At 34.8% G+C, this 57,671-nt stretch carries 50 protein-coding genes, 2 pseudogenes, 3 riboswitches and 1 other annotated feature (2 of these 56 running past the window's edge); of the genes and pseudogenes, 47 read left to right on the top strand and 5 right to left on the bottom strand.

Annotated features, from left to right (window positions below; genetic code table 11):
- From recA to ylqF, 6 genes are all read left to right on the top strand, one after another.
- Window positions 1-535 carry the 3' portion of a recombinase RecA gene (recA, locus tag PYW37_RS06645; protein WP_096824290.1) on the top strand. The gene continues 416 nt to the left of window position 1, outside the view, so only the last 535 of its 951 coding nucleotides appear in the window; its start codon lies off the left edge, out of view; its stop codon occupies window positions 533-535.
- Window positions 536-670: 135 nt separating this feature from the next.
- Window positions 671-2,455: a helix-turn-helix domain-containing protein gene (locus tag PYW37_RS06640; RefSeq protein ID WP_025016764.1), complete on the top strand. Its 1,785-nt coding sequence runs from the start codon at window positions 671-673 to the stop codon at window positions 2,453-2,455.
- Between the two features lie 384 nt (window positions 2,456-2,839).
- Window positions 2,840-3,133: a hypothetical protein gene (locus tag PYW37_RS06635; protein ID WP_025016763.1), complete on the top strand. Its 294-nt coding sequence runs from the start codon at window positions 2,840-2,842 to the stop codon at window positions 3,131-3,133.
- Window positions 3,134-3,172: 39 nt separating this feature from the next.
- On the top strand, window positions 3,173-3,421 hold the full coding sequence (locus PYW37_RS06630) for a hypothetical protein (protein WP_025016762.1): 249 nt from the start codon (window positions 3,173-3,175) through the stop codon (window positions 3,419-3,421).
- Window positions 3,422-3,498: 77 nt separating this feature from the next.
- Window positions 3,499-4,761 (top strand): tyrosine-type recombinase/integrase, encoded by a 1,263-nt coding sequence (locus PYW37_RS06625; RefSeq protein WP_025016761.1) that lies wholly within the window; start codon window positions 3,499-3,501, stop codon window positions 4,759-4,761.
- 81 nt (window positions 4,762-4,842) lie between these two features.
- Window positions 4,843-5,694 carry a ribosome biogenesis GTPase YlqF gene (gene ylqF, locus PYW37_RS06620; protein ID WP_025016760.1) on the top strand — a complete coding sequence of 284 codons (852 nt, stop codon included), beginning with the start codon at window positions 4,843-4,845 and terminating at the stop codon, window positions 5,692-5,694.
- A gap of 2 nt (window positions 5,695-5,696) precedes the next feature.
- On the opposite strand, the gene PYW37_RS06615 is transcribed toward ylqF, so the two are convergent.
- Window positions 5,697-5,819, bottom strand: a complete 123-nt coding sequence (locus PYW37_RS06615; protein ID WP_023189198.1) for a hypothetical protein — start codon at window positions 5,817-5,819, stop codon at window positions 5,697-5,699.
- Here PYW37_RS06615 and rnhB point away from each other — a divergent pair.
- The 4 genes and pseudogenes from rnhB (at window position 5,806) to gad (ending at window position 11,039) form a co-directional block, all read left to right on the top strand.
- Window positions 5,806-6,582: a ribonuclease HII gene (gene rnhB, locus PYW37_RS06610; RefSeq protein ID WP_025016759.1), complete on the top strand. Its 777-nt coding sequence runs from the start codon at window positions 5,806-5,808 to the stop codon at window positions 6,580-6,582. The genes PYW37_RS06615 and rnhB overlap by 14 nt on opposite strands.
- 552 nt (window positions 6,583-7,134) lie before the next feature.
- The gene (locus PYW37_RS06605; protein WP_012897893.1) at window positions 7,135-7,965 is read left to right on the top strand and encodes an XRE/MutR family transcriptional regulator; all 831 of its coding nucleotides are present in this window, start codon (window positions 7,135-7,137) and stop codon (window positions 7,963-7,965) included.
- A 143-nt stretch (window positions 7,966-8,108) separates the two neighbouring features.
- Window positions 8,109-9,619: pseudogene (gene gadC / locus PYW37_RS06600) on the top strand (glutamate/gamma-aminobutyrate antiporter).
- A 19-nt stretch (window positions 9,620-9,638) separates the two neighbouring features.
- Window positions 9,639-11,039 (top strand): glutamate decarboxylase, encoded by a 1,401-nt coding sequence (gene gad / locus PYW37_RS06595; RefSeq protein ID WP_023164198.1) that lies wholly within the window; start codon window positions 9,639-9,641, stop codon window positions 11,037-11,039.
- A 110-nt stretch (window positions 11,040-11,149) separates the two neighbouring features.
- Here gad and PYW37_RS06590 read toward each other — a convergent pair whose 3' ends face one another.
- The gene (locus PYW37_RS06590; RefSeq protein ID WP_025016758.1) at window positions 11,150-11,896 is read right to left on the bottom strand and encodes a mechanosensitive ion channel family protein; all 747 of its coding nucleotides are present in this window, start codon (window positions 11,894-11,896) and stop codon (window positions 11,150-11,152) included.
- 160 nt (window positions 11,897-12,056) lie between these two features.
- Between PYW37_RS06590 and PYW37_RS06585 the strand changes: the two genes are divergently transcribed.
- On the top strand, window positions 12,057-13,079 hold the full coding sequence (locus tag PYW37_RS06585; protein WP_025016757.1) for a branched-chain amino acid aminotransferase: 1,023 nt from the start codon (window positions 12,057-12,059) through the stop codon (window positions 13,077-13,079).
- Between the two features lie 32 nt (window positions 13,080-13,111).
- On the opposite strand, the gene PYW37_RS06580 is transcribed toward PYW37_RS06585, so the two are convergent.
- On the bottom strand, window positions 13,112-13,723 hold the full coding sequence (locus PYW37_RS06580; RefSeq protein WP_023189203.1) for a sugar O-acetyltransferase: 612 nt from the start codon (window positions 13,721-13,723) through the stop codon (window positions 13,112-13,114).
- Window positions 13,724-13,891: 168 nt separating this feature from the next.
- Between PYW37_RS06580 and gltB the strand changes: the two genes are divergently transcribed.
- From gltB to rplL, 19 genes are all read left to right on the top strand, one after another.
- Window positions 13,892-18,352, top strand: coding sequence for a glutamate synthase large subunit (gene gltB / locus PYW37_RS06575; protein ID WP_021722865.1), 4,461 nt, complete (start codon window positions 13,892-13,894; stop codon window positions 18,350-18,352).
- Window positions 18,352-19,791 carry a glutamate synthase subunit beta gene (locus PYW37_RS06570; RefSeq protein ID WP_023189204.1) on the top strand — a complete coding sequence of 480 codons (1,440 nt, stop codon included), beginning with the start codon at window positions 18,352-18,354 and terminating at the stop codon, window positions 19,789-19,791. The genes gltB and PYW37_RS06570 overlap by 1 nt, the downstream gene beginning before the upstream one ends.
- A 115-nt stretch (window positions 19,792-19,906) precedes the next feature.
- Window positions 19,907-21,166: a diaminopimelate decarboxylase gene (locus PYW37_RS06565; RefSeq protein WP_023189205.1), complete on the top strand. Its 1,260-nt coding sequence runs from the start codon at window positions 19,907-19,909 to the stop codon at window positions 21,164-21,166.
- A 151-nt stretch (window positions 21,167-21,317) separates the two neighbouring features.
- Complete coding sequence (locus PYW37_RS06560; RefSeq protein WP_003130191.1) at window positions 21,318-21,557, top strand: YneF family protein; 240 nt, start codon at window positions 21,318-21,320, stop codon at window positions 21,555-21,557.
- 154 nt (window positions 21,558-21,711) lie between these two features.
- The gene (gene racE, locus PYW37_RS06555; RefSeq protein WP_025016756.1) at window positions 21,712-22,527 is read left to right on the top strand and encodes a glutamate racemase; all 816 of its coding nucleotides are present in this window, start codon (window positions 21,712-21,714) and stop codon (window positions 22,525-22,527) included.
- The gene (locus PYW37_RS06550) at window positions 22,528-23,133 is read left to right on the top strand and encodes a nucleoside-triphosphate diphosphatase (RefSeq protein ID WP_003130194.1); all 606 of its coding nucleotides are present in this window, start codon (window positions 22,528-22,530) and stop codon (window positions 23,131-23,133) included. It begins immediately after the preceding gene.
- A 47-nt stretch (window positions 23,134-23,180) separates the two neighbouring features.
- Window positions 23,181-23,684 carry a metallophosphoesterase gene (locus PYW37_RS06545; protein WP_003130196.1) on the top strand — a complete coding sequence of 168 codons (504 nt, stop codon included), beginning with the start codon at window positions 23,181-23,183 and terminating at the stop codon, window positions 23,682-23,684.
- Between the two features lie 30 nt (window positions 23,685-23,714).
- Window positions 23,715-24,176 carry a cyclic-di-AMP-binding protein CbpB gene (gene cbpB / locus PYW37_RS06540; RefSeq protein ID WP_010905865.1) on the top strand — a complete coding sequence of 154 codons (462 nt, stop codon included), beginning with the start codon at window positions 23,715-23,717 and terminating at the stop codon, window positions 24,174-24,176.
- Window positions 24,154-24,870, top strand: a complete 717-nt coding sequence (xerD, locus tag PYW37_RS06535; protein WP_010905864.1) for a site-specific tyrosine recombinase XerD — start codon at window positions 24,154-24,156, stop codon at window positions 24,868-24,870. Before cbpB ends, xerD begins: the two co-directional genes overlap by 23 nt.
- A gap of 29 nt (window positions 24,871-24,899) precedes the next feature.
- Window positions 24,900-25,628 (top strand): segregation/condensation protein A, encoded by a 729-nt coding sequence (locus PYW37_RS06530; protein WP_023189206.1) that lies wholly within the window; start codon window positions 24,900-24,902, stop codon window positions 25,626-25,628.
- Entirely contained in the window at window positions 25,621-26,187 is a 567-nt protein-coding gene (scpB, locus tag PYW37_RS06525) for an SMC-Scp complex subunit ScpB (RefSeq protein ID WP_012897880.1), read from the top strand. The genes PYW37_RS06530 and scpB overlap by 8 nt, the downstream gene beginning before the upstream one ends.
- The gene (locus PYW37_RS06520) at window positions 26,174-26,893 is read left to right on the top strand and encodes a pseudouridine synthase (protein ID WP_003130202.1); all 720 of its coding nucleotides are present in this window, start codon (window positions 26,174-26,176) and stop codon (window positions 26,891-26,893) included. Before scpB ends, PYW37_RS06520 begins: the two co-directional genes overlap by 14 nt.
- Before the next feature lie 97 nt (window positions 26,894-26,990).
- Window positions 26,991-27,127: riboswitch (FMN riboswitch) on the top strand.
- A 114-nt stretch (window positions 27,128-27,241) separates the two neighbouring features.
- A complete protein-coding gene (locus tag PYW37_RS06515; protein WP_003130203.1) occupies window positions 27,242-27,862 on the top strand; it encodes an ECF transporter S component in 621 nt (206 codons plus the stop codon).
- 148 nt (window positions 27,863-28,010) lie between these two features.
- On the top strand, window positions 28,011-29,828 hold the full coding sequence (locus PYW37_RS06510; protein WP_023189208.1) for an ABC transporter ATP-binding protein: 1,818 nt from the start codon (window positions 28,011-28,013) through the stop codon (window positions 29,826-29,828).
- The gene (locus PYW37_RS06505; RefSeq protein ID WP_023189209.1) at window positions 29,812-31,638 is read left to right on the top strand and encodes an ABC transporter ATP-binding protein; all 1,827 of its coding nucleotides are present in this window, start codon (window positions 29,812-29,814) and stop codon (window positions 31,636-31,638) included. The genes PYW37_RS06510 and PYW37_RS06505 overlap by 17 nt, the downstream gene beginning before the upstream one ends.
- Before the next feature lie 120 nt (window positions 31,639-31,758).
- Window positions 31,759-32,517 carry a helix-turn-helix domain-containing protein gene (locus tag PYW37_RS06500; protein ID WP_021722873.1) on the top strand — a complete coding sequence of 253 codons (759 nt, stop codon included), beginning with the start codon at window positions 31,759-31,761 and terminating at the stop codon, window positions 32,515-32,517.
- Between the two features lie 15 nt (window positions 32,518-32,532).
- Window positions 32,533-32,721, top strand: coding sequence for a hypothetical protein (locus tag PYW37_RS06495; protein WP_003130209.1), 189 nt, complete (start codon window positions 32,533-32,535; stop codon window positions 32,719-32,721).
- 70 nt (window positions 32,722-32,791) lie between these two features.
- Window positions 32,792-32,917, top strand: a sequence feature (ribosomal protein L10 leader region).
- 25 nt (window positions 32,918-32,942) lie between these two features.
- The gene (gene rplJ / locus PYW37_RS06490) at window positions 32,943-33,458 is read left to right on the top strand and encodes a 50S ribosomal protein L10 (protein WP_003130213.1); all 516 of its coding nucleotides are present in this window, start codon (window positions 32,943-32,945) and stop codon (window positions 33,456-33,458) included.
- A gap of 69 nt (window positions 33,459-33,527) precedes the next feature.
- Complete coding sequence (rplL, locus tag PYW37_RS06485) at window positions 33,528-33,896, top strand: 50S ribosomal protein L7/L12 (RefSeq protein WP_023189211.1); 369 nt, start codon at window positions 33,528-33,530, stop codon at window positions 33,894-33,896.
- 112 nt (window positions 33,897-34,008) lie between these two features.
- On the opposite strand, the gene PYW37_RS06480 is transcribed toward rplL, so the two are convergent.
- Complete coding sequence (locus PYW37_RS06480) at window positions 34,009-34,686, bottom strand: hypothetical protein (protein WP_223848520.1); 678 nt, start codon at window positions 34,684-34,686, stop codon at window positions 34,009-34,011.
- A 538-nt stretch (window positions 34,687-35,224) separates the two neighbouring features.
- Here PYW37_RS06480 and wecB point away from each other — a divergent pair.
- From wecB to PYW37_RS06400, 16 genes and pseudogenes are all read left to right on the top strand, one after another.
- A complete protein-coding gene (gene wecB / locus PYW37_RS06475) occupies window positions 35,225-36,313 on the top strand; it encodes a non-hydrolyzing UDP-N-acetylglucosamine 2-epimerase (protein WP_021722875.1) in 1,089 nt (362 codons plus the stop codon).
- Window positions 36,303-38,777, top strand: a complete 2,475-nt coding sequence (locus PYW37_RS06470) for a glycosyltransferase family protein (RefSeq protein WP_025017092.1) — start codon at window positions 36,303-36,305, stop codon at window positions 38,775-38,777. The genes wecB and PYW37_RS06470 overlap by 11 nt, the downstream gene beginning before the upstream one ends.
- A gap of 101 nt (window positions 38,778-38,878) precedes the next feature.
- A riboswitch (TPP riboswitch) is annotated at window positions 38,879-38,981 on the top strand.
- An 80-nt stretch (window positions 38,982-39,061) separates the two neighbouring features.
- Window positions 39,062-39,814 carry a hydroxyethylthiazole kinase gene (thiM, locus tag PYW37_RS06465; protein WP_021722877.1) on the top strand — a complete coding sequence of 251 codons (753 nt, stop codon included), beginning with the start codon at window positions 39,062-39,064 and terminating at the stop codon, window positions 39,812-39,814.
- Between the two features lie 13 nt (window positions 39,815-39,827).
- Complete coding sequence (gene thiD, locus PYW37_RS06460) at window positions 39,828-40,631, top strand: bifunctional hydroxymethylpyrimidine kinase/phosphomethylpyrimidine kinase (RefSeq protein WP_021722878.1); 804 nt, start codon at window positions 39,828-39,830, stop codon at window positions 40,629-40,631.
- Window positions 40,621-41,268: pseudogene (gene thiE, locus PYW37_RS06455) on the top strand (thiamine phosphate synthase). The gene thiD and the pseudogene thiE overlap by 11 nt, the downstream one beginning before the upstream one ends.
- 189 nt (window positions 41,269-41,457) lie before the next feature.
- Entirely contained in the window at window positions 41,458-41,589 is a 132-nt protein-coding gene (gene dltX / locus PYW37_RS06450; RefSeq protein WP_003130223.1) for a teichoic acid D-Ala incorporation-associated protein DltX, read from the top strand.
- Window positions 41,590-41,613: 24 nt separating this feature from the next.
- Window positions 41,614-43,113: a D-alanine--poly(phosphoribitol) ligase subunit DltA gene (gene dltA, locus PYW37_RS06445; protein ID WP_025017091.1), complete on the top strand. Its 1,500-nt coding sequence runs from the start codon at window positions 41,614-41,616 to the stop codon at window positions 43,111-43,113.
- Window positions 43,113-44,336, top strand: coding sequence for a D-alanyl-lipoteichoic acid biosynthesis protein DltB (dltB, locus tag PYW37_RS06440; protein ID WP_010905856.1), 1,224 nt, complete (start codon window positions 43,113-43,115; stop codon window positions 44,334-44,336). The genes dltA and dltB overlap by 1 nt, the downstream gene beginning before the upstream one ends.
- 42 nt (window positions 44,337-44,378) lie before the next feature.
- Entirely contained in the window at window positions 44,379-44,618 is a 240-nt protein-coding gene (gene dltC / locus PYW37_RS06435) for a D-alanine--poly(phosphoribitol) ligase subunit DltC (RefSeq protein WP_003130226.1), read from the top strand.
- Window positions 44,608-45,894: a D-alanyl-lipoteichoic acid biosynthesis protein DltD gene (gene dltD, locus PYW37_RS06430; RefSeq protein WP_025017090.1), complete on the top strand. Its 1,287-nt coding sequence runs from the start codon at window positions 44,608-44,610 to the stop codon at window positions 45,892-45,894. The genes dltC and dltD overlap by 11 nt, the downstream gene beginning before the upstream one ends.
- Before the next feature lie 61 nt (window positions 45,895-45,955).
- A riboswitch (M-box (ykoK) riboswitch) is annotated at window positions 45,956-46,116 on the top strand.
- Window positions 46,117-46,373: 257 nt separating this feature from the next.
- Window positions 46,374-49,106, top strand: a complete 2,733-nt coding sequence (mgtA, locus tag PYW37_RS06425; protein WP_025017089.1) for a magnesium-translocating P-type ATPase — start codon at window positions 46,374-46,376, stop codon at window positions 49,104-49,106.
- A 93-nt stretch (window positions 49,107-49,199) separates the two neighbouring features.
- Window positions 49,200-49,853, top strand: coding sequence for a metal-dependent transcriptional regulator (locus PYW37_RS06420; RefSeq protein ID WP_025017088.1), 654 nt, complete (start codon window positions 49,200-49,202; stop codon window positions 49,851-49,853).
- Between the two features lie 155 nt (window positions 49,854-50,008).
- A complete protein-coding gene (gene metE / locus PYW37_RS06415; RefSeq protein ID WP_023189221.1) occupies window positions 50,009-52,282 on the top strand; it encodes a 5-methyltetrahydropteroyltriglutamate--homocysteine S-methyltransferase in 2,274 nt (757 codons plus the stop codon).
- Window positions 52,272-53,123 carry a methylenetetrahydrofolate reductase [NAD(P)H] gene (gene metF / locus PYW37_RS06410; protein ID WP_021723445.1) on the top strand — a complete coding sequence of 284 codons (852 nt, stop codon included), beginning with the start codon at window positions 52,272-52,274 and terminating at the stop codon, window positions 53,121-53,123. Before metE ends, metF begins: the two co-directional genes overlap by 11 nt.
- A gap of 363 nt (window positions 53,124-53,486) precedes the next feature.
- Window positions 53,487-54,509 (top strand): 3-deoxy-7-phosphoheptulonate synthase, encoded by a 1,023-nt coding sequence (locus tag PYW37_RS06405; protein ID WP_025017087.1) that lies wholly within the window; start codon window positions 53,487-53,489, stop codon window positions 54,507-54,509.
- Between the two features lie 285 nt (window positions 54,510-54,794).
- Entirely contained in the window at window positions 54,795-55,895 is a 1,101-nt protein-coding gene (locus PYW37_RS06400) for a lactate oxidase (protein WP_025017086.1), read from the top strand.
- A 60-nt stretch (window positions 55,896-55,955) separates the two neighbouring features.
- On the opposite strand, the gene PYW37_RS06395 is transcribed toward PYW37_RS06400, so the two are convergent.
- Window positions 55,956-57,431, bottom strand: coding sequence for an alpha-amylase (locus tag PYW37_RS06395; RefSeq protein ID WP_025017085.1), 1,476 nt, complete (start codon window positions 57,429-57,431; stop codon window positions 55,956-55,958).
- 237 nt (window positions 57,432-57,668) lie between these two features.
- On the opposite strand from PYW37_RS06395, the gene PYW37_RS06390 reads away from it, so the two are divergent.
- Window positions 57,669-57,671: the 5' end (the start) of a WaaS/CpsH family glycosyltransferase gene (locus PYW37_RS06390; RefSeq protein ID WP_023189226.1), read on the top strand. Its footprint extends 900 nt past the window's final position; 3 of the gene's 903 nt are visible here — the first part of the coding sequence; its start codon is at window positions 57,669-57,671; the stop codon falls past the right edge of the window.

The following is a 57,671-nucleotide window of genomic DNA, read 5'->3' as shown; positions in this document are numbered from 1 at the left end:
TTTCTCACAGCCTGATTCAGGCGAAAAGGCATTTGACGCTTTAGAAGAACTGGTCAAGACAGGGGCATTAGATCTTATCGTGATTGATTCAGTCGCCGCATTGACCCCACAAGCTGAGATTGATGGGGTTAATCTACAGGCAGAACTGGCTAAGATGATGTCGGAGCGCTTAAAGCGGATTGTGTCATTGGTCAATAAGAGCAAAACAGTAGTACTATTTATCAATCAAGTACGGTCAAATTTGTCAGGTTTTCTTGGTACGGGGGAAACGACACCAGGCGGCAAAGCCCTAAAATTCTATACTTCTATCCGGATTGAAGTAAAAACTTCTGAGAAAATCAAACAGGGAGAGCTGGCGATTGGGAAGAAAACCACCCTAACGACGGTTAAAAATAAGGTGGCTTCGCCATTTAAAAAAGCAGTGGTAGAAAATATTTGGGGTGAGGGATTTGCGCCTACGGTCGATATTGTCACTTGTGCGGCAAAGGCTGATGTTGTCCAACAATCTGGAAAATGGTATAGCTTTAAGGGGTAGAAAATCGGAAATGGAATTTTTGAAGTGAAGGACTACCTCAAAACTCACAGTCAGGTGCTTTATATGATTGAGGAGAATACACGGCAAAAGTTAGGGCTAACAAAATAGAGATAAGTTAATTCCAAGGAGAGAGTCATGGAAAAAGATATTTCGTTCACGAAGTACATCAAAAAGCATTTCTTGTCAGCGTTATTTAACGTAGTGAATGCTCATCTGGAAAAGACCAGTCACGATTCATTACAAGATTTAGAGGTTCGCACGGTTTACATAGAGGACGTGCCTTTAATGCGGCTAAACTTTGATGTCGTGGTTGTCGCAAAGCTTGTGATGGGAGAAAATCTTTTTGACTTTTGGTTGCGGATTTCTTGTACAGGAGATTTAGAAAAGCGGTTAGAAGATTTTCAGGTCTTGTCCGTTTCTGCTTATCAAGGAAAACCTTCTTATCAAAAGCCATTATCTGATACTTTACTTCCTTACCTTCATCGCAAGCAGCTTGACGAAGTGGCAAGTGGAATTATCAAACAGTATTATCCCGAAGCGTTGCTCACGAACCAAGTGCTAGATGCCATGAAATTTGCTCAGAACTTGGGGCTGGACATTAAAATGCGAAAGCTCAGTAAAGCGGGGACAATCTTTGGGGAGACCATTTTTACAGATACAAAGGTAGAAATTTACGATAAAATTTCTGATAGTATGGTGGAAGAAGAGATTAAAGGTGGCACCATTCTGATTGACCCCAGCCATTATCTCACGCGAAATTATGGGGCAGTCAATAATACGATTGTCCATGAATGTGTCCATTGGTTGTTACACCGCAAGGCTTTTACCCTTGCTCGGCTTTTTCAACCCAAAATGCGCTTTCTAAGAAGTTCTTTCAGTAATAAAACGACCCTAGACTGGATTGAGTGGCAAGCCAATACGTTGACCCCAAGACTTCAAATGCCACTTGTCCCTTTCAAGGATAAAGTGATAGAACTACAAGGAGTTTATCACTACCTCAGTGGCGAGCAATCAAATTTGATTGGCGAAATGATTTATGTCATTGATAGCTTGGCTAACTTTTATCACGTCTCAAAAATGGCCGCTAAAATTAGATTGCTTGATGCAGGTTTTGAGGAGGCACGCGGTATTTACAAATATGTGGACGGTCATTATGTCCAACCTTATGTTTTCAAGCGCGGTGTACTTTCTCAAACACAGACTTTTGCGATTTCTTTAGAGGGAGCAATTCGTCAAAGTGCAACAAACAAGGAACTTCAGGAGAAACTAGAAACAGGAAACTACCTGTACGTGGATTCCCATTTTTGTTTGAATGACCCGAAGTATCTCCAAACGAATAAGTTTGGAAAGTTGGAACTGACAGAGTATGCCCGACACCACATGGAAGAATGTTGCTTGATTTTTGAATTGGTTTCCCAAGATAAGAAAACGAACACTTGTTTTGACGAAGTGCTTTATCGGGACGCCAATCAAGAAATTCGCTTTGAAGCTCACTTCATCAATAAGAAAAACGTGGACGAAAAGTATCTCATTCGGAATCGCGTGATTGAGCTTCAAAAACTGGCCATGTCTCTGCCTGGGAGTTTTTCAGGAACCGTAGAGGCTCTAATAAAATGGTCGGAACTCACACTTGCTAAAGTGGAGGAACAGTCCCTGATTAGTGAGCGGACACTTTATCGTATGCGAACCGATGAAAATTATAACGTCTCGCTTGAATTGATACTTCAGTTGTGTATTGGCTTGCACTTGCCACCAGAAATTAGTGACATTCTTATTTCACGGTCAAGTAAGCGCTTAGGGAATATGGAATTGCATTTTCTTTATCGTTTTCTACTCAACTGTTGCTATACCAGTACAATTTTTGAGTGTAATGATATTTTGGAAGCACAGGGATTTAGTCGGTTAGGAAAAGAAAATTAAAAAATTTTGATTTCATCCGCCACCAGATGGCGGATTTGAAACCTATAATAACAAGACTTACAGAGCATTTCTCTTTTGAGAAGTGCTTTTTTTCGCGTGGTTGAGCGAAAGCTATTCGCCATGGGATGTCCTGTTCATTTGTTTTTAGAACGCTAAAATAAAATGTAGAGAAGGGATAAAACTTTCTCTCATGGTGAATATCAAATCTGTAAGGCAAGGCTTACGAGCGGGAGAGAGCCAAGAATTGCGCCCGCTATAAAAAAGCACCGTTATTATATTTTGTACAAACGTTCCGACGGAGAAAATCAAAGTAATTTTGGTTGCGGGTTCGATTCTCGCCGTTTGTATTCTTCGAAGAAAATTAAAATAGGAAAAGAGAATATTATGAACTACTACGAACAACAATTAGAGCGTTTCCGTCGGAATTTCAATTTTAGCTTTAAGATTTATGAGGGGCGGCCTTTGGAGCAAAAGACGCTTTGCCTGCAAATGAAAGAAAAAGTGGAGCATTTTCGCATTCCAAAGAACTTCGCCATGCTCTATCGTGAGCATCAGCAACTGGTCAATTATATTCAAGATGCTTATTTTGGAGTCCAAATTCAAGAGAAAGCTGGCAAATATGGTAAGCCGAACGCTAAAATGCAACACGAATGGCTGAACAAAGCGTTACGGAATTAAAAGAAGATTCTTCAAATTGCTCAGAAAGGATAAAAATAGATGAAAATAAATTATGTCCCAGTTGCTGATAGCATTGCTGAGTGGGGAAATAAAGAAGCGGTTTTAAAGCGTTATGAAGGTTTGAACATTTATACCCTAAATCGCTGGCTTGCTGAGATGCGAAATAATAAGCAATTTAGAAGAGGCGTTATTAATCCAACTCATAAATTAGTTTGGATAAATTTTGAAATCTTTGAAGAATTTCTATATTGGAAGCAGCACGGCTATGCACGAATTAAAGACAAATAAGGCTAAAAATGGTAGAATAAAAGAGCTAATTGGATTCTATTTTACCTTTTTTCATGTTTTGATTGAAAGGATAAAATATGTATTTTGAACAAAGAAAACATAAGAATGGAGAAATTTATTTTAAGGCGATAGAACGTTATATTGATCCATTAACAGAAAAGTATAAGCGAGCATCGGTCATTTTCACTTCAGATACATCGCGAGGACGAGCGAAGGCAGTCCGTGAGCTGGATGAAAAGATTGATAGATTAATCAAAGAACGCCAAGAGCAGTTTCAAGGTCAGGCTATGAAGACGTTTAGTGATTTAAAAACCTCATGGTTCGAGACTTGGCAAACAACGGTAAAAGCTCAGACTGTTAATCGGGAAATTCTTGTCATTAGCAGGCTCTCAGGATTGATTTCAGACGATATTCTCTTATCAAAGATTACTCCTTTGCTGATTCAAAATTACCTGAGACAGTACAAAGAGAAGTATCATTCAACCCACTCTACTATGCAGCATATTAAATGTACGTTGAATAAAATATTTGACTATGGTGTATTACACAATGCTATTCCATTTTCGCCATCACGGGTGGTGAAATTAAATGCGACTGTTGATGAGAAAAGAGCTAAGAAAAAACGTTTGGAAGAAAAATTCATGAACGAACAAGAGGTTGGTGCACTTTTGTCAGAACTTCGAGGACGTCGGAATCAGAATTATTATGATTTAGCGCTTTTCTTGATCGGGACGGGTTGCCGAATTGGTGAAGCTTCTGCTTTGACGGCTGCAGATATTGATTTTAAAAATCGGTTGGTTACGATTGATAAGTCTTTACAAGCACATGATTTGAGAGTTAAAGATTTTTATCTAGACACAACGAAAACGGAAGCTGGTGATCGTATTGAGAAATTACCAGAGTTTGTGATTGAAGCGATTAAACGTGTTATTCAAAGAAATAATAAATTTGAAGCTCATTGCAAAGAGTCACCACATAATGCGTTTAAAAAGTTTGATTTTCTGTTTCGGACCGAATATGGTGCGCCAATTACGTCACATAGCTATAGAGAAATACTGGGACGTGTCAATAAAGCGTTGAGAGAAAATTGTAAAGAAAAATATGGCTTTGAATGGACAAAAAATGCGGTTCCGCATAGTTTTCGACATATTCATATTTCTGTCTTGCGAGATGATCCGAGTATTCCGCTCAAAGAAGTACAGGAACGTGTCGGACATATACAAGAAGAAACGACAAATGGCTACACACATTTACTTTCACACAATCAAGAAAAATCAGTAGTCGCCATCAGTAGATTTGTAGAAAAATTGGGTGTTAAAAAGCAAAATAAGGCATCATGAAATCTTGCCCCCATTTTGCCCCCAATGGGAAAAAACAAAAAATAAAAGGCTGTAAGCCTTGATATAAAAGGAGTTAGAGAAATGGGTGTTATTCAATGGTTTCCTGGGCATATGTCCAAAGCACGTCGTCAGGTGCAAGAAAATTTAAAATATGTTGATTTTGTGATTGAATTGGTTGATGCTCGTCTCCCTATTTCTTCACGTAATCCGATGTTGGGGCAAATTATTGGAGATAAACCAAGAATTATTGCTTTAAATAAAGCTGATTTAGCTGATTCTAATGCAGTAGCACAATGGATTGAATATTTTGATGAACAAGGCTTTATAACTTTAGCCATTAATTCTAAAGAAGAATATACAGCAAAAAGATTAACTGTTGCTGCTAAAAAATTGATGGCTGATAAGGTCGCTCATGATAAGGAGCGCGGCATTGCTCATACTACTTTTCGAACAATGATTATCGGAATTCCGAATGCAGGGAAGTCAACTTTGATGAATCGCTTAGCAGGTAAAAAAGTTGCAGTGACTGGGAACCGTCCAGGGGTAACTAAGGGTCAACAATGGATTCGAACCAATAAAGAATTAGAATTATTGGACACACCAGGTATTCTTTGGCCAAAATTTGAAGATCAACTTGTTGGTTTAAAATTAGCTTTGACTGGGGCAATTAAGGATGATTTATTGCCAATGGATGAGGTAACAATTTTTGGATTAAATTATTTTTTGAAGAATTATCGAACAGTCACAATGAAACGATATCGAATAACAGAAGAAGATTTGGAGCTTGAAATTCCAGACTTAATTATGGAGCTGACTGCAAGATTTGGTTTCCGTGATGATTATGATCGTTTCTATAATATGTTTGTCAAAGATGTCCGGGATGGAAAACTGGGCTTGTTCTGTTTGGACGAAGTCAGAGTTGACGGACTTTGATTTTATGATTGTGTGATTACTGACAGATTTTCAGTATCAATAACATAAATAATATTATGTAAAATTACTGACAGAAAAGCTGTCAGTAATTTTTGAGAGTTGGTGAGTAAAATGGGACAAACCATTAAAGAAATTAAAGCGACCTTAGCCAAATTGACAGACTTGTCAGCAAAAGAATTCTTGGAATATGAAGCTGATGAACGGTCTGGGGTTCAAGCAGCACTTAAAAGTAGGAAAAAACAAATTTTAGCAGAGTTAGCAGAAGAGGCTCGTTTGGAACAAATGTTGGAATTTGAGAAAGAACTTTACGGCCAAGGAATTCAATTAATTGCAGGTATTGATGAAGTTGGTCGTGGACCACTTGCTGGTCCTGTAGTGACTGCGGCAGTCATTTTACCTAATAATTGTAAAATTCGGGGTTTAAATGATAGTAAAAAAGTGCCAAAATCAAAACATCATGCTATTCTATCTGAAATTCAAGAAAAAGCTTTAGCAATAGGAATTGGGATTGTTGATGCGGAAAAAATTGATGAAGTAAATATTTATGAGGCAACAAAAATTGCAATGATTCAGGCAGTATCAAAATTATCTGTTAAACCTGAGCATCTCTTAATTGATGCTATGGTTTTGGCTTTACCTATTGCACAGACAAAAATTATTCACGGAGATGCTCCTTCAGCCTCGATTGCGGCAGCTTCAATTGTTGCTAAAGTAACTCGTGATGAAATGATGAAAGAGTTTGCTCTTGAATTTCCTGAGTATGATTTTGAACATAATGCAGGTTATGGAACAGCAAAACATCTTGAAGCTCTAACAAAATATGGTATCACAAGAATTCATCGCAAGTCCTATGAGCCGATTAAAACAATGGTCAATTTTAAATCGTAGATTCTGTCAGTAAAAATATGTAAAACGTGAACGTTATCTGTTCACGTTTTTTTGCTGACAGGTCTGTCAGTAATTATTTAGACTATTCCTTTTTTAATAAAAAACTAATTTTATATTAACCTAAATGACATAATAAATAAAGAGAGTTTTTTATAGAATTAGTTACTAATAAAATATTCGAAATTGGTATAGTTACATCTGTTATAATTTCCAATATTTTTTAATAATAATTATTTTAACAAAAGACTTATATCAAAATTCTAATAGAGCAGATGATGAGCCCAGTATAAGCTTTCACACTGTTTTTATTAATAGCCTAAGAGAAATATAAAGTAATATAAATGTTTTTTATTATAAATTATGTAAGATATACTTTTTGTATGAACTGGTATAAATTTGATGATTAAGTCCTAAATAAGTTATAATCTCAATTGCGTAATTTCTTAAATCCAGAAATAACAGCTACATTGACATACTGATTAAAGAGTATAGCCAATGAACTGTTATAAATCTTGAAAAACAATAAAAATAATAGTTTGGGGGATGTTGAGAATGTATAAAAAATATGGAGATTGTTTTAAAAAGTTACGAAACCAAAAGAATTTAGGATTATCATACTTTAGTAAATTAGGAATAGACCGTTCAAATATATCTAGATTTGAACATGGAAAGTGTATGATGAGTTTTGAGCGCATAGATTTGATGTTAGAAGAAATGCAAGTGCCATTAGCTGAGTACGAATTGATAGTAAATAATTATATGCCGAATTTCCAAGAATTTTTTATATTAGAATTGGAAAAAGCTGAATTTAGTCAAAATCGAGATAAAATAAAAGAGTTATATTCTGAGGTTAAAGAAACAGGGAATCATTTACTGACGATTACCGTTAAAACGAAGCTTGGGACTATTAGTCAGACAGAAGTTAAGGAAATTGAAACTTATCTTTGTAATATTGAAGAGTGGGGATATTTTGAACTAACTTTATTCTATTTTGTATCTGATTATCTCAATGTCAATCAATTAGAATTGCTGCTTTTTAACTTTGACAAAAGATGTGAAAATTACTGTAGAGTCTTAAAATATAGAAGGAGACTATTGCAAATAGCCTATAAAAGCGTTGCGATATACGCGGCTAATGGAGAAAGAACAAAAGCCGAAAATATTTTAGAAATGACTAAAAAATATCGGACTGTAGGTGTTGATTTATATTCTGAAGTATTAAGACATCTTGCCAGAGGTATCATTATTTTTAATTTTGAAAATGCAGAAGTGGGAGAAGAAAAAATAAATTATGCGCTTGAAACTTTGGAAGAATTTGGAGGAATGAAGATAAAAGAATTCTATCAGAAAAAAATGGAAAAGTATTTGAAAAAGTCAATTTAGTCTCTTTTGAGCTGTTGCTTTAAAGCAACAGTTTAAAAGAGATTTTTTTTATTCTGGAGCATATACTAGAAAATGAAGATGAGTTGTATGAGGCTATATAACATGTCTTTTAAAAAATTCAATCATAAATATAAGGAGGTATGATGAATCAAAAAAAATTATCATTATTCGGTTTTTTTGCATTAACCGCTTCAATGGTCTGACTGTCTATGAGTATCCAACTTTTGCCACGTCAAAATTACATTTGGTGTTCTTTTTACTTCTCGGAGGACTACTCTGGTTTTTGCCCGTAGCGCTCTGTGCAGCAGAAATGGCGACGGTTGAAGGTTGGAAAAATGGTGGAATTTTTAGTTGGGTGAGCCAAACTTTAGGGGAGCGCTTTGGTTTTGCAGCCATATTTTTTCAGTGGTTCCAAATTACAGTTGGCTTTGTCACTATGATCTATTTCATTTTAGGGGCCCTCTCTTATGTGTTAAATTTTCAGGCACTTAATACAGATCCATTGATTAAATTTATTGGTTTACTAATCATTTTTTGGGGATTGACATTTTCTCAGTTAGGTGGGACACAAAGAACTGCTAAATTGGTAAAAGCTGGTTTCGTAGTTGGGATAGTGATTCCATCAATTATCTTGTTTGGATTAGCTGCAGCATATTTTATCGGAGGTAATCCTATAGAGATACCAATTAATAAGCATGCTTTTGTCCCAGATTTTTCACAAGTATCAACTTTAGTAGTTTTTGTTTCTTTTATTCTTGCTTATATGGGGGTAGAAGCTTCAGCTTCGCACATTAATGAACTTGAAAATCCAAAGAGAAATTATCCCTTAGCAATGATTTTATTAGTAATATTAGCTATTTCTTTAGATGCCATAGGTGGATTTTCTGTAGCAGCGGTTATTCCTCAAAAAGACTTATCATTAAGTGCAGGGGTAATTCAAACTTTTCAAACGTTAATCTTACATTTTAATCATCATTTGGGATGGTTAGTTAAAGTAATTGCACTAATGATTGCCTTTGGGGTTATGGGAGAAGTGAGTTCATGGGTTGTTGGTCCTTCTAGAGGGATGTTTGCAGCAGCACAAAGAGGCTTATTACCAAAATTTTTACGTAAAACAAATACTCATGAAGTCCCTGTTCCTTTAGTTATGATTCAAGGAATCATTGTTACACTTTGGGGCGCTGTATTAACTTTTGGAGGAGGAGGAAATAATTTATCTTTCTTAGTTGCCATTTCACTGACAGTAGTGATTTATTTGGTAGGTTATCTCTTATTCTTTATTGGTTACTTTGTTTTAATCTATAAAAAACAAAATTTAAAGCGCACTTATAATGTTCCAGGTAAAAGAGTTGGAAAAACAATCATTGCGGGAATTGGATTTTTATTATCAATTTTTGCTCTATTTATTTCCTTTGTTCCTCCAGCATCAATTGCGAAAAATGAGACTCATACTTACCAAATGATACTTCTTATAAGTTTTGTTGTGACTGCTATCTTGCCATTTATTGTTTATGAATTGCATGATAAAAGGGGACATGATACTATTGAAGAACCAAGGCACTTTAAAGCAAGAGATGTGAACCCCGCGATTTATCCAGCAGCTCGTGGTGAGCATCATATTATTAAAAAAGAAGAACATATCTTAAAACATTAAAAAATTGGAGGATGTACATATGTTATACGGAAAAGAAAATCGCGATGAAGCAGAGTTCTTGGAACCAATTTTTGGTTCAGAAAGTGAACAAGTGGATTTGCCTAAATATAAATTAGCTCAACAATCAATTGAACCTCGAGTGGCCTATCAGTTAGTTCAAGATGAAATGTTAGATGAAGGGAACGCTCGTTTAAATTTAGCCACATTCTGTCAAACTTATATGGAACCTGAAGCAGTCAAACTAATGAGTCAAACCTTGGAAAAAAATGCAATTGATAAATCGGAATATCCAAGAACAACTGAAATTGAAAACCGTTGCGTCAACATGATCGCTGACCTTTGGAATGCGAGTGAAAAAGAAAAATTTATGGGGACTTCAACGATTGGTTCTTCAGAAGCTTGTATGCTTGGTGGAATGGCCATGAAGTTTTCTTGGCGCAAGCGAGCAGAAAAATTGGGATTAGATATTAATGCGAAAAAGCCAAACTTAGTTATTTCATCTGGTTATCAAGTTTGCTGGGAAAAATTCTGTGTTTATTGGGATATTGAAATGCGAGAAGTGCCAATGGATAAAGAACATATGTCAATCAATTTGGACAAGGTGATGGATTATGTTGATGAGTACACGATTGGTGTAGTTGGTATTATGGGGATTACTTATACTGGTCGTTATGATGATATCAAAGCTTTGGATAATTTAATTGAAGAATATAATAAACAGACAGACTATAAAGTTTATATTCACGTAGATGCTGCTTCAGGAGGACTTTATGCTCCCTTTGTTGAGCCAGAACTTGAGTGGGATTTCCGTTTGAAAAATGTCATTTCAATCAATACCTCAGGCCATAAATATGGTTTAGTTTATCCTGGTGTAGGTTGGGTTTTGTGGCGTGACAAAAAATATTTACCAGAAGAATTAATTTTTAAAGTAAGTTATCTTGGAGGAGAACTACCAACGATGGCCATTAATTTTTCTCATAGTGCCTCTCAATTAATTGGTCAATATTATAATTTTGTACGTTATGGATTTGATGGATATAAAGCTATTCATGAGAGAACACATAAAGTAGCCATGTTTTTAGCAAAAGAAATTGAAAAAACTGGAATGTTTGAAATTATGAACGATGGGTCACAATTGCCAATTGTCTGCTATAAATTAAAAGAAGATTCAAATCGGGGTTGGAATCTTTATGATTTGGCGGACCGTTTATTAATGAAGGGATGGCAAGTGCCTGCTTATCCACTTCCTAAAAATTTGGAAAATGAAATCATTCAACGTTTAGTGATTCGAGCAGATTTTGGGATGAATATGGCATTTAACTATGTTCAAGATATGCAAGAAGCAATTGAGGCTTTAAATAAGGCTCATATTCTATACCATGAGGAACCTGAAAATAAAACATATGGTTTTACTCACTAAAAAAGCTGATATTCATCTTAGGAAAAATAAAAGCGATATAGTTAATCTATATCGCTTTTATTTTGATGATAATTTTTGTTTTTTCTATTTAGTTATAAGTCTGTCAGTGATTATTTTTCATAATATTTATCTAAAATCTCCATTTTTAAAGGAGTAATCTTAGATAATGGGGCTGTTAAACTTGTTCTTAAGAAGAGTTTGTCTTCAATGTTGATAATTCCTAAATATTTAAGTTGAGGATAATTTGCATTAACTTCCATAATCTGATTTTTTCTTTCAATCAGATTCTCACTTGTTACTGGCACATCAAGGTTAACAGTTCTTTCTTTGTATGAGTAGTTTTTGAGGGCAGCAATATTTCGATTAGGAATAAAAGTCGTTGCGCCATCAGCGCCAATTACTGTAATTGAACGAATTCCTACAGTTTTTACTACCCCTTCGATGTCAAGGCCAGCAAAAGCCACAGTATCTCCAACGTTGATTTGATGTTCAACGATAATAAAGAAGCCATTGATAATATCAGCGACTAAATCTCGCCCAGCAAAACCTAGAGCAACTCCGAGAATACCAGCACCAGCAAGGATATTTGCAACAGGAATTCCGATGACTCCTAGAACAGTATATATATAAAGAAAAACTGTAAGATAATGGATGGCACTGGTTGTCAGTCGAGAGAGGGTTAAAACTCTCGAAGTATCCGTCCATTTTTGCTCACTATAATTTTTAAATAAGCGTTTAACGATACGAGAGCCAGCTTGATAGAGAATAAAAAAAAGAATACTAATTAATAAAATTGTAATTGCTTTATCTAATAAAAATAAACCAAAGTCTTCCCAGTTTGTTTTTAATAAGTTCATTTTTGCTCCTTTGTTCAGTAATTTTATAAATTCATTTATAGAGAAATTGACTATATTTGAAAAAATTGTTTGAACTTTTACTGAATTTCATGAATATTTTCTTGTTTTATGTTACAGAAAATAATATAATCTATTATAACAAAAAAATTTGGAGGATGTTATGGCAATTAATTTAGACTGGAAAAATTTAGGATTCAGCTATCGGAACTTACCTTTTCGTTTTATCGCTCGTTTTAAAGATGGAAAATGGAGTGCTGGAGAACTAACAGGAGATAATCAACTTCATATTAGTGAATCATCACCTGCTTTGCATTATGGTCAACAAGGTTTTGAAGGATTAAAAGCCTATCGAACAAAGGATGGTTCAATCCAACTTTTCCGTCCTGACCAAAATGCTGCTCGTTTGCAAAATACGGCGCGTCGACTTTGCATGGCAGAAGTTCCAACTGAAATGTTTATTGATGCAGTTAAACAAGTGGTGAAAGCCAACGAAGATTTTGTGCCTCCTTACGGAACGGGTGCAACGCTCTATCTCCGTCCACTTTTGATTGGGGTTGGTGACGTTATTGGGGTGAAACCTGCTGATGAATATATTTTCACTGTTTTTGCTATGCCGGTTGGTTCTTATTTTAAAGGCGGATTGGCTCCTTCAAAATTTGTAATTTCAAGAGATTATGATAGGGCAGCTCCACTTGGTACAGGTGGTGCCAAAGTTGGAGGAAATTATGCAGCTTCTTTACAAGCAGAAGTTGGTGCCAAAGCTTCAGGCTATGCAGATGCAATTTATCTTGACCCAAGCACACATACTAAAATTGAAGAAGTTGGTGCTGCGAATTTCTTTGGAATTACAGCTGATAATGAATTTATCACGCCATTGAGCCCATCTATCTTACCCTCAATTACTAAATATTCTCTTCTTTATTTAGCTGAACATCGTTTGGGACTCAAAGCGATTGAGGGTGAAGTTTATGCTAAAGATTTAGGTAAATTTGTTGAAGCAGGAGCTTGTGGAACAGCGGCAATTATCTCTCCAATTGGTCGTATTGACGATGGAGAAGATTCTTATATTTTCCATTCAGAAACAGAAGTAGGACCAACGGTTAAACGTTTATATGATGAATTGGTTGGCATTCAGTTTGGTGATGTTGAAGCACCAGAAGGCTGGATTGTTAAAGTTGATTAATTTAAAAAGCTAAAGAATACTCTTTAGCTTTTTTATTTTGAAATAAATAATTTATCTTTTTTAATCCATTCTTGATCCTCTGTTCGAATTGGACGAATCACTTGGCAAGGATTACCAGCAGCAATCACATTTTCTGGAATATCTTTGGTAACGACGCTTCCTGCACCAATAATACTATTGTCACCAATGCTTACACCAGGAAGAAGGCTGACATTTGCCCCCAACCAGACTTGGTTCCCAACCGTAATTGGCTTTGAATAGACCCCACCAGCAGTTCTTAAACTTGGATCTTCCGAATGATTGGCAGCAAATAAACCACAGCGGGGGCCAAAGTAAACATTATTGCCAATCGTGACCTGATTACAGTCTAAAATAATCATATCATGATTAATGAGGACATTATCGCCAATTCTTATATTGAAGCCAAATTCACAGCGAAAATTAGATTCAATATAAGGATTTTTACCTAAATGTTCAAAAAGATTCTCTAAGATTTCTGGATGATAACCCTCATTGTTATTAATTTTTTGATTATAACGGCGGCTTTCAAAAAGGGCATGGTTACGATATTCAGACAACTCTAAATCGGCGTCATCGTATGTTTTTCCCGAATTAATTAGTGTCTTTAATTGTTTCTTATTCATTCTTTTATCTTACAATTTTAGTCTCTTTTAGTCAATTGTAAGGGTTTTTATATTTTTGATAAAGCTACTAAAAATTACATTTATATATAATTGTCAGAATATATTGATATTTCATCGAAATTTTAGTAGAATAAAAGAACCAAATTGTAAAATAAAAGAGGTTGTGTTATGAATAAAAAAGCTAAACAAGCCATGAAAACGACACTTTGGCAGCCTGATTTTGAATCGGATGCTTGTGGAATGGGCTTCATTGCCCAAATTGACGGGAAAGCTAGTCACCTTTTAGTTGAGAGAGCCCTGACCATGTTAACAAGGATGAATCATCGTGGTGGAACGGGTGCTGAACCAGAAACCGGAGATGGGGCAGGTATTTTACTTGCTTTGCCTGACGAATTCTTTCGTAAAATTGCAAAAGAACATGATGTAGAACTACCAAAACTTGGTGATTATGCCGTAGGGCAATTTTTCTTATCACGTAAGGAAAATAAAAAACATCAAGAATTAGAAGCAATTAAGGCAGCTGTTAAGGCTCAAGGCTATGAAGTCTTATTCACGCGCACAGTTCCTTTTAATTTTGAAGCATGTGGAGCAACGGCTCAAGGAATTATGCCATCTTTTGTTCAAGTTTTTATTGAGAAAAAATCATCTGAAAAAGCTGTCAGTGAAATTTCTAATTTTGAAAATGATTTATTTATTATCAGACGAAGTCTTGAAAAACGTTTTGACGAAGAGGAATTATATATTTGTTCATTATCTAGTCAGACGGTTGTTTATAAGGGAATGCTTCACGCGTATCAAGTAAAACTCTTTTATCCTGATTTGTCTGATGAAGATTTCAAAAGTCATATTGCACTAACACATAGCCGTTTTTCTACCAATACTTTTCCCTCTTGGAATCGGGCTCAACCTTTTCGTTTTCTAGCACATAATGGCGAAATTAACACGCTTCGCGGAGCTGAAAACTGGATGAAAGTCAACGATATTGAAATGTACAATGAAGAAAATTCTGATTCAGCCAAATTAGAAAATTGTATGGAGTATTTCTATCGAAATGGTCGAGAACTTCCAGAAAGTTTACTGACCATGATTCCTGAGGCTTGGGGAGAACAAACTGGCTTAAGTCCAGAATTAAAAGCTTTTTACGAATATTCAACTGCTCATATTGCACCTTGGGATGGACCGGCAGCTTTAGTATTTACTGACGGAAAAACCGTTGGGGCAAGACTTGATCGGAATGGTTTAAGACCAAGTCGTTATCTTGTGACAAAGGATAATTTTATCATTCTGTCAAGCGAATCTGGTGTGGTTGATATCCCAGCCGATGAAATCATTGAAAAATCAGTTCTTGGACCTGGTAACATGTTGTTAGTAAATACTGACGAAGGAAAAATTATTCGTAATGAAGAAGTTAAGAGTTATTATGCTAATAAATATCCCTACCAAGAATTTCTGTCAGCAGGTTTGAAAAAACTGTCAGCACTGACAGAAAGTGAAAAAACAAATCCAATTCCGTCAGCAAAAATGAATACCTTATGGAAATTATTTGGTTATACTGACGAAGTCATTCGGACAGTGCTTTTACCAATGGCGGAATCAGCCAATGAACCTACAATTTCAATGGGCTTTGATGCTCCTTTGGCAGTTTTATCTGACCAAGCTCAATCACTTTATAATTTCTTCAAACAACAATTTGCTCAAGTGACCAATCCACCAATTGATGCGATTAGGGAACAAATTGTCATTGGAACAGAAACCTATTTGGGAGAAGATGGGAATCCAGCAAAAATCACAGGTGAAAATGTCCGTAAGTTAAAATTAGATAGTCCAGTCCTTTCAACGGCTGACTTTGAAAAAATCTTAGCATTGAAGGAAGAACATTATCATACAGAAATTATTTCCACTCTTTATGATAAGGATGACCTTTTAGAAAATGCATTGAACAAACTCTTTTATAAGGCAGAAAGTTTGATTAATCAAGGAACAACTATTATCGTGCTTTCTGACCGTGACTTTGCTGAAAATAAAGTACCAATGCCTATTTTACTTGCTTTGTCAGGACTTTATCATTATATGTTAGGACGTCATAATGCGTCTAAATTTGCAATTATTGTAGATACAGCTGAGGTGTGCGAAGTTCATCAATTTGCAGCGCTTGTAGGCTATGGGGTTTCAGGAATCCATCCTTATGGTGCATATGCAACCCTTTCAGACTGGGGTATGGGAGCACCTGAACAACTTGAAAATTTCCGTCATGCGGCAGAAAAAGGTATTGTTAAGGTCATGAGCCGCATGGGAATTTCAACAATTGTCGGTTATAAAGGGGCTCAACTTTTTGAAGCAATTGGTTTATCTAAAGAAGTCGTTGACAAGTACTTCACAGGTACGAGTACAAGAATTGGTGGACTTTCTCTTGCCCAAATTGAGGACGAATATCGTTTGCGATATGAGAAAGCTTATGGACATCGGGCACAGGATTTATTGGAAACAGGCGGTTCTTTCCAATACCGGGCGGATGAAGGAGAACATCATATCTATGACCCACAAATGATTTACCAAATTCAAAATGCTGTCCGTCAAAATGATTTTGAAAAATATAAAAAATATAGTCAGTATCTAAATGATATTGCTCTAAAAACGCCGACAAGCTTACGTCACACTTGGAAAATCAAATCTGATCGGAAGTCCATTCAGATGAGCGAAGTAGAACCAGCTCGTGAAATTGTTAAACGTTTCAAAATTGGGGCCATGTCATTTGGATCATTGTCACAAGAGGCTCACGAATGTATTGCTCAAGCCATGAACTCTATTGGTGCAAAATCCAATTCGGGTGAAGGTGGTGAAAATGCAAAACGTTATGGCACAATCAATAATTCTAAAATTAAACAAGTCGCCTCTGGACGATTTGGTGTGTCAGCTGCTTATTTAATGTCTGCCGAAGAGATTCAAATTAAAATTTCGCAAGGTGCTAAGCCAGGTGAAGGTGGGCAATTGCCAGGTAAAAAAGCTTTTCCTTGGGTGGCAGAAGTTCGAAACTCAACTCCAGGGGTAAGTTTAATTTCACCACCGCCTCATCATGATATTTATTCCATTGAAGATTTGTCGCAACTTATTTTTGACTTGAAAAAAATTAATCCTTATGCAAAAATCAACGTTAAGTTGGTTTCATCGACTGGTGTTGGAACAATTGCTACAGGATGTGTTAAGGCCGGAGCTGATAAAGTTGTTATTTCTGGTTATGATGGTGGAACTGGAGCAAGTCCTAGAAACTCAACAAGAGATGCAGGTCTCCCTTGGGAAATGGGACTGGCAGAAGCACATCAAACGCTTAGTTTGAACAATTTACGTGATCGAATGATTTTGGAAACTGATGGTAAAGTAGTCACAGGTCGAGATATTGCGATTGCTGCAATGCTAGGTGCTGAAGAATATTCATTTGGTAGTTTAGCTTTGGTTGCGATTGGATGTATCATGACAAGAAATTGTCATTTAAATACTTGTCCCGTAGGTATTGCCACACAAAATCCTAGATTAAGAGCAAATTTTGCTGGAAAACCAGAGCACATTGTACGTTTAATGGAATTTATGGCTGAGGAAGTTCGAGAACTTTTAGCCGAACTTGGTTTTAGAACAATCAATGAATTGGTAGGTCATGCCGAGCTCTTGCAAGCTAAAGAAGATTTACCAGCTAAAATGCGAGGTTTGGACTTTAGCCGTATGCTTGGTTATGCCTTACCGATTGCAACAAGACATAGTGATCCTTTTGCTAATCCTCGTGCTTGGAAAGAGTTAGACCAATTTACGGAGGCTACACTTAATACTGGTTCTCAGGCAACGGTTCATGGTACGATTAAAAATATTAATCGAACAACGACCGCGCGGATGGCAGGTTGGATTGCTGAACGTTATGGTAATTTTGGTCTAAAAGATGCTTCTGTTTGCTATGAATATGAAGGGGTTGCTGGCCAGTCCTTTGGCTCTTACGCAACCGCTGGTATGGAGGTTACTCTGATTGGCGAAGCCAATGATTATATTGGAAAATCATTGTCAGGTGGGCGTTTGATTGTAAAACCACCTCTAGATGCCGCTTATGATATTGAAAATACTTCTATTGTTGGGAATGTTTCGCTCTTTGGGGCTATCGGTGGCGAAGCTTATTTCCGAGGTCGTGCAGGTGAGCGCTGTGGTGTCCGAAATTCAGGAGCATATTTTGTTGTGGAAGGAACGGGTGACCATGGTTGTGAATACATGACTGGTGGTATCGCTGTTGTTCTTGGTACAACAGGTCGTAATTTTGCGGCTGGGATGTCTGGTGGTATCGCTTATGTTTATGATGTCGCTGGCAATTTTGAAAATAAAGTGAATCGGGAAATGGTAGATCTTTATGCTTTAGATGAAACTTCAGGTGATGAAGTTTTAGAAGAATTATTGAAGAAACATTTGAATTATACTGATTCAGAAAAAGCAAAATTCATTTTAGAACATTGGCAAACAGAACGCGAAAAATTTGTCAAAGTTTATCCAAGAGAATATCATCATATTAAAAATGTTGAAGAAGATTTGGCTAAAACAGGTTTGTCAGGCGAAGCACTTACAATGACAACCTTTAAAAAAGTAACGGAGGTGAGCTAATGGCTGATCCAAATGGATTTTTAAATTATCCAAGAAATGATAATCCTTACCGTGAATTAGCGGAGCGGATAAAGGATTTTGCTGAACTGCAAGTTCCATTATCTACTGAAGAACGGCAAAAACAAGCGGCACGTTGTATGCATTGTGATGTTCCTTTTTGCCATCAAGGGATATTTTATGGGGGCAAACGGGCTGTCTCAGGTTGTCCAAATGATAATCATATTCCAGAGTGGAATGATTTGATTTATCGAGGACTACAAAGAAAAGCCTATGAACGTTTGATTTTAACCAATCCTTTTCCAGAATTTACTGGCAGAGTCTGTCCTGCTCCTTGTGAAAAATCTTGTGCCGAGGCCTTAAACGGTGCAGGAGTAACCATTAAAGATAATGAACGTTTCTTGGGTGATTTAGGAAATGATGAAGGTTGGGTGGCTGAAATTGGCAAAGCTGCGGAGCCGACAGGTTATAAAATAGCGATTATTGGGTCTGGGCCTGCCGGTCTGTCAGCTGCTTGGCGTCTTAATCAATTGGGACATAGCGTTACTGTTTTTGAAAAATCAGATCGTTTGGGCGGCTTATTGATGTACGGCATTCCAAATATGAAATTGGATAAAAAAGTCGTTCAAAAACGGATTGATTTAATGACAGAACTTGGTGTGACTTTTGTCACCAATACTGAGATTGGAAAGACAATCAGTTACGAAGACCTGTCAGTAAATTTTGATAGAATTATTTTGGCGATTGGCGCAGGAATTCCACGTGATTTAAATATTTCAGGTCGTGAAGCAATTGGAATTCGATTTGCCATTGATTTTCTGACAGAAACGACTAAAACTGTCCTTGAAGAGGGCGAAGATAATATTAGTCAATCATTAAAAGGAAAAAAAGTAGTAGTCATTGGTGGTGGAGATACAGGGAACGATTGTATCGGAACGGCAGTTCGTTTAGGAGCAGCATCGGTTTCTCAATTAGAAATCACACCAAGTTTACCCACTGATCGTTTAGATAACAACCCTTGGCCTGAGTGGCCAATGACCTTGAGAGCAGGTTATGGGCAAAAAGAAGCAGAATTTGTGGGAAATACTGATTTGACAACCTATCAAATGACTGCAACAGCTTTTCAAACAAGTGCTGAAGGTCAACTTACGGGTTTAAAAGTAGCCAAAGTTGGGCCTGGCTTCAAGGCAGTAGAAGGGACAGAACAAGTAATTGAAGCGGATTTAGTCTTACTTGCTATGGGATTTGTTGGGACTGACACAGGATTACTGGATAAATTTGGTGTTCAAGAAATTTATGATGACTATCGAACAAATAATGACAAAGTTCTAGTTGCAGGCGATGCCAGACGAGGTCCTTCTTTGGTTATTTGGGCAATCCGTGAAGGAAGAAAAACAGCCGAAATTGTTGATGAACAATTAATAAAAGTCGCTACAGCATAATTTATCATTCTGTCAGTAAAAAAAGTTTCTGTCAGTAAAAATGGCAGGAACTTTTTTGTGTCCAAGCTTTTGATGATATGCTATACTTATAAATAATCTAAAAATGAGGTGAGAGATGAAGACACCATTTGTAACAAAAGAACAATTAGAACAAATCACAAAGGAATTTCCAACACCATTTCATCTTTATGATGAAAAAGGAATTCGTCAAAAAGCGCGTGACCTTCACAAAGCCTTTGCTTGGAATAAAGGATTTAAAGAATTTTTTGCTGTGAAAGCGACACCCACACCAGCTATTTTAAAAATTCTTCATGAAGAGGGGTGTGGAGTTGATTGCGCCTCTTATGTCGAATTGTTACTTTCCGAAAAATGTGGGTTTGACGGCTCTGAGATGATGTTTTCATCAAACGATACTCCAGCTGAAGAATTTCAATTTGCTAATCAATTGGGTGCGACAATCAATCTTGATGCCTATGAAGATATTGAATTTTTGAAAAATCTGACAGATTTTATTTTTCCGGAAACAATGAGTTTGAGATACAATCCCGGTGGAGTTTTTGCTATGGGAACAAAAATTATGGATAATCCAGAAGAATCTAAATTCGGAATGACAAAAGCCCAACTCATCCAAGGAATTAAAGATTTGCAAAAATTAGGCGTGAAAAAATTTGGAATGCATAGTTTTTTGGCTTCAAATACAGTGACAAATGATTATTACCCAGAACTTGCCAGCAAGCTCTTTAAGCTTGCTTTAGAAATTAGAGAAGAAACTGGAATTACCCTTGATTTCATTAACTTATCAGGCGGAATTGGTGTGAACTATCGTCCTGATGAGGAGGCAAATGATATTGCAAAAATCGGACAAGGTGTTCATGAAGCTTATGATGAAGTTTTGAGCGCTAACGGAATAGAAAATCTAAAAATTTATACCGAATTGGGACGTTTTATGCTTGCTCCACACGGTCATTTGATTACAAAAGTTTTGCATCTTAAAGAAACTTATCGAAAATATGTTGGCGTTGATGCATCAGCAGTTAACTTGATGCGTCCAGCCTTTTATGGTGCTTACCACCACATCACAGTTGCTGGAAAAGAAAATGATGAAGCGACTGAAATTTATGATATTACAGGTTCTTTATGTGAGAATAATGATAAATTTGCAAAAGAAAGAGCCTTTCCTAAAATAGAAATAGGAGATTTATTAGTGATTCATGATACTGGTGCGCATGGATTCTCAATGGGTTATCAATATAATGCTAAATTAAGAAGTTCCGAAATTTTGCTTCAAGAAGATGGAAAGACTCGTTTAATTCGTCGAGCAGAGAAGCCAGCTGATTATTTTGCAACATTAGATGGTTTTGATTTTACAATTTGAGAAATAAAAAGTTACTGACAGCTCTGTCAGTAACTTTTGCCTCATTTATCTTTTCTGTCAGTAATATAAAGTGCTGACAAAAGGACTAAAATTTGATATAATAAGATGTCATCAATGGCGAAAGCTTTTCGCCAAAATTAGGAGATTCAAAATGAATTTAATCTTAGCTATTTTGCTTATGGTTGTATGCCTTTTGGCAGGTTTTTTCTTGGGAACATGGTTCTCACAACGCCAAACAAAAAAATTACTTATGGATAACCCACCCCTTAATGAAGATGCTGTTCGTCTTATGATGGGATCTATGGGACGTAAACCAAGTGAAGTTCAAGTCCAACAAGTTCTTCGCCAAATTCGTGCTGCTGCAAAGCAATCAGACACAAACAAAAAATAAGCTATTATATACGCTGAGCGAAGCAGTAGAACACAAGTTCTAAACTCTCTCAGCGTTTGCTTTTATCATCATAAATAAAGTATCCATTATATTAAAAAATACAGATTTTGGATAAGAAAGAATTTGAATTAGATATTTAAAAAGGAGAAGAAAAATGGACAATCGACCAATCGGCCTCTTAGATTCTGGTGTTGGTGGACTGACTGTTGCTCGCGAACTCCTTAGACAACTCCCAAATGAAGAAATTGTCTACATAGGAGATACAAGAAGAGCTCCTTATGGTCCGCGTAGTCGTGAACAGATCATAGCGTTCACTTGGGACATGGTTAATTTTTTACTATCAAAAGATGTGAAAATGATTGTAATGGCCTGTAATACAGCAACAGCGATGGCCTTAGAAATTGTAAAAGAAAAACTAGATATACCGGTGATTGGTGTCATCCTACCCGGAGCAAGCTCAGCGATTCAAAAAACAAAAACAAACAAAATTGGTGTAATTGCCACTCAAGCTTCGATTCGTTCAGATGAATATCATAAAACAATTGTTCGTAAATCATCAGCAGTAGAAGTATATAGCCTAGCATGTCCAAAATTTGTTTCAATCGTGGAATCAAATGAAATGGAATCTGAAATTGCTAGAAAAGTTGTATCAGAAAGTCTTGTTCCACTAATTGGAAAAGTAGATACCTTAATTCTCGGATGTACTCACTATCCTCTCTTACGTTCCTTAATCCAAGAAACAATGGGAAAAGAGGTGCGTTTGATTGATTCTGGAGCAGAAGCTGTACGAGATATCTCTGTTCTGCTCAACTATTTTTCAATAAATGGACAAGAACGTCAACCATTAGAGCATCGTTTCTATACTACTGCGGGCGTTAATTCATTTCGAGAAATTGCAGAAAAATGGTTAAACATCGGACAACTTCAGATTGAACATACTGAAATAGAGAATTTCAATAAGGAAAAATAAATGGAAAAAACACTTATTATCGCAACAAGAAATTCAGGAAAAACAAAAGAATTTAAAAAATTATTTGCTGATTTCGGTTATGAAATCAAAGATTTAACAGATTATCCAGAACTTCCTGAAATTGAAGAAACTGGAACTACTTTTGAAGAAAATGCTCGTTTAAAAGCAGAACAAATCGCTGAAATTACTGGGCAAGTAGTTATTGGCGATGATTCAGGACTTTGTGTTGATGTCCTTGGTGGTTTGCCTGGCATTTGGTCGCATCGTTTCTCGGCTCCAGATCCTACTGATGAGAAAAATATCGCAAAACTTTTGCACGAACTGGCTCCAACGGCAATTACCCCAGAACGTAGAAGCGCACATTTTCATACTACGCTTGTGGCGGCAAAACCAGGCCGTGAGAGTTTAGTTGTAGAAGCAGATTGGGATGGCTATATTGCTCTCGCTCCTAAAGGAGAAAATGGTTTTGGCTATGATCCTATTTTCATGGTTGATGCCTTTAGAACAGCCGCAGAATTATCAGAAAAAGAAAAAAATCAAGTCTCTCATCGTGGACAAGCCTTGAGAAAATTAATGGCTGAACTTCCTGAGTGGCTTGACAAATAAGTTTAAATAAATTAACATAAAAATAATTATGTAAAAGAGGGACGCTTATGTTTGTAGTAATGTCTGATTCACATTATGACCGCGATGTGGTTCAATCCATAAAATCTAAATATTTGAATGAAGCAACTGCTATCTTTCATTGCGGAGATTCTGAACTTCCTAGTTCTGATGAAATTTGGCAAGGAATAACTGTTGTTGCTGGGAACTGTGATTATGATAGTGGATATCATGATTTTCTTACTCAAGAAGTTGAAGGAAAAAAGGTATTAATTACACATGGTCATCTTTTTTATGTTGGTTTAGGATTAGACCGTTATTCTTATTTTGCTGAGGAAAAGAACGCAGATATCGCGCTTTTTGGACATATCCATCAACCAGTAGCACAAAAAATTAATAATATACTTTATGTAAATCCAGGTTCAGTTGCACAACCTAGAGGGAAGTATGATATCAAAATGTATGCTATAATTGAGATTGAAGGAGAAGAGTTCAAAGTTTCATATCGAAATCTGCAACATGAACCTATCCCGGAACTACAGTTCAGACTCTAAGTCTACAAAGCTCTTTAAGGAGTAATTTGCATGATTGATAAAAAGATTGAGGATTTTATCTTGAATCAAAGTGAAACCTTTATGATTCCTGCCTCAAATGTTGCTGTACTTTATGCTGAGCATAATATTGCTCATGCCAAACTGATGCTTAGTCAGTATAAGTATTCACGAGTTCCAGTTTTAAATGAAAAAAAAGAATACGTTGGTGTTTTGGGTTTAACAGAAATCGTTGAATTTGAAATGGAGCAGAATTTCTTTTTTGAAAAATTACATAATACATCAATTTCGGAAATAGTTAATAAAGATGTTCAAACAGTTGGACCATCAGTAACCTTGGAAGAAATGATGCACAAATTAATTAAGGAGCCATTTCTCCCAGTAGTCAAAAGACAGGAATTTATGGGGATTGTTGTTAGGCAAGAAATATTAAAGGCCTTTAGTGCCTTTGCTCACGACTTTACAAAATATTATGAAATTACCAAACGAGATTGACGAGTATTTAGCAAGCAGAAATTTTTCAGAGAATACTCGTTCAAATTACCATTATGATTTAGTTTCTTTGCAGGCTTTCTTTGAAGATAAGTCACTCACAACAGAAAACTTAGAACTTTACAAAATTCAAATTAGTAATCTTTCGCCAGCAGCACAGCGAAGGAAGATTTCGAGTGCAAATCAATATTTGCTTTTCCTGTATCAAAGACAAAAAGTTGACCAGTACTTTAAAATTAAACAAGTCGTTCAAAAAAAATCACAGACTGCTCAAAGTTATCATCCAATGATTAAGGAATTTCCTGAGTTCTATGGTCCTTTGACCTGTCCAGGACAATTTTTAGCCTTATTAATTTTAGAATTTGGTTTAAATTTTGCTGAGATACAAAAATTGAAATGGGAAAATTTTAATTGGAACTTTAAATATCTCACGATTGAAAAAGCAGGAATAAAACGAGTTTTACCAATTAGAGAAAAATTTGCCATAAGAGTTAAAGCCATTAATAATGCTGATGAATTATTCGCAAAATCTCGTCAATTTCTTTATACTGAATTGAAAAAATTTACGAACTATTCTTCCAAAGAAATTAGAGAACAGTATATCTTGCATCAAGTTAAAGCAGGGAAGTCAATTTATGAACTGGCAACTCTACTTGGTTTAACAACTATTACAACGCTTGAAAAATATTATAGATAGGAATTTACATTATTTTTATTATGTAAACTATGATTAAAGAAATCAATATAAAAATTAAAAACTTCGAGGGTCCTCTCGACCTTTTATTGCATTTGGTAAGTCAGTATGAAATGGATATTTTTGAAGTTCCATTGGTACCAGTTATTGAGCAATATCTTATCTATATTCAAACCATGAAAGAACTTGAATTGGAAGTAGCTGGAGAGTACATGTTAATGGCAAGTCAACTGATGTTAATTAAATCAAGAAGACTTTTACCAACAGTTACCGAAACTTTTATTGAAGATACAGAACAACTTGAGTATGATTTATTGGCTCAAATTGATGAATATCGGAAATATAAAATGTTGTCACAAGATTTAGATGAACTTCATCAGGAACGTAGTCATTTTTATTCAAAAGCTAAGACAGAAATTATCACTGATGAAACTGTACTTTTGCAGGATAAATCTGCTTTAGATTTATTTCTAGCTTTTACTAAGATTCTTGAGTTGCAAAGACAACATTTTCAAGACGAGAACACAAAAATAGCAGCTGAGAAATTTACAATCGCTGATAAGATTTCAGAGTTAAGTACTAGATTTACAGAACAAAAAATATGTAAATTTTCAGATTTGTTTTCTAACTCTACTAATAAAGATGAACTCGTCACCACTTTTATGGCTCTTTTAGAATTAATCAAAAATCAACAGATTTCTTTTTCTCAAGGAGAGCTTTTTGGAGAAATTATTTTAGAAAGAAAAGAAACTAGTGAATAAGACAGCAAGTTGTGAACTCTTACTTTTTGTATCTGGCGAAGCTGGTTTAACTTTGGCAGAATTGTCAGCATTGACAGAAATGTCTAAACAAGCTTGTCAGCAACAAATTGATTACTTAAAAGAAAAATATCATTCTGATGAAGAATCTGCTTTGACGATTATTGAAACTGCAGGTAAATATCGTATGGCTACAAAAGAAGAGTTTGCAGAAATTCTTAAAAACTATGCCAAAACTCCTCTTAATCAATCCTTGTCAAAATCAGCTCTTGAAGTTTTATCAATTATTGCTTATAAGCAACCTTTAACTCGACTCGAAATCGATCAGCTCCGCGGAGTGAATTCCTCAGGTGTTCTCTCAACACTTCGTGCTTTTGATTTGGTTGAAAAGGTCGGGCAAGTTGAAGCACCAGGACGTCCAAGTCTTTATGCAACAACTGAATTTTTCTTAGACTATATTGGGATTAATCATTTAGATGAATTACCTGAAATAGATGAGTCAAGATTTATCGCAGAAGAACAAACCTTATTTAACGAAAGTGAAGAAAATGAGAATCAATAAATATTTGGCCCATGCAGGTGTGGCAAGCAGACGTAAAGCAGAAGAACTAATTTTAGCGGGAAAAGTAACGGTAAATAATGTTCCAATGACAAACTTGGGTTATCAAGTTTCAACTGGAGATATCGTTGAAGTTAATGGAGTAGCAGTTTATAACGAAGAACCCGTTTATTATCTTCTAAATAAACCAAGAGGCTATATTTCTTCAGTTAGCGATGACAAAGGACGTCAAACGGTAATGGATTTAATGCCTCAAGTTAAAGAACGGATTTACCCTGTGGGACGTTTGGACTGGGACACAAGCGGTTTGCTTTTGCTTACAAACGACGGTGAGTTTACGAATATGATGACTCACCCACGTCATGGCGTTGATAAGGTCTATGTTGCTAAGGTAGAAGGCCAAGCGAACAAAGAAAACTTGCGTCCTTTAACTTTAGGTATGACTATTGAAGGTAAAAAAGTTAGTCCCGCCCGTTATGAGATTATCAAACAAGAGAAAACAAAAAATCATTCGATTGTTAGTTTAACTATCCATGAAGGACAAAATCATCAAGTTAAAAAAATGTTTGCGGCTGCAGGACTTCCAGTACAAAAATTGAGTCGTATTCAATATGGAACTCTTACATTGGATGGACTTCCAACAGGACAATTTCGTCGTTTGAGTAAAAAAGAAGTTTCTCAATTGATTAATGCAGCCCAAGGAAATTAAGTGATTATTATAAAAGACAATTCTGGTAAAGAGTTGTTTTTTTATTTCTTAAGCAAATCTTATTCTTGATAAGCAAACTATTTTTGTGCTATAATAAAAACATCTTCAGGGCACCGTGTAATTCGGGACCGGCGGTAAATAGGGCTTTGACCTTATGACTCCGCGATTCGCTACGGCGATTGAAGCAGTGAGAATATGCTAGCGACAGTAAAGTCTGGATGGAAGAAGATGAACAATTTTTGTAGTGTAATCAACTTCGGTTGGATTACTGTTTTTAGCCAAACCAAAAATGTCTATCAACTTCCTCGAAATTTGAAGAATTATTTTCTCATATTTGGAGGTTTTTTTATGTCTAAAACACGTCGGATGGTGTTAATTGCCATGCTTGCTGCATTATCAACAATCTTATTATTGCCGATTTTGCAGTTTCCGCTATTGCCTGGAATTGATTTTATGAAAGTTGAACTCTCAATCATTCCAGTACTTATTGGAGTCTTTACTTTGGGATTGGGTGATGGATTTATAATCCTCTTTATTCGCTCTATCTTATGGTATCTCCTATTTAATCAAGGGCCATCAACTTGGATTGGTGTGCCGATGAACTTCATTGCTTTGGGAATCTTCATGGCAATTGTTTGGTTCTTTACAAAGAAAAAATTCTCAATCAAAAACTATACAGTTGGTGTGGTTTTAGCAGCCATCGCATCAGTTCTTGTGATGATGGTATTGAATGTTTTCTACGCACTCCCTCTCTATCGTTTAGCTGCTGGCTTCGATGTTGATAAGATTTTTGTTGGAGCAACTCATCTTTTTAATATGGGTTCTCTATCAGTTACTTTGAATCCAACTTATCTTTTAACAGTAGTTTTACCTTTTAATGCTTTGCAGTACATCATCTTTGCTCTGGTATTTGGATTGATTGTTGCAGTGTTCAAGAAAAACAAAGTCGTTAAATTTTATAATGCTTAATAAAAAAAGAAATTTCATTGATTTGAAGTTTCTTTTTTTATTTAAATAGTAAATAAGTGGGAATCTCAATTCATATAGTCTGTTTTAAACGCTTTCTTTATGGTATACTAATATTTAGAATATTATAAAATAAAATGGAATAGACTGTATGAAAATTTTTAAAGATTTATGGTGGTTTTTTAAGGCAGAGAGAAAAGGTTATGGCGTTGGTCTATTAGCCCTTTTTATTGTTTCGTTAACTCACTTGATTCCGCCTTTAATTATCGGAAAAATTATTGACCATATTGTTAAGCGTAACCTGACTTTACCCTTAATTTTGAGTTTTTCTGGTATTTTATTGATCACTGCACTCGTTGAATATGGCTTTCGTTTTCTTTGGTCTACAAATATTTGGGGTGAAGCCTTTAAACTGGAAAAAATAATCCGTAGTCGGCTTTTTAGGCATTTTTTAAGAATGGATACCCTTTTTTATCAGAGAAATCGGACTGGCGATTTGATGGCTCATGCGACAAATGACCTACAAGCGATACAGAGTGTTGCTGGACTTGGTGTTTTGACTTGGGCAGATTCTTTAATGACGGGCGGGATGACAATCATTGCTATGCTCTTATTTATCGACTGGCGTTTGACGATTATTGCTGTCCTTCCTTTGCCTTTACTCGCGCTAGTATCTAAAGTTTTAGGGGATAAAATTCATGTAAGTTTTGAACATGCCCAAGAAACCTTCTCTGAAATGAATGATAAGGTCCAAGAATCGATTACAGGAATGAAAGCAATCAAATCTTTTGGTGAAGAAGAACAAGATATGGCTGATTTCCAAGTTAAGTTAGATAATATTGATAAAGCCTTTATCAGGGTCAATTGGATTGACTCAATGTACGATCCTTTAATCACTTTAATTGTTGGTTTATCTTATACGTTAACCATTCTTTTAGGGGGCTACTATGTTGTTCACCATGTTTTAACGATTGGTCAGTTAGTTGCTTTTATGACTTATATCGGAAATTTGGTCTGGCCGATGTTTGCTATTGGTGTTCTTTTTAATGTTATTGAACGTGGAAGAGCTTCATACAGTCGAGTAGAAAAATTATTAGCTCAAAAAGCGGAATCAAAAATTTCTGAAGGTACTTTGAAAATGCCAAAAGAAGGTCAACTCCTTTTTGATATTGAAAGTTTTACTTATCCAAATGAGAATGAAGGGCGCAATTTGGAGAAAGTTCAATTTAATTTAAAAGAAGGTCATGTTTTAGGTTTGGTCGGACGAACAGGTGCAGGAAAATCAACGATTATTAAACTTTTAATGAGAGAGTTTGACCATTACAAAGGACATATTACTTTTGCTGACCATGATATTATGGATTATCAATTAGATGAATATTTGCCAGCGATTGGTTATGTTCCGCAAGAACATTTTCTATTTTCGATGTCTGTCAGAGATAATATTCGCTTTGCTAAGATGTCAGCGAGTCAAGAAGAAGTTGAAATTGCAGCTAAAACAGCTGGAATTCATGATGATATTATTGCTTTTCCTGAAGGTTATGATACTTTGGTTGGCGAGCGTGGCGTTTCACTTTCTGGTGGACAAAAGCAAAGGTTATCTATTGCGAGGGCGCTACTTATTCAGCCTAAATTATTGATTTTAGATGATGCGCTGTCAGCTGTTGATGCCAAGACTGAACAGTTAATTTTGTCAAATTTGAAGGCCTTACGTCATGAAAGTTCAACGTTAGTTGTCAGTCACAGATTGTCATCAGTAATGGAAGCTAATGAAATTCTCGTACTAGATGAAGGAAAAGTGATTGAGCGTGGTTTGCATGAAGATTTGATTAAATCTGGAGGTTGGTATGCTCAAATGTGGCAAATGCAACAGATTGAAAGTCATTTGACAGCGAATGATGAAGATGAGAATTTACTGACAGGTTCGTCAGTAAATCGGGAAGGAGAAGAAAATGGAGAAATCTACTGACAAAATGTCTGTCAGAGAAAGTTGGCAAGTTTTTAAATTTATTTTCAAATTCTTATTACCTTTCAAAAAGTATTTCGTTTGGGCTTTTGTTTTTAGTGTAATTACAACTGGTCTGGCTTCACTTATGCCTTTTGTTTTGTCCGTTTTTATGGATTCTTATTTGACACCTATGAAAGCGACTGACCAGATTATTTTCTATTTTGCAGGTCTTTATTTGATTTTAGCAATAATCAATTCAATTGCTTTCTTTTTCAAATGGAATTATCTGCAAAATGGTTCGATTTTTGTTAATCAATACATTCGTAAGAAAGTTTATCGAAAAATTCATCAGCTAGGCATGCGATATTTTGACAAAAAACCGACGGGTTGGTTAATCACCAGAATCACAAATGACACCGATTTATTTGATTTCTGGCAGACTTTGTTTAATGCATTAACAAGTTTGCTTTCTATTATCATTGCCTTCATTGCTTTGTTTATTATTGACCACCAAATTGCGCTTGTGATGTTGTTGATTCTTCCCCTATTGATTTTGGCAGTATTGATTTATCAAAAAGTGAGTACAAAAGTTTATCAAGCCATGCTTGCTAAGCGTTCAGAATTGAATACGAAATTAAATGAATACATTTCTGGGATGAGAATTATTCAACAATTTCGTCAAGAGAGCAGACTAGGAAATGAATTTGAAAAAACAAATGATGAATATTATGGTTATCGAAAACGAGTGATTCAGATTAATGGAATTTTGTTGAGCCCTTTGGTTAATTTTTTGATGGCCATCTCAATTGTTGTTGTCTTGTTGATGTATTCTAATCGAAGTCTACATGCAGTGGTTGAGGCTGGTTTAATTTATGCTTTCATCAGTAATGTACAAATTTACTTTAATCCTATTTCAGGATTGATGGATTCTTTATCAAACTTTTCAAATGGATTGGTAGCCTCTAGTCGTATCAAGACAATCATGGAAGAAAAAGAATTTGCGCCACAACAAGGAATTTCAACTTCTGTCAGTAAAAATGTTGATGAAAAATTTAATGACAGAAAATCTGTCAACAATTTTCCAATCATTCAAGAAGGAAAAATTGAATTTCGCAATGTCAGTTTTTCATATGACGGAGAACATCAAGTTTTGAAAAATATCTCATTCATTGTGAATCCTGGAGAAACGCTTGCTTTTGTAGGTCATACAGGTTCAGGAAAATCGAGTATTATTAATGTTTTCATGCGCTTCTATGAATTCACAGAAGGTCAAGTTTTGATTGATGATCAGGACATTAGAAGTTATTCAAAAGAAGAACTTCGGAAAAAAATTGGTTTAGTATTGCAAGATTCCTTTATGTTTGTTGCGTCAGTTACTGACAATATCAAAATGATGAATCCACAGATTACTGACCAAGCAGCCAAAAAAGCGGCTCGATTTGTTCAAGCTGACAAATTCATCAAGGATTTGGAAAATGGTTACGAAACCAAAGTAATTGAAGGTGGAGCTGCCTTCTCGGCCGGTGAACGTCAATTAATTAACTTTGCTCGAACGATTGTGCGTAATCCGAAAATTCTCTTATTAGATGAAGCAACAGCCAATATTGATACTGAAACTGAAGCGCTTATTCAAGAAGGTCTGACAAATATGCGACAAAATCGAACGACAATGGCAATTGCTCACCGTTTATCAACGATTAAAGATGCTGACCAAATTTTAGTCTTGAACAAGGGAGAAATTATTGAGCGAGGAAATCATGACCAACTTTTAGAGCTTAATGGTTATTATGCAGATATGTATCGAATTCAAACTTTACAAAAAGAACTATGAAAAACCACTGATAGCAGCGGTTTTTCGTTTATCAGTTTTTCTGATAAAAAATATTGACAAAAAATAAAATAAGCGATATAATATAAGAAAGATTAATAAAGAATCGGGAAGGGAGAGTTTATGAATTTTGGTCAGAACTTAAAAAAATTAAGAAAAAATGCAAAATTGACACAGAGTCAATTAGCAGAAAAGCTAGGAATGAAGCAAAATGCTTATGTACTTTGGGAACAAAAATCAACCAACCCAACGTTAGAAATACTAGAAAAACTAGCAGATATCTATGATTTACCTATTCAAGAATTAATCAAAGAAACTGATAATAATGCAGAAAAACAATTAATCGATAATTATCGTTCACTGACAGGAGAACAACAAGAATCAGTTATTAATTTTACGGATTTTCTCATTGAACAAAATAAAACAGAGCTTATTAATTTGAAAACCTACAGACGTTCTTCTTTAGATTATGCCATTGTTGAAGATGAAGAATTATCGGCAGGTTTTGGTCAATCTCAAAGCAATACAGGTGGCCACTACAAAGCTTACACATCTGAAACTCTTGGTCGATATGATGGTGCAGCCAGAGTAAAAGGGGAATCGATGGAACCTGAATTCCCTAATTTTTCTATTGCAACATTCTTACACACTGGTTTTGGTCGGAGTGGGGATATTTACGCCATTGCTGAAGGAGATTTGGGCGAAGAACGTTTGTATATCAAACAAGTATTTGAAGAAGAAGATGGACAATTTAGAATTCATTCACTCAATCCAGATCCACAATACAAGGATTTTTATCTAGGACAGGAAGATAATTTCCGAATTATTGGACCAGTAGTTGATAATTTTGAAGAAATTGAAGAATCACAGATTATAGATTAAAATGAGGGCTTAAAAATGAATTGGATAAGAGAAATTTTACCAATACTGGGAATTGGATCAATTTTTGCAATTGCTTATGAATTAGTTTTATGGCTTTCACAGAAATTGATAGAAAATGATAGCAAAGAGAAAATAAAAAAGGAAAAAAAGATTGTTAATGTCAAATTTTTTCATCTTTCAAAAAACCAAAAGAACATTGCATGAACTAAAATAAAAAAGAAAAAAGAATAAGTTTAGTCTTGCAATTTCAGAAAAACTTTGATATACTTATTTATGGTTCTAAAAGAACTGACCGAAGACAGTAGGGGACGAAAGTCATAAACTTCCTACCGAGGACAAATATCAAAATGATAATTGAACTCTCTATGTCTTTTGTGTGTAGAGATTTTTTATTTCTACAACCAAAATAAAATGGAGGTAAAAAAATGAGCGATTACAAAGTAAATGAAGCAACAATTGCTAAGAAAGCAGAATTGGTTGATGTTTACGCACAAAAAATGACTGAAGCAGCATCTATCGTTGTTGCAGATTCACGTGGTTTGTCAGTTGATCAAGATACTCAACTTCGTAAACAACTTCGTGAAGCAGGCGTTGAATTCAAAGTCGTTAAAAACTCAGTTTTGCGTCGTGCAGCTGAAAAAGCTGGTCTTGAAGGTTTGTCAGAAGCATTCTCTGGCCCATCAGCAGTAGCATTTTCTAACGAAGATGTTGTAGCACCAGCAAAAGTTTTGGCTGACTTTGCAAAAGATGCTGAAAATCTTGAAATCAAAGCTGGTGTTATCGAAGGTAAAGTTTCTTCTAAAGAAGAAATCCAAGCTATTGCGTCTCTTCCAAGCCGCGATGGACTTCTTTCTATGCTTCTTTCAGTGCTTCAAGCACCTGTCCGCAACGTGGCTCTTGCAGTCAAAGCTGTTGCAGAAAAAGAAGAATCAGCTGCTTAATTATAAGCAACATTACTTATATCGGCGGATTTACGCAACAAACTAAAAAATTAATAGGAGAATATTAAAATGGCATTGAACATTGAAAACATCGTTGCTGAACTTGAAAACGCAACAATCCTTGAACTTTCTGAACTTGTAAAAGCAATCGAAGAAAAATTTGACGTAACAGCAGCAGCTCCAGTTGCAGCAGCAGCAGGTGCTGGTGATGCAGCAGCAGCAGCTAAAGATTCATTCGACGTTGAATTGACATCAGCTGGCGACAAAAAAGTTGCAGTAATCAAAGAAGTACGTGGAATCACTGGTCTTGGACTTAAAGAAGCTAAAGAACTCGTTGATGGTGCACCAACAATGATCAAAGAAGGTCTTTCTGAATCAGAAGCTAACGAAGTTAAAGAAAAACTTGAAGCAGCTGGTGCTTCAATCACACTTAAATAAGAATTTTATTCTTGTTTAAAAAGAAAATTGAATATTATCGATTTTCTATTAAAAATACTACCAAGTCTTTTCTTGGTAGTATTTTTTTTTGCTATCTATGAGTCTCAAATTTTCAAAATACTTCTTCAAATAGAGCAATAAGTTTAACTGGCCCAATACCAGCAGGAATAATCGTATATGGTTCAAAAATTGTTTGTTCAGTTGAATCGACGATACTTGTCCAACCGGCAAACTCGTAGCCACGCAACTCGGGTTTTAGATAGGGAATGAAATTTTTTTCAACTGTTCGTACATCTGAGGGGTGGGTCCAAGAGAGTTCGACCTTGTTTATTGTACGAGAAGAATAGCGAATTTCGTATTCTAAAGGTGTCCACTGGGCATATAAATCATATTCTTTACCAACATTTTGAAGGTAATCACCTGCAGTCCAAAGGAAATCGGGGCTTATTCCTGTTTTGTGTAAGGCAGAATTTGCACCAGCATAGAGTGCAGCTTGCTCGCGGTAGATATTATGCGGGATCACATAATGACTATCGCGAACAATTTTCCAACCTTCAAAGTGGTAACCAGGCAGAGTGAGCGAAAAATCAGCAATTTCATGTTCTGTTTGACTAACGTTTGAACTAATTGTCAATCCGACTTGTCGCTTATTATCAAAAATAGGCTGATAATCTTGTCTATTTTCAAACTTGACAGATGGACTAGTGCCACTATTTTTAATAAAGTTTTTCATTTTATCAGTGATGTTAAAATAATAGTTAAAAGTTGTTGATTGCTTGTTTGGATTCATAGGAGACTCCTTTCTCATCATTCAAAAATTAAAAAGTAAAACTACAATTTATAATTATAATCTTATTTTATAATATTTTTATTATAAATGATAATGATTTGTGTATCTTTAATGTGAAGAGCTTACTGTTAATTTCAATAATTGTTTAGAGATTAAAGAATATCTTGTCTTTTCAGACTTAAAAATAAATCAAAATTCACAAAATTTCAATTGAATATATTTTAAAGAAAGAGAATTTCTCTTTTTTTTTTTTTTGACAATGACTGTCTACAAAAGATGAATAAAGTGCTAATGAAAATCTATTTTGTCAGATTTAATCAATAATTGTCAGCTAATAATTACAAAATTAATTGATTTATGTATTTTATTAATAGATTAATAGGCTAATAAATTCCAAATTTAATCTTATTCCATGCAATATATTTGCTCTTGAAACCAATATCTATTAGAATAGAAGTGAAGTAGGTAATAAACTACAACAGGAATAATTTTAGATGAAGCAAAAAGTATATTTATAAAAATAGATGGTGAGGTAGAGATGAAAAAGTTACTCTTTATATTTGGGACTAGGCCAGAATTTATTAAAGTTTATCCAGTAATCCAAGAGGCGAAAAGGCAAGGCAATCCAATTGTTCTGGTTAACACAGGGCAGCACAAAGAAATGCTCAATGAACTTTTAGATGAATTTTCTGTGGAAGTTGATTACGATTTAAAAATCATGGAAAAATATTCTGGTTTATCAGAAATTGTGGCAGGATCAATTAGCGGTCTTGACCCAATTATTAAAAAGGAACAACCAGATGTCATCTTAGTTCATGGTGATACTGCAGCTACTTTGGCTGGAAGTTTGGTTGCTTATTTTAATCAGATAAAGTTGGCACATATTGAAGCAGGCTTGCGAACTTACAATAAATTTTCACCATTTCCTGAAGAAATGAATCGTCAAATTGTTGGTTTAATGGCTGATTATCATTTTACACCAACGGAAATGACGAAAGAAAATCTTTTAAAAGAAGGTAAGCCCAAAAAACAGGTTTTTGTAGTTGGAAACAGTGCTATAGATATGTTTCAGTATACTTTAAAGGATGATTATACAAATGAAGCTTTATCATGGCAAGCTGATAAGAAAATGATTTTAGTGACGGCTCACCGTCGTGAAAATTTGAGTGATTTAGAAGAAATTTTTGATGGAATTGCAGAGATCGCTGATGAATTTAAAGAAACACATAAAATCATTTATCCAATTCATATGAATCCAATCATTCGTGAAAAAGCGCAAAAATTACTGGAACATAGTAATATTAAAATCATTGACCCGCTGGATACAATTAACTTTCATAATGTGATGCGTCATGCCGAGTTGATTTTAACTGACTCTGGTGGAATTCAAGAAGAAGCGGCTTTCTTAGGGATTCCAGTGCTTGTTTTACGTGATACAACTGAAAGACCCGAGGGTGTACTGGCTGGTACTTTAAAACTTGTGGGGACTTCAAAAGAAAATATTGTTAATGAGACTCGGACTTTACTGACAGACAAGACTAAATATGAAAGGATGTCAGGAAGTAAGAATCCTTATGGTGACGGAACAACTTCCTTGCAGATTGTTAATATTCTAAATGAAAAATAAAAAAATTAATTTAAAGTCTTTCCAGTCTGTCTGTCTCATTTTTATCTTCCTCTTTAATTTTGAGTTTATTTTCCGCTTATCAAATTTTACTTCTAGAGAAAAATTCTTTACCATTTTCTTTTTTGTGGCTCCTTTGATGCTTAGCTCATTTTTTATCATTACGGATAGCGAAAAAATTCCGAATTCAGTTAGAAATTTGAGTATTCTCGGTGTCTTTGGTTTCCTGATGTATGGTTCCAATCGCTTAATCGTTTCCTTGACTTACCTTATAGGTGGGGAACATGCTGTTCCACAGTTATTTCCCTTCCGATTTTTGATTGCTATCTTCATTTTACTTTGTTGTGCTTTAGCTTATTATGTTTCAACAAAGAAGAGGTTAATTTATAAATTAGCAACATTGATTGCTTCTTTGTGGTTCGTTACATTGCCAATTATAACGATTCAATTCATTATTAAATTCTTGGTTGAACATCAGGGGTTTGATTTCTCGATTGTCAGTAATATGGATATCAGGTATCTGATTGTACCATTTATGCCAATCATGTATTTGAGTTTTTGTAAATTTAGTGGGATTGATGCCAAACAATTAGGAAAGAATATCAAATATACGGTTTATGTGCTCTTAGTTGTCTACATCGTTGCATTAATCGTTTATTCAGGAACTCAAGTAAATATTACCTTTAATTTTGCTCAAGAAGGTTTCTTTAATAGCATTGAGCTTAACTATAATGTCTTTTTGGCACATTGGATAGAAGGATTGACTGTATTTTCTCAATTCGTCCTACCAATTATTGCTTTTGCTTTAGTTATTGGATATAAGGGAGAAAAATCAAAGAAAAAGATACTGTCATTAAAACCAATTTATGTATTAATACTGGTTGCTCTGGGAGTTTATGCTTATCTTTTCCTTCTTAATCCACCAACTAATTTTATTCATTTTAATAACAAAATTTTCAATAGTTATTTTGCGCTACAAATTTTTGAAGTTGTTGTGATTATGCTTTTGACAATCTATACAGGTTTGAAAAAATTTATCAGACCAAGAACGAAGATATTGCTATATATTGGTTCAAGCTTGCCTTTCCTCTATTTATATATTGTAAGATATCATTATTGGAAACAAAGTTATTTGGTTTTTGATATTTTTGACCGTATCAATTATATTTTCTTTATTTTTTCAGTTTTCGTATTTCTTTACTATACGGTAGAAGTCGTTATTTTGTGGTATTCATATAATAAAAGACAAAAGATAACAGCATTAGATTTCAAAGATGAGAAAATAAAAAAACAATTTCATATTTATGTTTTGATTCCGTGTTTGAATGAAGAATTGGTTATTCAAACGACTTTGAAAAGTATTTTGAAAAATAATTATGAGAATTTGGTAGTAACTGTTATTGATGATGCAAGTGATGATCGGAGCTTAGAAAAAATTTCTGAAATTCAAGATTCTCGATTGAATGTTCTAAGACGTATTAAACCTAATGCGCAAAAAGGAAAAGGGACGGCTTTGAATTGGGCTTATTATCAAATTAGTGAGCAAATTCAAGAAGCTGGAATTGCTCCGGAGGATGTTCTTATTGCGATAATTGATGCCGATACAAAACTTGATAACAATTATTTTGAAAAAGTAAATATGGTTTTCAATCATGATGCTAAGCTTACTGGTTTGCAATCCAAGGTTCGTGTTGCCAATTTGCTTAAAGATGCTTCACAAGACTTGGAATTTTCTGAAATTATCAATGCGACACAGATGTTTCGGACTTTGACCAATACAGTTGCTTTTGGTGGAAATGGACAGTTCTGTAAATTAAGTACTCTTCAGGCATTGAATGAAGACCCTTGGACAGATTCTCTTGTGGAAGATTTTGATTTATCAACCCGTCTGTTTCTGTCAGATATTGAAGTTAAAAATGCTCAATTTGATGATATTTACATTGAACAAACAGGGATTATCAATGATAATGAAGCTTTGGTTAAACAACGAGTGCGATGGGCGCAGGGAAATATCCAATCTTCAAAATATATTTTACCGACGATTCGGTCAAAAAAATTGCAGAATAAACAGAAGTTTGAATTATTGATGACCCTACTGAAACCTTGGTTAATGGGGATTGAATATATCATTGTAATTTATACACTGATTATGATTGTTAATTCTGCTATCCTATCAGGGATTACTCAATCACTTAAAATTGTTGTTGTGCTTTTTATCGTGATGTCAATTTATATTATCTTTGTGAATTTTGTATGGGCTATTCTTTATAACAAAGGAAAATCTCAAGAAAAAACAAGGGTGTGGGATGTAGTGAAAGATACGGTTAATCTGACGAAATTTCTACTTATTTTAACTCAAATTTATCCACAGTCAGCCATTCGATATTTCAACTCTAAAAATGATTGGGTAAAAACTAATCGTCAAGAAGAAAGTGTTGACCCTCATATTGATGAGTATAAAAAATAAGAAAAACCTGCCTTTTGGGCTAGGTTTTTTCTTTTGTATATTTGCGAAATTAGTTTTTTTAGTTTAAATATGTTAAAGTAGTTGTAGTTTTAAAAATAAATCAATAACACAATGGGTACTGGTAAAAACTAAAATTACCGGTTGAGAAAGACCATCAGACTTGAACAGGTTAAGACCTGCGTAAGAATGTGTCCGAGTTTTAATTGTATTTTCTTTATGAAAATCTTTTAGCTTACTTTCTTATCATACTAGAGCCCTCCTTGTGTCTATAAAGGAGTTTTTTGATGTCAATTTTAGAAAAGATTCAAGAAAAACAACCACTTATCTTAAATTTAGCGAATTTTGTAACTCCACAAAGAGTTGCGGATGCGATTAGTTTTGCTGGTGGTTCACCATTAATGACTGCGGAAATTTCAGAAAGTGAAACTTTAGTTGAAATTGCAGATGCTGTAGTGGTTAATATTGGAACCATTTCAGAAAAGGATTATCCGCTTTTTTTGACTATTTGTCAGTTAGCAAATCAAAAGCACAAACCTTTAATTTTGGACCCAGTTGCTGTCAATGTCCCTTTTAGAGCAAATTTTGTCAAAAGATTAATGCAAGAGGTGAAATTTGATATCATTCGTGGGAATTCAGCGGAAATTGCTTGGTTTGCTGATAAAGAAAGCTTGAACAAAGGAATTGATGCACTTGAGTCAAATTTAGAAGTTGAGCACGCGCGAGTTGCTGCTCAAAAAACAGGGGCAGTCATTATTCAAACTGGAAAAGTTGATGTTATTTCTAATGGGTTTGAGGAACTATTTGTTGAAACTGATAGTCCACTTTTTAAAATTAATGTTGGCTGTGGGGATATGTTGTCAGCAATTGTTGGAACTTTTGCGGCTGTATCTGATGATTTATTTAAGGCGGCTTATGAAGCGACAGAATTCTTCGGTGAATCTGGTGTGAAAGCTACTGAGCAAGTAGAAAATCTACCAGGAAATTTTGTGAATCGTCTTCTTGATAAAATTTATCAAGCGACGCAAGAGGTTATATAAGGGAGAAAAAGAAATGATTGATGTTTCTCAAGTTGTGACAATCGCTGGAATTGATTCTTCTGGTGGGGCTGGTATTAATGCTGACCTAAAAACTTTTCATAATCAAAAAGTATATTCGGCAACAATTGTGACAGGGTTGACAGCGCAAAATACCTATGGAGTACAAGAAATTTTACCGACAAATAAAGCTTTTATTTTGGCTCAATTTGACTCAGTATTTTCTGATTTGGAAATTTCGGCAGCTAAAACGGGGGCACTTTTTGATACTGCTCAAGTTGAAGCGGTAATTCAAGGCTTGAAAAAATATAAACCGAAGCATTTGGTGGTGGATCCAGTAATGGTGGCTAAAGGCGGGGCAATTCTTTTGACAAGAGAAGCCATTGATTTGATAAAAAATGAATTGTTACCTTTAGCAGAATTGGTCACTCCCAATTTGGAAGAGGCAGAGGTTATGTGTGGCTATAAAATTATTGACGAAAAGGAAATTTTAAAAGCCCTTCATGATATTCAAAAGTTAGGTGCTAAAAATGTGCTGATTAAAGGGGGACATGGTAATGGAGAACTGGTCAGAGATTATTTATTGATGACAGATGGTTCTGTCAGTACTTATGACTCTAAAAGATTACTGACAGAAAGAACACACGGAACCGGAGATACACTTTCTTCTTATATTACAGCTCATTTAGCTTTAGGAGAAGATTTAAAAGAAGTGATGCCAAAAGCTAAATTGTTTATTACTGAAGCTATTTCACAAACAATTAATGTTGGTCACGGTCATGGACCGTTAAACCATTGGGTGACAATTAATGAAAAATAAAATTTTAGACCTGAGGGCGTATTTTATTGCTGGCCCACAAGATTTTCCAAAACTTTCAATTGATGATGCAATCGATAAAATTTCTGTAATCATAAAAAGTGGAGTAACGGTTTATCAATTTCGTGATAAGGGAACAATTTATAAAAATAATAATCAACGATTAGAAGTAGCAAAAAGACTACAAGAAGTAGCTCAGAAAGCGGCTGTTTCTTTTATTGTGAATGATGATGTTGAATTAGCGCGTGAACTGTCAGCTGACGGGATTCATGTCGGACAAGACGATGATTCTGTCAGTAAAATTCGTGAGCTGATTGGCTAAGAAATGTGGGTAGGACTTTCTGTCAGTAATGATATGGAATTAGAAAGCGCTCAAAAAAGTGGAGCTGACTATTTGGGAATTGGTCCAATTTATCCAACAAATAGCAAGTCCGACGCAGCAGAACCAATTGGGGTTGACCATTTAAGAAAAATGCTTGAGCATAATCAATTACCAACTGTTGGAATTGGTGGAATTACTGAAAATTCACTGACAGAGCTTTCAAAAATTGGTTTGGGTGGAGTTGCGGTAATTTCTTTGCTGACAGAATCCGAAAATTACAAAAATATGGTTCAAAAAATTAAGCAAAATATTAGATGAAAAAGATGTTGTACCCTTAAAAATACAACAAAACAAAATGATTCCGTTTTCTTTTTATTATATAAATTAAACTTACACAAATGTAAGTTTTTTTTCTTTAATAAATGTTATAATCAGAGTCATAAATGATATGAGATTAACTGATTATTCTAAAAACCTCTTATTACTTTATATTTAAAAGGAGTTCCAATGGACAAGAAAAAAGAAATTCGTCTATTTTTGGCTAAAACAGTATTTTACTTTATAATTATTTTAATTCTGCTCTATCTTTATTCCTACAGTCATACTGGCGGAGCACACTTTATCTATAACGAATTTTAGAGAGAATTATCGAAGGAGTTAATTATGAAATTATTAGAACAAATTTTTGAAATTGCAAAAAAAGAACCAGACCTTATTGTACTTGCCGAGCGTGAGCAGAAATTTACTTACCGTCAATTATTTGCCGCGGTTTCACATATCTCAGAACAAATCAATGAACGCAATTTAAATCAGCGTCCAATCTTGATTTTCGGTAAAAACGATTTTATCACTTTAGCAGCCATGCTTGCGACAAATTTAACTGGTCACGCTTATATTCCTGTTGATGCTCACACACCATTTGAGCGGACAGAAATGATTAAATCAGCGGCAAAACCAGCGGCGGTACTCACTACAGTTGAGCTGTCAGCAGATTTTGAAGCACTTTTTACTGACAGAATTTCTCTTGAACTTACTGACCAGATTTTGACTGACAAACTTCCAGCACTTGATTTTTCTAAAGCTGTTTCTGGAAATGACAGCAATTATATTATTTATACTTCTGGAACAACAGGAGTACCAAAAGGTGTTGAAGTCAGTCATGATAATCTTGTGACTTTCACCAATTGGATGAACAATGATTTTATGAAAAATGAAAATAATCAAATCTTGTCACAAGCCCTTTACAGCTTTGATTTATCAATTTTCAGCTTGTATCCAAGTCTTACAACTGGCGGAACATTAATTTCACTCTCACGTGACGAAACAACCAACTTCAAATTACTTTTTGAACGTTTGAACAAAACGGTCATTAATACTTGGATTTCAACACCATCATTTGTTGATATTTGCTTATTGGACCCTTCGTTCACTGAGAAAGAACACCCTCAATTAGTTCAATTTATTTTCTGCGGTGAAGAATTAACAAAGAAAACAGCAGAAAAATTACTGACAGCTTTTCCGTCAGCAAATATATACAATACCTATGGTCCAACAGAAGCAACAGGAGCCATTTCGTCAGTAAAAATCACGAAAGAATTACTGACAGAAAATGATCGTGTCCCAATTGGTTTTGCCAAACCAGGTGTTGACTTAAAAATTATGGATAAGGAAATCATCATTATTGGTGATTCGGTAGCCAAAGGTTACTTTGAAAATCCAGAAAAAACTGAGCAAGCCTTTTTCACAGTCGACGGAAAACCCGCTTATCATACAGGAGATGCCGGTTCAATTTCCGCTGACGGAATGCTCCGTTACCAAGGACGAATTGATTTTCAAGTTAAATTTAATGGATTCCGTATTGAACTTCAAGATATTGAAGCCAATATTCAAAACTTAAAAGAGATTGAAAAAGCGGTAGTCTTACCGAAAACAAATGACCAGCATAAAGTCACCGCATTAATCGCTTATTTAGAAACAGAAAAAACATTTGAAGACCGTGCAGCCGAACGCGCCTTCACAAAAGAACTCAAAGCTGAACTTTCAAAAACAATTATGGATTACATGATGCCAACTAAGTTTGTTTATCTTAAAAAGTTCCCATTGAATCAAAATGGCAAAGTTGACCGCAAGGCACTCGCCCAAAAAGAGCGAGGTGACAACTAGTGCAACCCTATTCAACACCCTTTTACTTCGTGATTTTAGGACTTGCTTTAATTCCTATCGTTATTGCCCAGCTTCTGGGCAAAAAACTCATGTGGTATCAAGTCCTATTGACCATCGCTTTTCTTTGGCTGACATTTTCGGGAACAGTGACAATTTGGGCATTAATCGGCTTCGGAGTCTTCCAGACTATCATTGTAAAATTCTATGAGTGGTATCGAGTAAAACAAAACAAGAATCAGAGTTTTGTTTTCTACCTCATCATTCTGCTCTCTATTTTGCCATTAGTGATTGTCAAAGTGCATCCTCTGTTCAATCCAGGACCTGGACCAGGTTCAATTCTTGGATTCTTAGGAATCTCTTACATCAGTTTTAAGACAGTAGCCATGATTATGGAAATACGAGACGGACTTATTAAAGCCGTTCCTCTTAAAGAATTTCTTTATTTTCTCTATTTCTATCCAACGATTTCATCAGGCCCAATTGACCGCTTCCGACGTTTTGTTAAAGAACTAAAAGCGCCAGTTGTCACTGAAAAATACCTTGATTTATTAAATAAAGGTGTCTTTAGAATTTTCCAAGGTTTCCTTTATAAATTCATCATCGGATACTTGATTGACCAATATTGGCTACATGGCATTGCAATCTCTGCAACGATACACCCAAGCTTCTTGAATGTTTCATCATCAATGTATGCTTACGGACTCTATCTATTCTTTGACTTTGCTGGCTACTCACTCTTCGCTATTGGTGTCAGCAATTTAATGGGATATGACCTCCCACACAACTTTAACAAACCCTTCTTAGCAAAAAATATTCATGACTTTTGGCAAAGATGGCACATGACTTTGAGTTTTTGGTTCCGTGACTTTGTATTCATGAGATTAGTGAAAACATTCATGGTTAAAAAATGGTCGAAAAATATGATAACCATCTCAAATGTTGGTTACCTCGCAAATATGTTACTCATGGGATTCTGGCATGGTTTAACTTGGTATTACATCCTTTATGGTTTCTACCACGCCATGTTAATGATTGGGTATGACGCATGGAAACGTCTGAAGAAACGTAAAAACTGGAAAATTCCAGATAATAAATGGACAAGTGCTATAAGTATTTTCATTACATTTAATCTAGTATTTATCAGTTTCCTTATTTTCTCAGGAATACCAAATCACATTATTATGCACTGCATAGATCCACATTTCCCACTTCCTAACTTCTAAAAGGCGTTAGGCATATCATAAAAAAACATTAGGAGAAACAAAATGAAAGAACAAATTTTTGATATTATCGAAACCGTATCAGGCACAGACGAATTCCGTGAAGACTTAGACATGGATTTATTTGAAGAAGGAATTCTTGATTCAATGAGAGCCATCATGCTCATTGTTGAATTAGAAGGCGCTTTTGATATCAGTCTTCCACCATCAGAAATGGACCGTGAAGATTGGAATACAGCAAATAAAATAGCAGCACGCGTTCAGGAAAAAAAGGATGAAAATTAAAATTTTTAGAGCCATTGGCCCATTAATTGCAGCTTTAGCCCTTGTTGGCTTACTGATATTTCTCCCAATAAATGTTGGTATGAAATACTCAAAAGACCAACTTGTTAAATTTGCTCAATCACCACTAAATACTCCAAGCTTTACAGGCTATTCAATTAAAAAACAAGCCTATTCAGACCCCGAGTTTTTACCAGTTCTTGGTTCATCAGAAATGGAACATGTGGATTCTTTTCACCCAAGTGCCTATTTCAAAAAATACAATTCTGGTTTTACGCCATTCTTAGTAGGACAACCAGGAACAACTACTTTAACCCACTTTTTCTACATGAACTCTGTGGCAAATGAGTTAAAAAATCGTAAAATTGTTTTTGTCATTAGTCCACAATGGTTTTCAAAACAAGGAATTGTTGAAAGTGAATTGAAAAACTTTGTATCCAAAGGTGAGATTTACGATTGGTTAAAAGAAGCAGATCCTAAAGAAAATACCACCACCCAACTTGCAAAACATTTATTAAGATTTAGATCGCTTAAATCTGAAGAGACGATTTATAATTCTCTAGAACGTCTAGCAGATAAAAAACCACTGACCACTCTACAAAAAATGACTGTGGCGACCAATCTTCAATTTTGGCGAAAAGAAGATTTACTCTTCTCAAGTGTTTCACAATTCACAGCACAACCTCTTGGACTTACACCAAAAATTAATAAGTTTGCTAAAGAATTACCCAATGATCCAACCTCTGAAAACTTAGAAAAATTGGCAGTTGACCAAGGAAAAGATAGTTCAAATAACAATCCTTTCCAAATCAATAATAAAGTTTGGGATAAGAAAATAAAATCTAAATATAAACATCTAGAAAATTACAAAAAACATGTTTCCTATTTAGAAAGTCCAGAGTATCAAGATTTCCAACAGCTCTTAAATGTCTTTGCCAAAAATAATAATGATGTTTTATTTGTTATTCAACCAGTAAACGGCTCATGGTCATCTTACACTGGAGTATCAAAAGCAACACTCGAAAATTTTAGCTCTAAAATTAAAACGCAATTGCGCAGTCAAGGCTTTTATCAAATTGCTGACTTAACAGATATGTATAACACACCTTATGCCTCTGGTGATACTGTTCACTTTGGTACTATAGGTTGGTTGGCTACAGACAAAGCAATTGAAAAATTCATGAAGACACCAAGCAAGGTCAACTATCATATTGATAATTCGTTATTTTTATCAAAAGATTGGGCAATGAATGGTGCAACAGAGTCTATAGTAAATTAAAAATAAAAAAGATTGACAAAAAAGAATATGTCAGTTATAATAATAAAGGTTATGTCTATGACATAATCGTCGGTAGGTGAGGCTACCGCAGGGATACGGGTTGCTGCCGCAGAGTCGTGGAGACACGATGAGAGGGCTAACAGTTCACGTCGACAAACAAGGCGTGAAATAGTGCAACAACATTGCCCTGCGGAGCTAAAGCTTGAACGATAGCTTGTAACTGATTCGCTCTATAGTAGTGGTATCTTTTTTGGAATTATTCCCTTGCCTACGTTTAAGTTTTGTAGGCAAGGTTTTTTTATATTTAAAAAGGAGGTGAAAACGGAAATGGAATCCCAGAGTATTAATAGTCCCGAGCCTGATAGGCCGCAGATATTTAACGTGATAAGAGCAGCTTTCCGTTTTTATCACCTTCTTTAAAGTGCCTAACGTTTGGGACTGTACACACAAAAATATTATAGAATATGAGGTACAGACCAATGAAAAAAATTAGAAAAACACTCGAAAACACAAAAAGAGCTACAACATTTGTAGATAACAATGAAATAAATGCAAGATTAGAATTTGCAAAAACTTCTACAAAAGAGGAGCTATTTCAAAAATTTAAAACATCAAATAAAGGATTAAGTGAAGAACAAGTAGAGATCTCTCGTGAACAATATGGAGATAATACGATTACGCGTGGTAAAAAAACTTCACTTATTAAACGGCTTTATCAAGCGTTCATCAATCCTTTTACCATTATATTGTTTGTCTTAGCATTAGTTTCAGCTTTTACGGATATTATCTTAGCAGCTCCTGGTGAGAAAAATCCCCAAGGACTCATTATCATTACTACAATGGTTTTAATCTCAGGAATTCTGCGTTTCGTTCAAGAGACTAGAAGTGGAAATGCTGCTGAGAATCTCTTAAAAATGATTACGACGACGACAAACGTTCATAGATTAGAATCAGGAAGTCAAGAGATTCCTATTGAAGAAGTTCTCGTAGGCGATATTATCCATCTATCAGCTGGAGACATGGTTCCAGCAGACCTTAGGATTATTCAAGCAAAAGACTTATTTATCAGCCAAGCCTCTTTAACTGGTGAAAGCGAACCAGTAGAAAAACTAGATTTAGCTACTGATGAAAAAGATGATTCAATCACAGAGTCAGTAAACCTAGCCTTCATGGGTTCAAATGTCATTTCTGGTAGTGCTTATGGAGTTGTAATTGCAACTGGAGATGCGACCATTTTTGGTGAAATGGCAAAAAGTGTAACCGAAGACTCAACTAAAACAACTTTTGAAAAAGGCGTTAACTCAGTTTCATGGGTCCTTATTCGCTTTATGTTAGTTATGGTTCCATTTGTCTTATTGATCAATGGTTTCACTAAAGGTGATTGGATGGAAGCTGCACTATTTGCTTTAGCAGTTGCTGTTGGTTTAACACCAGAAATGTTACCAATGATTGTGACAACTTGCCTAGCAAAAGGTGCAGTCACAATGTCAAAAGAAAAAACAATCATCAAGAACCTAAATTCTATTCAAAATCTAGGTTCAATGAATATTCTCTGCACTGATAAAACTGGAACATTAACACAAGATAAAGTAGTATTAATGCGTCATTTAGATATTCATGGGCAAGAAAATATTCGAGTATTAAGACATGGATTTTTGAATAGTTACTACCAAACTGGTTTAAAGAATTTAATGGATTTGGCAATTATCGAAGGAGCCGAAGCCAAGCAAGATAAAAATCCTGAACTGGGTGGTCTAAGTAGTAAATATACAAAAGTTGATGAAATTCCTTTTGATTTTGAAAGACGTCGGATGAGTGTTGTAGTAAAAAGCAATACTAATGGAGCGACTTCAAAAACGCAAATGATTACTAAAGGTGCAGCTGAAGAAATGTTAGACATCTGTACTTTAGTCGAAGATAAGGGAAATGTTGTTCATTTAACTCCTGAACTCAGAGCATACATTCTGAAAAAAGTTGATGAACTTAACGAAGAAGGAATGCGCGTGATTTTAGTCGCTCAAAAAACAAATCCTTCACCAGTAGATACATTCTCGGTTCAAGATGAATCTGAAATGGTGTTAATGGGTTATCTTGCCTTTCTTGATCCACCCAAAGAATCTACAGCAAAAGCAATCAAAGCACTCAATAAATATGGGGTATCAGTTAAAATCTTGACTGGTGATAACGATAAAGTTACTCGTTCAGTTTGCAAACAAGTAGGACTTCCAGTTGATAAAACTATTTTAGGTTCTGATATCGACCAATTAGATGATAATGAATTGGCAAAGGTTGCCAAGGAAGCTTCTGTTTTTGCTAAGTTATCACCTCAACAAAAAGCCAGAATAGTAACAACACTTAGAAATTCAGGCAATAGTGTCGGCTATATGGGAGATGGTATTAATGACGCAGCAGCAATGAAATCATCTGACGTTGGAATTTCAGTAGATAGTGCTGTAGATATTGCCAAAGAGTCAGCTGATGTAATTTTGTTAGAAAAAGATTTAATGGTTCTTGAAAAAGGAATTATTGAAGGAAGAAAAACCTATGCTAACATGATTAAGTATATAAAAATGACAGCAAGCTCTAATTTTGGTAATATGTTCTCAGTTCTAATCGCTAGTGCATTTTTACCATTTATTCCAATGTTATCTATTCATATTCTCTTACTTAATTTAATCTATGATTTCTCTTGTACCGCTATTCCTTGGGATAATGTCGATGAAGAATATTTGGTTGTTCCAAGAAAATGGGATGCAAGTTCTGTAAGTAAATTCATGTTGTGGATTGGCCCAACAAGTTCCGTATTCGATATTACAACTTATCTCCTAATGTTCTTTGTGATTTGTCCAGCAACATTTGGACCATTTAGCTCTCTTGTTCCTGGAAGTACAGCATATATTGGATTTATCGCGCTCTTCCATACTGGCTGGTTTGTTGAATCAATGTGGACTCAAACCTTGGTTATCCATATGATTCGTACTCCTAAAATTCCATTTTTACAAAGTCGTGCTTCGGCTCCATTAACAATCTTAACTTTCATGGGAATCATTGGACTCACAATCATTCCATTCACAAGCTTTGGAGATTCAATTGGTTTAATGGCTTTACCAATTAACTTTTTCCCATGGCTAATTTTAACAGTAGTGATGTATATGATGCTTGTCACCATATTTAAAAAAATATTTGTTTCAAAATACGGTGAATTACTTTAAATAAAAAATAAAAGTGGTGATAATTTATCCCACTTTTATTTTACTTTGGTATAGTCTATGCTATAATTAAATCAAGAAAAGTAAGGTAAAAAAATGAAAACATCAAAAAATGAACAAGACTATCTAAAGGCAATATATAGCCTAAAAAATGAAAATAATGGATCTGTTAGTATTAATGCCATTGCTCAAAAATTATCAGTATCATCACCAAGCGCCACTGAAATGATTAAACGATTAGCCAAAAAAGAACTTGTTATTCATAAACCTTATTATGGGGTATCACTTACAGACTTAGGAAATCACGAAGCGAGATTTATTTTAAAAAGTCATAGGGTCTGGGAAACTTTTCTTTTTGAGAAGGTTGGATATACAATGGAGGAAGTGCACGATGAAGCCGAAAATTTAGAACATGCTTCATCACCAAGGTTGATTGAATCTCTGTATGTCCTGATGGGCTATCCAGCAACTGACCCTCACGGCTCAGAAATTCCTACAGAATCATTTTGGCTGAAAAATGAAGTGGAACTCACACTTGATGAAGCACAAGTTGATCAGACTTACCACGTTACTACTATAGAAGAAGAAGGAAAAAACTTTTTCAAAAAATTAGAAATTTCTCTTCCACATCTTATTAAAGTAATCGATAAATTAGAAGATAAATCAATAATTATTAAAGAAGATCGAGAAAGTTCAATTGTAATCCCACCATTTTTACAATCTAAAATTCATCTCATGCATAGAAGATAAGATAAGATACACTAAAAGTCCAAGAAATTTATTTGGACTTTTTATTTTTGAGTTTTCATATAGTTTTAAACTATAGGTCATCATATTAAAAATGTATTATTAAAGTTTTATTAAATTTGATAAGATAGACCTATTAAAAATTGGAGACTATGACTATGAAAAAATCAATTATTGCTTTCCCACGTATCGGTTCAAACCGTGAATTAAAATTTGCTCTTGAAAAATATTTTCGTAAAGAAATTACAGAAGAAGAATTACAAAAAGTAGCCAAAGAAATTCGGTTGGAAAATTGGAAAAGTCAAGAAGAAGCTGGAATTGACTCACCTATTTCCAATGACTTTTCTTTCTATGACCAAACCTTAGATTTATCAATTGCTCTTGGTGCAATTCCAGAGTCTTATAAAAATTTAGAATTAAATGAACTAGATACTTTATTTGCATTAGCGCGTGGTTTCCAAGATGAACAAAATGACGTAAAAGCAAGACCAATGAAAAAATGGTTTAATACAAACTATCATTATTTAGTTCCAGAAATTAACAAAGATACGATTATTAAAGCAAATTTTTCAAAATTATTAAATGAATATAAGGAAGCAAAATCTGCTGGATTTGAAACCAGACCAACAATTATTGGCCCATATACATTTTTAGTTTTAGCAGATTACAAGTCAGGAGCCACAAAAGATACAGTATTATATGATGTTATTGTAGCTTTTCAAACACTACTAAAAGAACTTAATCAACTAGGAGTAGAATGGTTACAGATTGAAGAACCAGCACTTGTTTTAGACCAAACTGAAGAAGAAAAAAAATTATTTGCGAGTATTTATGAAGAACTACTTAAGAGTAAAAACAACCTTAAGATACTTCTTCAAACATATTTTGGAGATGTTCGTGATAGCTATAAAGAAATAGTAAAGCTTGATTTTGATGGTATTGGTCTTGATTTTATAGAAGGAAGAGATTCTTTAGCTCTTATTCAAAAATACGGTTTTCCCAAAGAGAAAATACTTTTTGCAGGACTAGTAAATGGAAAAAATATTTGGCGTAATAATTATCAAAAGACACTTGAGCTACTAACCGCGTTAGATGCAGTAGCAGATATCGTAATTAATACAAGCTGCTCTTTACAACATGTTCCGGTAACAGTTAAAAACGAAACTAAATTATCAAAAGAAATCCTTAAACACTTTTCATTTGCCACAGAAAAATTAAAAGAAATTGATGAAATTTCCGATATTTATTTTAATAAAAACACTCCTTTTTTGAAGAAGAATATCGAACTTTTTGAAAATGACAGAGTTCGTGAAAATACTAAACTTAAGCAAAAACTTGATAAATTAACAGAAAAAGACTTTACTAGACGACCGTCACTAGTGGAAAGACGAGCAAGTCAATCTCAATCGCTTAATTTACCACTTTTACCAACCACAACCATCGGTTCATTTCCTCAAACGGCAGAAGTGAGAAAAGTTCGGCTACAAAATAAGCGAGGAGAATTAAGCCAAGCAGATTATGACACATTCTTAGAAGAAAAAATAAAAGAATGTCTTAAACTCCAAGAAGATATTGGATTAGACGTTTTAGTCCATGGTGAATTTGAACGAAATGACATGGTAGAGTATTTTGGAGAAATGTTAGAAGGTTATGTTTTTACTCAAAAAGCATGGGTTCAATCTTACGGAACACGTTGTGTCAAACCTCCAATCGTGTGGGCTGATGTCACTAGACCAGAAGCGATAACCGTCCGTTGGTCAGCCTATGCTCAATCTCAAACATCTAAACCAGTAAAAGGAATGCTGACAGGTCCTGTAACGATTCTAAATTGGTCTTTTCCGCGAGAAGATATTTCGTTAAAAGCAAGTACTTTGCAATTGGCATTAGCTGTTCAAGAAGAAGTTCTTGACTTAGAAAAAGCTGGCATTAAGATTATTCAAATTGATGAGGCAGCTTTGAGAGAAAAGTTACCACTTCGCAAAAGTGATTGGTATAAAGAATATCTAGATTGGGCAATCCCTGCCTTTCGTTTAGTTCACTCTAAAGTAAAACCGGAAACGCAAATTCACACGCATATGTGTTATTCTGAATTTGAAGATATTATTCCATCAATTGACGCAATGGATGCTGATGTAATTTCTTTTGAAGCAAGTAGAAGTGAGCTATCAATTATCGATGCATTGAAAGCTCACCATTTTAAAACTTTGGTTGGACCTGGAGTCTATGATATTCATTCTCCACGAATACCTAGCGTAAAAGAAATACAAAATCAATTAGAAAAAATATTGGCCAAATTACCAATTGAACAAGTTTGGGTAAATCCTGATTGTGGTCTTAAAACACGTGGTAATGCCGAAACCATTCCTAGTTTAAGACACTTAGTTGAGGCAACTAGGGTGTTAAGAAAGGAAAAGGTTGAATATGACAAGTAATTCCAAAATTCTTTCTTTTGAAGTTTTTCCATCTACAACTCAAATTGGAAGTACCAACTTGGTAAAGACCTTGGATAGCCTAAGAACTCTCTCGCCAGATTTTATCAGTGTAACTTGTAGTAACAATAATTATGATAATATTGGAGATACAACTATAAAGTTTGCTGATTATGTAAACAATACACTAGATATTCCAGCGGTTGCTCATTTACCTGCCGCTTATTTAGATAAAGCTCAAGTGATCGAAATTTTGGAACGGTTAAAAGATAAACAAATCAAAAAAATTCTTGCTTTAAGAGGTGATATCAGCGATGAACCGATGAAAGATGATTTTAGATTTGCAAGTGATTTGGTTAAATTTATCAAAGATTATGATGATAGTTTTGAAGTTTTAGGTGCTTGCTATCCCGATATTCATCCCGAATCAGTAAATCGAGTGAGTGATTTTCATTATCTGAAAGAAAAAGTAGATGCTGGTTGTGACAGATTAATCACGCAACTATTTTTTGATAATGATAGTTTTTATGATTTTCAAGAACGGTGTGCAATTGCTGAGATAAATACTCCAATATTCGCTGGAATAATGCCAGTAATCAATCGAAATCAAATTCTTCGTCTATTAAAAAATTGTAATACGCCATTACCAGCAAAATTTATTAGAATACTCGAAAAATATGAACATAACCCTATCGCTTTAAGGGATGCTGGAATTGCTTACGCCATCGATCAAATCGTTGATTTAGTAACAGAGGATGTTGCTGGAATTCACCTCTATACGATGAATAATGCAAATACAGCACACTCCATCCATGCTTCAATTTCTTCTTTATTTACCGTTTGATACATAATAAAAGTTATGTAAAATGAAATTTTGAAATAAAATTAAGAAAAAATAGATAAATAATTGACAAATCAAAAAATTTTAATTATACTAACTAATAATATTAAATATCGAGGTTCCAAAATGATTAACAACTTTAAAAAATTTTATTTTTTCTTTATGAATGATCCACATTAGTTTTTGGCTAATAAAATGTGGGTCCTCTTTGATGTTCGTTAATCATCTAGGGGATAAAGAAGACGTCCCCTGGGACGTCTTTTTTTATTATAAAGGAGGCACATAAAAAGTAAAATAGAAAAAATTTATTGCAAGTAAAATATTATTAAGTATTTTTACTAAAAAACTATAGAAAAAAGGTAAAAGATGACTTTTAAAGAACTCAGTAACAAAATTAACATTAAAGATGTAAAAGAGCTAAATCATTTAAATGATGAGCAACGAGAAAAGAAAGAAAAACGTGATAAGGAACTTGAAGCGATAATTAAGGGTGAAGACGATAGAATCCTCTTAGTCATTGGCCCCTGCTCATCGGATAATGAAGCTGCAGTTCTAGAATATGCTCACAGATTGTCAAAACTTCAAAAAGAAATAGAAGATAAAATTTTTATTGTGATGCGTGTTTATACTGCAAAACCGCGGACAAACGGAGATGGCTATAAAGGCCTCATTCACGAACCTGATGCAGATGGACATACAGACCTTATCAATGGGATAAAAATGGTTCGTGACCTTCACTATAAAGTAATTACTGAAACTGGTCTGACTACAGCAGATGAGATGCTATACCCAGAAAATCTACCATTAGTTGATGACTTAGTAAGTTACTATGCAGTTGGCGCTCGCTCAGTTGAAAATCAACAACATCGCTTTGTTGCTTCAGGAATAGATGCCCCAACAGGAATGAAAAACCCGACATCAGGGAATTTAAAAGTTATGTTTAATGGAATGTATGCAGCCCAACAATCTCAAGATTTTCTATTTGGGAATGCTGAAGTAGAAACATCAGGAAATCCATTAGCTCATGCCATCCTTCGTGGTGGACAAGATGAAAATGGTAAAAACCATCCAAATTACTATACAGATAATCTTCTTGAAAGTATCGAAATATACGAAAAAATGGGCTTACAAAATCCATTTATTGTTATTGATACTAATCATGATAACTCTGGGAAGAAGTATATGGAACAAATAAGAATTGTTCGTCAAACATTAGTCAATCGTAATTGGGATGAACAAATTCATAAATATGTCAGAGGATTTATGATTGAATCATATCTTGAAGACGGTCGTCAAGACAAACCAGAAGTATTTGGAAAATCAATCATTGACCCATGTTTGGGTTGGGATAAAACAGAAGAACTTATTAATGAAATTTATAATTCGTGATTGTAAAATGAGAAGGGATGAGTGAGAAACTTAATAGAATATTTTCATATTCTGTTCAGATAGAAAATGAATTTTTCTATCAAAAGTAAAGAACCAAACCTTATCGTACCACCTTTTAAAATAATAATATAAAAGAGTAGTTTTGCTACTTTTTTAATTTATCTTTTTATATAAGTTTTAGTTTATAAAAAAATAAATCTTTCATTTGTGTATTTTTTAAAAATAAGATGTATAATGTATTTATCATCTACAGATGTAAACTTTACAAAAAATAGGAGAACTAAGATGACTTATAAAACTAGTACTGAAAACAAAGCGTTAGAAATTGTAAATGTTAAATCACTTGAAGGTAAAGTGAAACAAAGTATGGAGGCTGCGGGAAATAAAGGTGCCTTTGGCTATATTCGTGGTGGCTCTGAAGATGAGTGGACACTGAATGAAAATACATCAGCATTTAACAAAAAACAAATTATGCCTCGAGTATTAAGAGGAATTGATTCTGCAGATTTAAGTACCTCACTCTTTGGTATAAAACTAAAAACACCAATAATCCAAGCACCAGTTGCCGCCCAAGGCCTTGCTCATGAAGAAGGAGAAGTTGCAACTGCTAAAGCGATGGCTGAAGTTGGCTCAATCTTTTCAATTAGTACTTACGGAAGTACATCAGTGGAAGACGTCGCAAAAGCAGCACCAGGTGCACCGCAATTTTTCCAATTATACATGAGTAAAGATGATAAATTTAATGAATTTCTTTTGAAAAAAGCTGTATCAGCTGGAGTTAAGGCAATTATTTTAACCGCTGATTCAACATTAGGTGGCTATAGAGAAGAAGACATTGTCAATCATTTCCAATTTCCTTTACCAATGCCAAATCTAGCTGCTTTTTCAGAAAGTGATGGAACGGGCAAAGGAATAAGCGAAATTTATGCAGCAGCAAAACAAGGTCTTGTTTTAGAAGATATTCAAAAAATTAAAAAAATAACTAATCTTCCTGTAATTGTTAAGGGGGTCCAATCTCCTATTGATGCAGATGATGCCATTAACGCTGGGGCAGACGGTATCTGGGTTTCAAATCATGGGGGACGACAATTAGATGGAGGCCCTGCTTCAATTGATGTCCTACCCCTCATCGCTAAAAGTGTTAATCATCGAGTTCCTATTGTTTTTGACAGTGGAGTTAGACGTGGGGAACATGTCTTCAAAGCTTTAGCACAAGGAGCAGATGTTGTTGCGGTAGGTCGTCCAGTTCTTTATGGTTTGAATTTAGGGGGAGCCAAAGTCGTTCAATCTGTTTTTGAACACTTAAGCAAAGAGCTAAGTATTACTATGCAACTTGCTGGAACAAAAAATATTGAAGAAATCAAACATACCTCATTGATTGACTAATAGTTCAAATAAAAAAGTACCTTATTAGAGGTACTTTTTTTATCCTATTTGATAAAATAGTTAGTTTTGAAAGTTCATTTGATCAATTTTTGAAACAATTTCCTTATCTACCCAAACCGAAACACTTCCATCATTGACGTAAAATTCAGCTCCACCATTTTGATCCAGCGTAATAGGTATTTCGTGTCTTCCAAATAAATCTATATAAACTTTACCTGCATACGCCTTATCAATTATCATATATTTTGAGCCACCATTTTTATTAGTTAAAATACATGATAATCCATATTCCTTATTATCTATTTTTAAAATATTTGTCCATCCAATAATATCAGGATGATCAAAATAATCATTTTCCCTTAAAAACTCAGAGTCCTTACGTAATGCTATCATAGTTCTTAAGTTATCACCTACAGGATTAACATTATGTGAGGGTATTCCATATAAATCTCCCCAAAAGACAGTAGGAGTTCCTTTTTTTCGAAGTAAAATTAAGCTATAAGCGTGCTCTTTAAACCAAGCTGGAATCCAAGATTGAAGAGCCTGTCCTTCTTGAGTATCATGGTTATCAACAAAAGTGACCGAGAGTTCTGGCTGGCAGGCAGTGAGTGTGTGATCAAAAAGAGTACGCATATCAAATTCTCCATTGGTTGAAGAGGCTTCTTTCATATTAAAATGTAGTGGTACATCAAATAATTGTATTCTATCACTGGATTGTTCTAGATAATACTCTAATTTGCCAAGATCATCAGACCAGTACTCGCCAACAATAAAAAGTTTTCTATCCAATTGCTTTGCTCTCTGCTCAAGCCATTTATCAAAATATTTGAAATCAATATGTTTAATTGCATCTAATCGAAAACCATCAATTTTTGTCATTTCTGAAAACCAATGTCCCCATTTTTCAAGTTGTTCAACCGTTTCCGAAACACTAAAATCAAGATCAGCCCCCATTAAATAATCAAAATTATTATTCTCTGAATCTACATTCTCATCCCATTCATGTCCTTCAAATTCAAGAATTTCTTCTTGATTTTTCCTTTCATCATAATCAATTCCCGTAAAGTTGTGCCAGGTCCATATATAATTGTCGTATTTTCCTTGTCTTCCAGGAAATGTAAATTTGGTCCAAACTTCAACAGTTTTATTATTTTCGATGTTATGAAGATGATTATCTTCTGCTTTAATATCAGCTTCAATAGTTTCTGTTTCATCAGCACCCATCATGTGATTAAAAACGATATCCGCATACACTTCAATATTGTTGTGGTGTAGTGTATTAATTAAATCAAGATATTCATCTTTAGTCCCATATTTTGTAGGAATTGTCCCTTTTTGATCAAATTCCCCTAAGTCGAATAAATCATAGGTCCCATAACCAACATCTTCAACTCCAGAAGCTGCCTTGGAAGCTGGAGGTAACCACAATCCTGAAAATCCTAACTTTCCTAAGTCAGGAATATTCTCTTTTATATTATTCCAGTGCTGAGAATCTGAGGGTAAATACCATTCAAAAGCTTGAAGGATTGTTTTCATAAAATCATTTCTCCTTTTTCAAATTGATACAATTCTTTTCTAAAAACTAGCGCTATTAATAATTAGTATACACAAAAAGGAATCTGAAGGACAGCAGAATGTTTTAGAATTAATTAGAATATTCAAAAATATAATACTATCATCATTGGTGAATGTATTTTTTGTAAGACGATATTTTTGAATATTCTGAAATTTAATCATACAATGAAATTATACTGAATTGAAAGGAGTTAGAACATG

The sequence above is a fragment of the Lactococcus lactis genome, from assembly GCF_029023865.1.
Classification (GTDB): domain Bacteria; phylum Bacillota; class Bacilli; order Lactobacillales; family Streptococcaceae; genus Lactococcus; species Lactococcus lactis.
The sequence above is the reverse complement of the archived record's forward strand: the minus strand, read 5'-3'. Positions and strand labels throughout refer to the sequence as shown.

What these genes read in the sequence shown, in the direction of transcription:
- PYW37_RS06640 (WP_025016764.1), top strand. Translation starts at nt 671, where the DNA reads ATGGAAAAAGATATTTCGTTCACGAAGTACATCAAAAAGCATTTCTTG.
- PYW37_RS06635 (WP_025016763.1), top strand. Translation starts at nt 2,840, where the DNA reads ATGAACTACTACGAACAACAATTAGAGCGTTTCCGTCGGAATTTCAAT.
- PYW37_RS06630 (WP_025016762.1), top strand. Translation starts at nt 3,173, where the DNA reads ATGAAAATAAATTATGTCCCAGTTGCTGATAGCATTGCTGAGTGGGGA.
- PYW37_RS06625 (WP_025016761.1), top strand. Translation starts at nt 3,499, where the DNA reads ATGTATTTTGAACAAAGAAAACATAAGAATGGAGAAATTTATTTTAAG.
- ylqF (WP_025016760.1), top strand. Translation starts at nt 4,843, where the DNA reads ATGGGTGTTATTCAATGGTTTCCTGGGCATATGTCCAAAGCACGTCGT.
- rnhB (WP_025016759.1), top strand. Translation starts at nt 5,806, where the DNA reads ATGGGACAAACCATTAAAGAAATTAAAGCGACCTTAGCCAAATTGACA.
- PYW37_RS06615 (WP_023189198.1), bottom strand. Translation starts at nt 5,819, where the DNA reads ATGGTTTGTCCCATTTTACTCACCAACTCTCAAAAATTACTGACAGCT.
- PYW37_RS06605 (WP_012897893.1), top strand. Translation starts at nt 7,135, where the DNA reads ATGTATAAAAAATATGGAGATTGTTTTAAAAAGTTACGAAACCAAAAG.
- gad (WP_023164198.1), top strand. Translation starts at nt 9,639, where the DNA reads ATGTTATACGGAAAAGAAAATCGCGATGAAGCAGAGTTCTTGGAACCA.
- PYW37_RS06590 (WP_025016758.1), bottom strand. Translation starts at nt 11,896, where the DNA reads ATGAACTTATTAAAAACAAACTGGGAAGACTTTGGTTTATTTTTATTA.
- PYW37_RS06585 (WP_025016757.1), top strand. Translation starts at nt 12,057, where the DNA reads ATGGCAATTAATTTAGACTGGAAAAATTTAGGATTCAGCTATCGGAAC.
- PYW37_RS06580 (WP_023189203.1), bottom strand. Translation starts at nt 13,723, where the DNA reads ATGAATAAGAAACAATTAAAGACACTAATTAATTCGGGAAAAACATAC.
- gltB (WP_021722865.1), top strand. Translation starts at nt 13,892, where the DNA reads ATGAATAAAAAAGCTAAACAAGCCATGAAAACGACACTTTGGCAGCCT.
- PYW37_RS06570 (WP_023189204.1), top strand. Translation starts at nt 18,352, where the DNA reads ATGGCTGATCCAAATGGATTTTTAAATTATCCAAGAAATGATAATCCT.
- PYW37_RS06565 (WP_023189205.1), top strand. Translation starts at nt 19,907, where the DNA reads ATGAAGACACCATTTGTAACAAAAGAACAATTAGAACAAATCACAAAG.
- PYW37_RS06560 (WP_003130191.1), top strand. Translation starts at nt 21,318, where the DNA reads ATGAATTTAATCTTAGCTATTTTGCTTATGGTTGTATGCCTTTTGGCA.
- racE (WP_025016756.1), top strand. Translation starts at nt 21,712, where the DNA reads ATGGACAATCGACCAATCGGCCTCTTAGATTCTGGTGTTGGTGGACTG.
- PYW37_RS06550 (WP_003130194.1), top strand. Translation starts at nt 22,528, where the DNA reads ATGGAAAAAACACTTATTATCGCAACAAGAAATTCAGGAAAAACAAAA.
- PYW37_RS06545 (WP_003130196.1), top strand. Translation starts at nt 23,181, where the DNA reads ATGTTTGTAGTAATGTCTGATTCACATTATGACCGCGATGTGGTTCAA.
- cbpB (WP_010905865.1), top strand. Translation starts at nt 23,715, where the DNA reads ATGATTGATAAAAAGATTGAGGATTTTATCTTGAATCAAAGTGAAACC.
- xerD (WP_010905864.1), top strand. Translation starts at nt 24,154, where the DNA reads ATGAAATTACCAAACGAGATTGACGAGTATTTAGCAAGCAGAAATTTT.
- PYW37_RS06530 (WP_023189206.1), top strand. Translation starts at nt 24,900, where the DNA reads ATGATTAAAGAAATCAATATAAAAATTAAAAACTTCGAGGGTCCTCTC.
- PYW37_RS06520 (WP_003130202.1), top strand. Translation starts at nt 26,174, where the DNA reads ATGAGAATCAATAAATATTTGGCCCATGCAGGTGTGGCAAGCAGACGT.
- PYW37_RS06515 (WP_003130203.1), top strand. Translation starts at nt 27,242, where the DNA reads ATGTCTAAAACACGTCGGATGGTGTTAATTGCCATGCTTGCTGCATTA.
- PYW37_RS06510 (WP_023189208.1), top strand. Translation starts at nt 28,011, where the DNA reads ATGAAAATTTTTAAAGATTTATGGTGGTTTTTTAAGGCAGAGAGAAAA.
- PYW37_RS06505 (WP_023189209.1), top strand. Translation starts at nt 29,812, where the DNA reads ATGGAGAAATCTACTGACAAAATGTCTGTCAGAGAAAGTTGGCAAGTT.
- PYW37_RS06500 (WP_021722873.1), top strand. Translation starts at nt 31,759, where the DNA reads ATGAATTTTGGTCAGAACTTAAAAAAATTAAGAAAAAATGCAAAATTG.
- PYW37_RS06495 (WP_003130209.1), top strand. Translation starts at nt 32,533, where the DNA reads ATGAATTGGATAAGAGAAATTTTACCAATACTGGGAATTGGATCAATT.
- rplJ (WP_003130213.1), top strand. Translation starts at nt 32,943, where the DNA reads ATGAGCGATTACAAAGTAAATGAAGCAACAATTGCTAAGAAAGCAGAA.
- rplL (WP_023189211.1), top strand. Translation starts at nt 33,528, where the DNA reads ATGGCATTGAACATTGAAAACATCGTTGCTGAACTTGAAAACGCAACA.
- PYW37_RS06480 (WP_223848520.1), bottom strand. Translation starts at nt 34,686, where the DNA reads ATGAATCCAAACAAGCAATCAACAACTTTTAACTATTATTTTAACATC.
- wecB (WP_021722875.1), top strand. Translation starts at nt 35,225, where the DNA reads ATGAAAAAGTTACTCTTTATATTTGGGACTAGGCCAGAATTTATTAAA.
- PYW37_RS06470 (WP_025017092.1), top strand. Translation starts at nt 36,303, where the DNA reads ATGAAAAATAAAAAAATTAATTTAAAGTCTTTCCAGTCTGTCTGTCTC.
- thiM (WP_021722877.1), top strand. Translation starts at nt 39,062, where the DNA reads ATGTCAATTTTAGAAAAGATTCAAGAAAAACAACCACTTATCTTAAAT.
- thiD (WP_021722878.1), top strand. Translation starts at nt 39,828, where the DNA reads ATGATTGATGTTTCTCAAGTTGTGACAATCGCTGGAATTGATTCTTCT.
- dltX (WP_003130223.1), top strand. Translation starts at nt 41,458, where the DNA reads ATGGACAAGAAAAAAGAAATTCGTCTATTTTTGGCTAAAACAGTATTT.
- dltA (WP_025017091.1), top strand. Translation starts at nt 41,614, where the DNA reads ATGAAATTATTAGAACAAATTTTTGAAATTGCAAAAAAAGAACCAGAC.
- dltC (WP_003130226.1), top strand. Translation starts at nt 44,379, where the DNA reads ATGAAAGAACAAATTTTTGATATTATCGAAACCGTATCAGGCACAGAC.
- dltD (WP_025017090.1), top strand. Translation starts at nt 44,608, where the DNA reads ATGAAAATTAAAATTTTTAGAGCCATTGGCCCATTAATTGCAGCTTTA.
- mgtA (WP_025017089.1), top strand. Translation starts at nt 46,374, where the DNA reads ATGAAAAAAATTAGAAAAACACTCGAAAACACAAAAAGAGCTACAACA.
- PYW37_RS06420 (WP_025017088.1), top strand. Translation starts at nt 49,200, where the DNA reads ATGAAAACATCAAAAAATGAACAAGACTATCTAAAGGCAATATATAGC.
- metE (WP_023189221.1), top strand. Translation starts at nt 50,009, where the DNA reads ATGAAAAAATCAATTATTGCTTTCCCACGTATCGGTTCAAACCGTGAA.
- metF (WP_021723445.1), top strand. Translation starts at nt 52,272, where the DNA reads ATGACAAGTAATTCCAAAATTCTTTCTTTTGAAGTTTTTCCATCTACA.
- PYW37_RS06405 (WP_025017087.1), top strand. Translation starts at nt 53,487, where the DNA reads ATGACTTTTAAAGAACTCAGTAACAAAATTAACATTAAAGATGTAAAA.
- PYW37_RS06400 (WP_025017086.1), top strand. Translation starts at nt 54,795, where the DNA reads ATGACTTATAAAACTAGTACTGAAAACAAAGCGTTAGAAATTGTAAAT.
- PYW37_RS06395 (WP_025017085.1), bottom strand. Translation starts at nt 57,431, where the DNA reads ATGAAAACAATCCTTCAAGCTTTTGAATGGTATTTACCCTCAGATTCT.